Annotated in this window: 50 protein-coding genes (1 of these 50 running past the window's edge); 18 read left to right on the top strand and 32 right to left on the bottom strand. The window is 60.6% G+C overall.

The window, feature by feature from the left end; translation table 11 throughout:
* The 11 genes from DW732_RS08520 to DW732_RS08470 form a co-directional block, all read right to left on the bottom strand.
* Positions 1–835, bottom strand: the 5' portion of a protein-coding gene (locus DW732_RS08520; RefSeq protein ID WP_158567388.1) for a zinc-ribbon domain-containing protein. Its footprint begins 488 nt before the window's first position; 835 of the gene's 1,323 nt are visible here — the first part of the coding sequence; the start codon lies at positions 833–835; its stop codon lies beyond the left edge, outside the window.
* Between the two features lie 150 nt (positions 836–985).
* The gene (locus DW732_RS08515) at positions 986–2,008 is read right to left on the bottom strand and encodes a YitT family protein (RefSeq protein ID WP_118099290.1); all 1,023 of its coding nucleotides are present in this window, start codon (positions 2,006–2,008) and stop codon (positions 986–988) included.
* A 207-nt stretch (positions 2,009–2,215) separates the two neighbouring features.
* Entirely contained in the window at positions 2,216–2,737 is a 522-nt protein-coding gene (locus tag DW732_RS08510; protein ID WP_118099289.1) for an Asp23/Gls24 family envelope stress response protein, read from the bottom strand.
* A gap of 44 nt (positions 2,738–2,781) precedes the next feature.
* The gene (locus DW732_RS10135; RefSeq protein ID WP_233505140.1) at positions 2,782–3,159 is read right to left on the bottom strand and encodes a DUF2273 domain-containing protein; all 378 of its coding nucleotides are present in this window, start codon (positions 3,157–3,159) and stop codon (positions 2,782–2,784) included.
* The gene (locus DW732_RS08500; RefSeq protein WP_147356370.1) at positions 3,152–3,697 is read right to left on the bottom strand and encodes a hypothetical protein; all 546 of its coding nucleotides are present in this window, start codon (positions 3,695–3,697) and stop codon (positions 3,152–3,154) included. Before DW732_RS08500 ends, DW732_RS10135 begins: the two co-directional genes overlap by 8 nt.
* 166 nt (positions 3,698–3,863) lie before the next feature.
* Positions 3,864–4,670, bottom strand: a complete 807-nt coding sequence (locus DW732_RS08495; RefSeq protein WP_006234926.1) for a YebC/PmpR family DNA-binding transcriptional regulator — start codon at positions 4,668–4,670, stop codon at positions 3,864–3,866.
* Between the two features lie 165 nt (positions 4,671–4,835).
* On the bottom strand, positions 4,836–7,019 hold the full coding sequence (locus DW732_RS08490) for a DUF6020 family protein (protein ID WP_233539419.1): 2,184 nt from the start codon (positions 7,017–7,019) through the stop codon (positions 4,836–4,838).
* An 85-nt stretch (positions 7,020–7,104) separates the two neighbouring features.
* Positions 7,105–7,926, bottom strand: coding sequence for a prolipoprotein diacylglyceryl transferase (gene lgt, locus DW732_RS08485; RefSeq protein WP_118099287.1), 822 nt, complete (start codon positions 7,924–7,926; stop codon positions 7,105–7,107).
* Positions 7,927–8,035: 109 nt separating this feature from the next.
* Positions 8,036–8,314 (bottom strand): NifU family protein, encoded by a 279-nt coding sequence (locus DW732_RS08480; protein WP_118099286.1) that lies wholly within the window; start codon positions 8,312–8,314, stop codon positions 8,036–8,038.
* A gap of 172 nt (positions 8,315–8,486) precedes the next feature.
* The gene (locus tag DW732_RS08475) at positions 8,487–9,011 is read right to left on the bottom strand and encodes a dCMP deaminase family protein (protein WP_117763487.1); all 525 of its coding nucleotides are present in this window, start codon (positions 9,009–9,011) and stop codon (positions 8,487–8,489) included.
* Between the two features lie 83 nt (positions 9,012–9,094).
* On the bottom strand, positions 9,095–9,949 hold the full coding sequence (locus tag DW732_RS08470; protein WP_233539418.1) for a type III pantothenate kinase: 855 nt from the start codon (positions 9,947–9,949) through the stop codon (positions 9,095–9,097).
* A 303-nt stretch (positions 9,950–10,252) separates the two neighbouring features.
* Between DW732_RS08470 and DW732_RS08465 the strand changes: the two genes are divergently transcribed.
* Complete coding sequence (locus tag DW732_RS08465) at positions 10,253–11,956, top strand: OPT/YSL family transporter (RefSeq protein WP_118099285.1); 1,704 nt, start codon at positions 10,253–10,255, stop codon at positions 11,954–11,956.
* Positions 11,957–12,171: 215 nt separating this feature from the next.
* Positions 12,172–13,311: a DUF389 domain-containing protein gene (locus DW732_RS08460; RefSeq protein WP_118099284.1), complete on the top strand. Its 1,140-nt coding sequence runs from the start codon at positions 12,172–12,174 to the stop codon at positions 13,309–13,311.
* Positions 13,312–13,521: 210 nt separating this feature from the next.
* On the opposite strand, the gene DW732_RS08455 is transcribed toward DW732_RS08460, so the two are convergent.
* The 11 genes from DW732_RS08455 to DW732_RS08410 all read right to left on the bottom strand — a co-directional run bounded on the left by DW732_RS08455 (position 13,522) and on the right by DW732_RS08410 (position 27,324).
* Positions 13,522–13,887: a hypothetical protein gene (locus DW732_RS08455; protein WP_117794063.1), complete on the bottom strand. Its 366-nt coding sequence runs from the start codon at positions 13,885–13,887 to the stop codon at positions 13,522–13,524.
* A gap of 263 nt (positions 13,888–14,150) precedes the next feature.
* Positions 14,151–14,948, bottom strand: coding sequence for an aminoglycoside N(3)-acetyltransferase (locus DW732_RS08450; RefSeq protein WP_118099283.1), 798 nt, complete (start codon positions 14,946–14,948; stop codon positions 14,151–14,153).
* A gap of 124 nt (positions 14,949–15,072) precedes the next feature.
* Positions 15,073–16,032, bottom strand: a complete 960-nt coding sequence (locus DW732_RS08445) for a 3-hydroxyacyl-CoA dehydrogenase (protein ID WP_117734259.1) — start codon at positions 16,030–16,032, stop codon at positions 15,073–15,075.
* Between the two features lie 415 nt (positions 16,033–16,447).
* On the bottom strand, positions 16,448–21,235 hold the full coding sequence (locus tag DW732_RS08440) for a 2-hydroxyacyl-CoA dehydratase (RefSeq protein ID WP_118099282.1): 4,788 nt from the start codon (positions 21,233–21,235) through the stop codon (positions 16,448–16,450).
* Positions 21,236–21,247: 12 nt separating this feature from the next.
* On the bottom strand, positions 21,248–21,958 hold the full coding sequence (locus tag DW732_RS08435) for a TetR/AcrR family transcriptional regulator (RefSeq protein WP_118099281.1): 711 nt from the start codon (positions 21,956–21,958) through the stop codon (positions 21,248–21,250).
* Between the two features lie 238 nt (positions 21,959–22,196).
* Positions 22,197–22,322 carry a hypothetical protein gene (locus DW732_RS10175; protein ID WP_022094649.1) on the bottom strand — a complete coding sequence of 42 codons (126 nt, stop codon included), beginning with the start codon at positions 22,320–22,322 and terminating at the stop codon, positions 22,197–22,199.
* 469 nt (positions 22,323–22,791) lie between these two features.
* Positions 22,792–23,649, bottom strand: coding sequence for an HAD hydrolase family protein (locus DW732_RS08430; RefSeq protein ID WP_118099280.1), 858 nt, complete (start codon positions 23,647–23,649; stop codon positions 22,792–22,794).
* 87 nt (positions 23,650–23,736) lie between these two features.
* Positions 23,737–24,075 carry a P-II family nitrogen regulator gene (locus DW732_RS08425; protein WP_117734256.1) on the bottom strand — a complete coding sequence of 113 codons (339 nt, stop codon included), beginning with the start codon at positions 24,073–24,075 and terminating at the stop codon, positions 23,737–23,739.
* 192 nt (positions 24,076–24,267) lie between these two features.
* Entirely contained in the window at positions 24,268–25,545 is a 1,278-nt protein-coding gene (locus DW732_RS08420; protein ID WP_117734483.1) for an ammonium transporter, read from the bottom strand.
* A gap of 198 nt (positions 25,546–25,743) precedes the next feature.
* Positions 25,744–26,763 (bottom strand): putative ABC transporter permease, encoded by a 1,020-nt coding sequence (locus DW732_RS08415; protein WP_233539417.1) that lies wholly within the window; start codon positions 26,761–26,763, stop codon positions 25,744–25,746.
* 3 nt (positions 26,764–26,766) lie between these two features.
* Positions 26,767–27,324 (bottom strand): HD domain-containing protein, encoded by a 558-nt coding sequence (locus DW732_RS08410; RefSeq protein ID WP_118099279.1) that lies wholly within the window; start codon positions 27,322–27,324, stop codon positions 26,767–26,769.
* Between the two features lie 228 nt (positions 27,325–27,552).
* Here DW732_RS08410 and DW732_RS08405 point away from each other — a divergent pair, with 228 nt between their 5' ends.
* From DW732_RS08405 to DW732_RS08380, 6 genes are all read left to right on the top strand, one after another.
* Complete coding sequence (locus DW732_RS08405) at positions 27,553–29,334, top strand: 1-deoxy-D-xylulose-5-phosphate synthase (protein ID WP_118099278.1); 1,782 nt, start codon at positions 27,553–27,555, stop codon at positions 29,332–29,334.
* 468 nt (positions 29,335–29,802) lie between these two features.
* Complete coding sequence (locus DW732_RS08400; protein WP_118099277.1) at positions 29,803–30,798, top strand: glutamate ABC transporter substrate-binding protein; 996 nt, start codon at positions 29,803–29,805, stop codon at positions 30,796–30,798.
* Positions 30,799–30,936: 138 nt separating this feature from the next.
* Positions 30,937–31,596: an amino acid ABC transporter permease gene (locus tag DW732_RS08395; RefSeq protein ID WP_117743728.1), complete on the top strand. Its 660-nt coding sequence runs from the start codon at positions 30,937–30,939 to the stop codon at positions 31,594–31,596.
* A complete protein-coding gene (locus DW732_RS08390) occupies positions 31,593–32,426 on the top strand; it encodes an amino acid ABC transporter permease (RefSeq protein WP_117743727.1) in 834 nt (277 codons plus the stop codon). The genes DW732_RS08395 and DW732_RS08390 overlap by 4 nt, the downstream gene beginning before the upstream one ends.
* 36 nt (positions 32,427–32,462) lie before the next feature.
* Positions 32,463–33,227: an amino acid ABC transporter ATP-binding protein gene (locus DW732_RS08385; protein WP_117743726.1), complete on the top strand. Its 765-nt coding sequence runs from the start codon at positions 32,463–32,465 to the stop codon at positions 33,225–33,227.
* Between the two features lie 52 nt (positions 33,228–33,279).
* Positions 33,280–34,089, top strand: a complete 810-nt coding sequence (locus tag DW732_RS08380) for a gamma-glutamyl-gamma-aminobutyrate hydrolase family protein (protein ID WP_117743725.1) — start codon at positions 33,280–33,282, stop codon at positions 34,087–34,089.
* Positions 34,090–34,192: 103 nt separating this feature from the next.
* On the opposite strand, the gene DW732_RS08375 is transcribed toward DW732_RS08380, so the two are convergent.
* Genes DW732_RS08375 through DW732_RS08360 form a run of 4 tightly spaced genes read right to left on the bottom strand, consistent with a single transcriptional unit; the run spans position 34,193 to position 36,739 of the window.
* Positions 34,193–34,549: an Hpt domain-containing protein gene (locus DW732_RS08375; RefSeq protein ID WP_118099276.1), complete on the bottom strand. Its 357-nt coding sequence runs from the start codon at positions 34,547–34,549 to the stop codon at positions 34,193–34,195.
* Positions 34,550–34,573: 24 nt separating this feature from the next.
* Positions 34,574–35,497 (bottom strand): HD-GYP domain-containing protein, encoded by a 924-nt coding sequence (locus DW732_RS08370; RefSeq protein WP_199569779.1) that lies wholly within the window; start codon positions 35,495–35,497, stop codon positions 34,574–34,576.
* Entirely contained in the window at positions 35,467–35,886 is a 420-nt protein-coding gene (locus DW732_RS08365) for a hypothetical protein (RefSeq protein WP_147330312.1), read from the bottom strand. Before DW732_RS08365 ends, DW732_RS08370 begins: the two co-directional genes overlap by 31 nt.
* A gap of 55 nt (positions 35,887–35,941) precedes the next feature.
* Entirely contained in the window at positions 35,942–36,739 is a 798-nt protein-coding gene (locus DW732_RS08360; RefSeq protein ID WP_158553177.1) for an alpha/beta fold hydrolase, read from the bottom strand.
* Positions 36,740–36,914: 175 nt separating this feature from the next.
* Between DW732_RS08360 and DW732_RS08355 the strand changes: the two genes are divergently transcribed.
* The 3 genes from DW732_RS08355 to DW732_RS08345 all read left to right on the top strand — a co-directional run bounded on the left by DW732_RS08355 (position 36,915) and on the right by DW732_RS08345 (position 39,763).
* Complete coding sequence (locus tag DW732_RS08355) at positions 36,915–37,691, top strand: radical SAM protein (RefSeq protein WP_118099275.1); 777 nt, start codon at positions 36,915–36,917, stop codon at positions 37,689–37,691.
* A gap of 116 nt (positions 37,692–37,807) precedes the next feature.
* Entirely contained in the window at positions 37,808–38,695 is an 888-nt protein-coding gene (map, locus tag DW732_RS08350) for a type I methionyl aminopeptidase (protein ID WP_117816942.1), read from the top strand.
* A gap of 132 nt (positions 38,696–38,827) precedes the next feature.
* The gene (locus tag DW732_RS08345) at positions 38,828–39,763 is read left to right on the top strand and encodes a D-2-hydroxyacid dehydrogenase (RefSeq protein ID WP_117743720.1); all 936 of its coding nucleotides are present in this window, start codon (positions 38,828–38,830) and stop codon (positions 39,761–39,763) included.
* A gap of 250 nt (positions 39,764–40,013) precedes the next feature.
* Here DW732_RS08345 and DW732_RS08340 read toward each other — a convergent pair whose 3' ends face one another.
* Positions 40,014–41,399, bottom strand: a complete 1,386-nt coding sequence (locus DW732_RS08340) for a M18 family aminopeptidase (protein WP_233539416.1) — start codon at positions 41,397–41,399, stop codon at positions 40,014–40,016.
* A 161-nt stretch (positions 41,400–41,560) separates the two neighbouring features.
* Here DW732_RS08340 and DW732_RS08335 point away from each other — a divergent pair, with 161 nt between their 5' ends.
* The 4 genes from DW732_RS08335 (at position 41,561) to DW732_RS08320 (ending at position 45,937) form a co-directional block, all read left to right on the top strand.
* Complete coding sequence (locus DW732_RS08335; RefSeq protein ID WP_118099274.1) at positions 41,561–42,646, top strand: carcinine hydrolase/isopenicillin-N N-acyltransferase family protein; 1,086 nt, start codon at positions 41,561–41,563, stop codon at positions 42,644–42,646.
* 140 nt (positions 42,647–42,786) lie between these two features.
* A complete protein-coding gene (locus DW732_RS08330; RefSeq protein ID WP_118099273.1) occupies positions 42,787–43,866 on the top strand; it encodes a 6-phosphofructokinase in 1,080 nt (359 codons plus the stop codon).
* A 368-nt stretch (positions 43,867–44,234) separates the two neighbouring features.
* Positions 44,235–45,173: a helix-turn-helix domain-containing protein gene (locus DW732_RS08325; RefSeq protein ID WP_117734239.1), complete on the top strand. Its 939-nt coding sequence runs from the start codon at positions 44,235–44,237 to the stop codon at positions 45,171–45,173.
* A 443-nt stretch (positions 45,174–45,616) separates the two neighbouring features.
* On the top strand, positions 45,617–45,937 hold the full coding sequence (locus tag DW732_RS08320) for a multidrug transporter (protein ID WP_117734238.1): 321 nt from the start codon (positions 45,617–45,619) through the stop codon (positions 45,935–45,937).
* A gap of 116 nt (positions 45,938–46,053) precedes the next feature.
* Here DW732_RS08320 and DW732_RS08315 read toward each other — a convergent pair whose 3' ends face one another.
* Positions 46,054–48,819, bottom strand: a complete 2,766-nt coding sequence (locus tag DW732_RS08315; RefSeq protein ID WP_233539415.1) for an ABC transporter permease — start codon at positions 48,817–48,819, stop codon at positions 46,054–46,056.
* A gap of 5 nt (positions 48,820–48,824) precedes the next feature.
* Complete coding sequence (locus DW732_RS08310; RefSeq protein ID WP_117743716.1) at positions 48,825–49,526, bottom strand: ABC transporter ATP-binding protein; 702 nt, start codon at positions 49,524–49,526, stop codon at positions 48,825–48,827.
* Between the two features lie 317 nt (positions 49,527–49,843).
* Between DW732_RS08310 and DW732_RS08305 the strand changes: the two genes are divergently transcribed.
* Positions 49,844–51,079: a chloride channel protein gene (locus DW732_RS08305; protein WP_199569777.1), complete on the top strand. Its 1,236-nt coding sequence runs from the start codon at positions 49,844–49,846 to the stop codon at positions 51,077–51,079.
* A gap of 206 nt (positions 51,080–51,285) precedes the next feature.
* On the opposite strand, the gene DW732_RS08300 is transcribed toward DW732_RS08305, so the two are convergent.
* From DW732_RS08300 to DW732_RS08290, 3 genes are all read right to left on the bottom strand, one after another.
* The gene (locus tag DW732_RS08300) at positions 51,286–51,864 is read right to left on the bottom strand and encodes a methylated-DNA--[protein]-cysteine S-methyltransferase (protein WP_233502080.1); all 579 of its coding nucleotides are present in this window, start codon (positions 51,862–51,864) and stop codon (positions 51,286–51,288) included.
* Positions 51,865–52,266: 402 nt separating this feature from the next.
* Positions 52,267–53,292, bottom strand: coding sequence for an aspartate-semialdehyde dehydrogenase (locus DW732_RS08295; protein WP_118099272.1), 1,026 nt, complete (start codon positions 53,290–53,292; stop codon positions 52,267–52,269).
* A 173-nt stretch (positions 53,293–53,465) separates the two neighbouring features.
* A complete protein-coding gene (locus tag DW732_RS08290; protein WP_118099271.1) occupies positions 53,466–54,854 on the bottom strand; it encodes an aspartate kinase in 1,389 nt (462 codons plus the stop codon).
* Between the two features lie 104 nt (positions 54,855–54,958).
* On the opposite strand from DW732_RS08290, the gene thrC reads away from it, so the two are divergent.
* Together thrC and thrB are read left to right on the top strand one after the other, a co-directional pair.
* Positions 54,959–56,476, top strand: coding sequence for a threonine synthase (gene thrC / locus DW732_RS08285; protein ID WP_118099270.1), 1,518 nt, complete (start codon positions 54,959–54,961; stop codon positions 56,474–56,476).
* 204 nt (positions 56,477–56,680) lie between these two features.
* Positions 56,681–57,562 (top strand): homoserine kinase, encoded by an 882-nt coding sequence (gene thrB / locus DW732_RS08280; RefSeq protein ID WP_117563865.1) that lies wholly within the window; start codon positions 56,681–56,683, stop codon positions 57,560–57,562.
* Positions 57,563–57,671: the final 109 nt, after the last annotated feature.

Genomic DNA, 57,671 nt, shown 5'->3' with positions numbered 1-57,671 from the left:
TGGAAACAATGCCCGTCAAAAACTCGGGGAGGATCGATGCGCAGAACAACTTGCCCAGGTTGGCCTTATAGGACTTCCAAACCCTCTCAAGCGAAAACGCGCTTTCCACGCGGCCGGCGACTGCAAAGTGCATCACAGCGGCATCGCCAAACATCTTAAAGAAGATGCCCAGCACAAACGAGACGAACAGGGCAAAGACAAGCAGCCCCATCGAACCGATGAGGGCACCCTCAAGACCGCTCGAACCATAGAAATAATATGAACCGACAGCACCGATCACAGCGCTCTCAAGCACCGAGAACACCACGCCAATCACCGGAATAATGGCCACGAACTCGAGCACGCCTGTAATGACAGACGAGAAAATGCCCAATCCAAACGAGGTCGAGCGCAGCAGCGGACGCTCCATGCCGTTATCATCCTTGAGCGACAGGTCACGACCCCACTCGATAGCAAAGCCGGCACCGCACACGCTTGCCACGTACGCAAGCAAAAAGCCGATGGCAGCTGCAATACCGCCGATAACGGGGATGAACAGCACCAGCACCGACACGACGCAGATAAGCGCCGGCAAAAAGGCGATCTGGCATACGCGAACCAGGGCGCCGGGAACCTTAAGCATGTCGTTGAAAGCCTGTGCCATGCAGCCCTTGGGCACGTTCATAGCCGGCTGGGGCGCAACGAACGGCTGCGGCTGGGCAAACGGCTGACCCTGCGGCTGAGGTTGAGCTTGCGGAGCGGGACCGGCGGCCTTGACCTCGGTATTAGGGGCACCGCACACGCCGCAGAACTTGTCGTTATCGCCCATGGGGGCACCACACTGCGAACAGAACATCGAAATCATCCCTTCGTATCTAGAGCGAATCACCTGGATCGCAAACGATGTCTTTGGCATCATTATCGCCCAATGTGGGGACAAATACCCCAAGATGACCGATTTGCAACGCAGGTGGCTTTATTCAATGATTCGAAGGGTGCGCCCGGACTAGTTCGTACCGCGGAAGCCCTTGCCGACGATTTCGGAGCTATCGACGATGGTGATGAAGGCATCAGGGTCAATCTCGCGGGTATAGCGGCGCAGCTGCACTGCCTCGCGACGGCTCAGCACGCTCATAATCACCGTGACGCACTTGCCCGAGAAGGCTCCGTAGCCACGGCTGATCGTTGCCGTGCGGTTGAGATGCTTGACGATAAACTCCTCGACTTTGCGCGGTTCGGCGCAAATAATCGTACAGACCTTGCGCAGGTGGATGCTCTCGATGGCCTTGTCGACCACAAGCGTCTTGGCAAACAGACCGAGCACACAGTACAGACCGACACGCGGGCCATACAAAAAGGCCGCGATGGTCACGATGCCGATATCGACCAGCAACAGGGCACGGCCGATCTCAAGCGTCGTGCGACGCTTGAGGATCATGGCAAGAATGTCCGTGCCGCCCGTCGAGGCGCCAATGTCAAAGACAATGGCACTGCCCAGCGCCGGCAAGATGACGGCAAAACACAGGTCGAGCCACATATCGCCCGTCATCGAAACATCCGTCGGAATGAAGAGCTCAAACAGTGAGACGTAGGCCGAAAGCGCAAACGAGGCAAAGACACTCCAAAGGATTGCCTTACGCTCCAAAAAGATAAAACCCAGGATGACCAGGACCGCGTTGATAATCCACATAAAGACGCCGACGGGCAGAGTCGGGAACAGCGTAGAAAGAATGACCGACACACCCGAGGTGCCGCCGAAGGCAAAGTGATTGGGCGTTTTGAAAGCCACGATGGCAAAGGCCGTGAGGATCAGGCCCAGGTTGAGCTCGGCAAAAAAGCGCGGAAAGCCTGGTTCCTGGCTGCGCTTGCGGCCGGCGCGTTCGCCTTGCTCAATAACATCGCGATCGACAACGCGCTCCATCGGCACCACCGGAGGACGATGCACCTCCTCGGCAGCACGCGATGCCGCCTCTGCCGCAGCGGTCTCAATCGCCCATGCTTTGCTTTCTGTTTCGTGCTCGTCAGCCATTACGGCAACCCCTCGTTAACAATTTGGAAACAATGCGCCCATTAGGGTAACGCGGAACGCAGCAATTGCAACCCTTAGTTAGACGAGCGGTATGCCCGCATCGGGGGCATACAAAGAACGGCCAGCCGCGCATGTGCCTGCGTGACTGGCCGTTTAACGTTTTGGCAGATAAAACCTGCCAAAATAAACCTGTCCCTTTTTGGCAGGTTACTCGTGCTGGTTGGTGCGGCGTTCGTACTCCTCGGGGGTGATGACATCCTCGATGCGTAGGTTGACGCCCGCCACCTCAAGGCCGGTCATCGCGGCGAGGCGCTCGGTCACACGCGCCTTAACGTCGTCGAAAATCGCGGGCGCGTAGGCGCCATACTCGATAATGACGGAAATGTTGACGACCACGCGGTTGTCATCGGTGACCTCGACCGTCACGCCCTTGGTCAGGTTCTCGGCACCAAACTGCTCCTGTACAAAGTGCATGAGGTTGCCCTTCATGCCCAAGACGTGCGGCACCTCGCGGGTGGCCATGGCGACGATTTTCTCGATCACGCCGTTGGAATAGGTCAGCGAGTCCTCGGACTCGTCAGCCTCCTCGTCGTCCTCGTCAACCTCGTCTTCGGATTCGGCCTCGACAAACGCCTCGTCCTCGAGCGTCACGCCTTCGGCCTCGGCGACGACGGTCTCATCCGCATCGAGCTCGGTATCGGTCACATCGACCTTCGTGTTAAAAGCCATGGTTCCTCCTTATGCCCACCGCATACGCGGCGGTCGAATACATGCTAGCGACCGCTAAACAGGCGGCCGAAGAAGTTGACGATCCCGTTTTCGCCATCGCGAATCTGGCCGATCACAGCCCCGATCAGCACGAAGAATGCGATGACCAGCGTGTCCCACAGGCCGAGCGTGAGCACCAGCACCGCGAGCACAAAACCCGCGACGGCGCCGAGCGTGGTGTTGGGATGGCGAACGGCATAGCTCCAGATAGCCGCCCCCGTGCCCTTAATGAGACCCATGGCCTCGTCAAAGTCGTCGACGGCAGCGTCACGCGACTCGGTGCCCTCTACCTTGGGATCGACGACCTCGCTTGCCGGCGCGACGCTCTGATCGATAGTCAGGCGCGGGGTGCGGACGGTCTTATCTTGATTGGTATCACTCACCGGAAACCTCCACGGTCTGGACGGTAGTCTTGGACGGCAAAAAACGGACGCGCGTAGTCGTACCCGGCGTGCCGAGCATGGTGTCGCAAGCTTTCTCGATGCGCTGCTGCATCGCGGTAGCCAGAGATGCCACGTCCTTATCGTCAAGCGCGATAGCCTCGACCTTAAAACGGACGTGCGAATCGTCGGAGCCTTGGACGCGGGCCTCGACATGCTCGACCATCACGCGGTTGTCGCGCTCGGCAGCAGCCCTGGCGCACGAAGAAAGCGCCGCGAGGGTAACCTCGATATTGCGCTCCCCCGCCGGATGCACGCAGGACGGTTCGCGACGGGCGAACATCAGGCGGAAGAAGCTTACCAGCACGCCGATCGCCACGACGCCGGCGCACGCCGTGACGACGATGCGCGGCAGGGGGTCGCGCATCAGCAACATAAAGCGATACGTATACGGCCCCCAAAACTGGCAGACAAGCGTACCCAGCGCCACGATGGTGGCGGCAAGGTACACGATCGCTAGGGCTCGTTTGAGTACGCGCACGCGGCGCTCCCTTCAAATCTCGGCTCTCGAAATGCAAAACGGTTCGCATCATTATAAAAGAGCCGGGTCCGGTGCTCTACGCACGCGGATCCGGCTCATCTATTCCACGAGACTTGCATGCTCGCTTCATTATGCCCAGATATGCACGGCTTAACCCGTGCGGGCGCTACTCCTCCTCGAGGGCAGCGATGACCTCGTCGGTCATGTCCATGGTGCTGTAAACATCCTGGACGTCGTCGAGCTCCTCAAGACGGTCGATGAGGCGCTGAACCTTCTTGGCGTCGGCGCCGGAGACCTCGGTCGGGGTGGTCGGGACCATGGTGGTCTCGGAGCCCTTGACCTGGACGCCCTGCTCCTCGAGCGCCTTGGAGACAGCCATGACCTCGTTGGCAGTAGTCCAGACGATCCACTCCTCGCCGGCATCCTCGTAGTCTTCGCCACCGGCCTCGGCGATGGCCATCATGAACTCATCCTCGTCACCGGCAGCACCGTTGGCGATCATGGTCTCCTTCTTGGCGTTCTCGTCCAGGATCTCCTTGGCGACGACGATCTGGCCCTTGCGCTCAAACTGGAAGGCGACGGAGCCGGAGGTGCCCAGGTTGCCACCAGCGTGGGAGAAGGCGGAACGGACATCAGCGGCAGTACGGTTGCGGTTGTCGGTCAGGCAGTCGACGTAGACGGCGACACCGGCGGGACCGTAGCCCTCGTACACGATGTTCTCGTAGACGGCAGCATCGGCGCCCGAACCAAAAGCCTTGTCGATAGCGGACTTGATCTTGTCCTTAGGCATGGACTGAGCCTTGGCCTTGGCAACGGCAGCGGCGAGGCTGGCGTTGTTCTCGGGCAGCGGGTCACCGCCGAGACGGGCAGCAACGGTGATGTTGCGGCTGAGCTTGGAGAAAAGGGCGGAACGCTTGGCGTCCTGCGCGCCCTTACGATGCTTGGTTGTGGCCCACTTAGAGTGTCCGGACATACGTGTCTCCTATCGGTTTCGACCTAAAGCCCAGCGCAGATGCTCGGGCAATATAAACAAACGTCGTTATGATATACCTACTGGCCTGCGAGATAAACCCCAAAATGAAGGCGTCGTGATGATGCCACCCTTTGGTGCAAAGTAACCTGACCCCAATGCACCAAGTTAGGACCAGAGGAAGTCGCTGCGGGTGACGGTGGCGCCGATGGCGAAGGGCATGCAGGCGATGGCCGGATACAGGTAGCGCATGTAGGTCGACCCGTTGCACGGGCCAATCAGGCACACGGCGAGCACACCCATCAGTGGCACCCAAATCGCCAGCGCACGCCATGAATGACGACGCAGCAGGTAGACCACCGCGGCGATCATGATCCACACATAAGTGGCCGAGCTCATGGTGAGCGAGATAAACGGGATGCGCTGCACCGCCACGCGATACAGGTTGATCAGGTGGTCGCACCAGCGCACAACCTTGCTATCGACCGGATGGAAGTCGAAGTACTTGAGATTATCGGGGCGCGCCATAATCTCGGCACTACGCGCCGTGCTGTAGACCCACGCATCGCGGGCACTCGGATAAAAGTAGCCGTAATAGTTATTGATAAGCGCCGAGATATAGCACTCGGGATCCTTTTTGAACATCTGGGCCCACACCTCAAAATAGGCCTTGATGTCCTCCTGCGAGGCGTATTCGTTAAAGCAATTTTTGACGGCATCCGACTTATCCGGGTTGTAGCGGCGGCCCAGATTCTCGTACTTGAGCACACGGTCGATCACGGCGCGCTCTTCGTCGGTCACCAAGCCGTCGCAAGGAGCCTCCACGATGGTGCCGTCCTCCTTAACCGTGGGGTTGACGCCCGAGTTGAGGCCGTCGTGCTTTTGGACGAAACGAGCGGTCTGCTGAAACGGAATCGAGAGGATTTCGCGCTTGGAACCAGGAGTGATGTCGTGCGCCGGCATAAAGACCTTGGTGAAGTACATATTAGAGGCAAGGCAGAGTGCAAGCACCGCAAGAACTCCCACCCAGCGGAAGCGCGAGATGGCGCCCGAAGGCGCAGCACCAGCCTGCTTGGCTGCACGACGAGCCACATGCGCGTCCCATGCGCAAAACGCCGACGCGATTACGCATGCCGCCAGGGGAAACACCAGGCCGCCGTTGCGCAGAAACGTGGAACCCATGGCGCCCAGAGCGAGCAGCAGCCAGTCGTGGCGCGCAAAGAGCACGGGGGCTTTCTCGCCCGCTCGCTCGACATTGGCATCACGACGGGGCAAGCCACATGCCACGAGCTTGACGGTCTGTACCAGCAGCACCAAAAACGCGTCGGCAAACAGCACATCTTTGGTGAGCAACGCCGCGTAGTTAGAGAACATCGGCATAAACGCAAAGAACAGCAAGATCACGCCGCGGACCGGCAGGCTCATGCCCAGTTTGCGCAGCGACGAAATGGAATAGGCCATGCAGGCAGCCGTGATGACAAATTGAGCGCAGGTATAGATGATGAGGCCCGCGTTAGCGCTGTTGAACAGCGAAAGCCCCAGCTGAACGCACGAGCTGATAATGGCCGTGTGCACCACGGGGTGATGTCCGTTGAGCAGCACGTTGGGGTTGAGTAGGCGCAGGTAGTCGCTCGTGCCGTTGGGATAGTTGAACCACTGGCGAATCTGCGCACCCGTATCTCCCATAAAAAGGCCGGGCAGCGAAGCGATGAGCGTGGGCGCCCAGGCGATCATAAGCACCAGGAAGGGCCCGGCAAAGGGATGGACCGAGAGTACGGCGTGAGCCACACGCCATATGCGGCCAAAGTGCGCTTCCGAAAACGGAATGCGCCGAGAGCTCAGCCAATCTAGACACTCAAAGGCAAGGTAGAAGGCAACGATCGCCAGGAGCATCCAGCCCGCGCCGCCAATCCAGGCGCAGATGATGCGAGCTTTGTCGCCAAGGACGATCTCGGCCGAGTCGGTGAGGTCGTAGCTGCGGCCGAACACCATGCAGACGGCAAAGAACAGCGACGGCAAAATGATTGATGGACGCCAGGTGTCGCCACGGCCAAAGAACACGTAGCGAAACGGCAAGGTGAGCAGGCAGGCAAGTGCAAGCAGCATGACCGCGTCGGTATGGCCGGCAAACGAGAGGAGCACCTCGTAGCACACGTACAGCATGCCCGAGGCTTTGGGGTCAATCGCCAAGACTGCGTTGCTCGACACCGGCGCGGGATCGATGGAAAACGCCGTGGTCGCCAACAGCGCGAGCAAAAATGCGATGAGCGTCTGCTTGGCGGGGTAGCGCTTAAACCAGACGATGCGGGCAGCGTCGCGCGCAGCCGTTGTGGAGAGGTCGGAATCCTTCACAGTCCAAAGAGCCTTTCTAGAAACCTATCAAACTCGGCAAAACCACCACAAAGGTGCCTGTCCCCTTTGTGGTGGTATGTGGTGGTTAGGCGTCGAGGTAGATGCGCTGGGGGCGATTGCGGTGTCGGGCGAAGATAATGAGCGCCAGGCCGGCGATCACGAGCGGCAAACTCAGCAGCTGACCCATGGTGATAACGCCGCCCAGCAGATAGCCAAGCTGGGCATCGGGCACGCGCACGAACTCGACGAGGAAGCGGACGATGCCGTAGCCCATCACGAACACGCCCATAAACGTGCCTTGGGGCAGTAGCGGCTTTTTGCGGCTGAGCACCTGCAGAATGCAAAAGAGCACGATGCCCTCAAGAAATGCCTCATAGAGCTGGGAGGGGTGACGCGGCATATTGCCCGCGGTGCCACCGAAGACCACGCCCCAGGGCAGATCGGTCGGCTTACCCCACAGCTCACCGTTCACGAAGTTGGCGCAACGTCCCAGGCACAGCGCCAGCGGCGCGCCGATGACGGCAAGGTCGGCGATGGTCCAGGCGTCGAGCTTATACATGCGGCACACGATGATGCCGCCGATAATGCCGCCGACCAGGCCACCGTGGAAACTCATGCCGCCCTCGTTGGTGGCAAAGATCTCGAGCGGGTGCGCCCAGTAGTAGCCATCACCGTAAAAGACGACGTAGAACAGGCGCGCACCGATAATGAGGCCAAAGACCACGCCGACCACGACACTCGTCAGGTCATCAATCGTGATGTCAAAGCCCCAGCGACGCTGCGTGCGGTACATGACGACCGCCGTGAGCAGGGCGCCGACCACATAGGCCAGACCATACCAGTAAATCGTGATAGGCCCCGCCGAAATCGCGACGGGATCAAGCATATGGTAGAAGTCGTTGAGCATGTCGACCCTCCTACTCCCTACATACAAATGCGGCCGCGGGCCTTGCGCTCGCAGCCGCATATCTGGGCGTAACGTCTATGCGGAGCATGCCGTCCGCAGCTTTCGCAGCTTAGAACGGCGCGTACTCGTCGTACAGGTCGTCGGTCTCGCCAGAAGCATTGGCCTGCTCGACACGGGTGACGCCGGGCACGTGCTCCTTCAGGATGCGCTCGATGCCCATAGACAGGGTCAGCGAGCTCATGGGGCAGCCGGCGCAGGCGCCCTGCAGCTCCAGCTTGACAACGCCCTCGTCGTCGACGCCCACATACTCCATATCGCCGCCATCGGCCTGCAGGTTGGGGCGAATCTCTTCAAGAACCTTCTTAAGCAGCTCTTCGTTAACAGCCACAGGGGCTCCTTTCTCACAATAACGCGGGCACGCCCGCGGACAGGGGCTATGTTACTACAGCCATGTACCCGCTTAGGCGCCAGCCATGCGTGCGGACACGACTTTCACGAGCAGTCAATTTGGGACGGGGCCTTTTTAGCTGCTTTTTGTTGCCAGCTGGCGTTGCCACGCGCTACTGCCGAGCCTGCCCCTCGGTGCCGATGTGAACATCGACGATAACCTGGCGATAGCTGATGCCGCAGGAGTCAAGGATGCGGCGGCTGATGCGGCCGTCGTCGGTGTCGGCGTACTTATTGTCCAGGTAGACGACCTCGCCCACACCCACCTGCGCCAAGATTTTGGCACAGTCATGGCACGGGAACAGTGTGACGTAGACCGTGGAGCCCTCAAGATCTTTGAGCGAGCCGCGGTAGTTGAGCACTGCGTTGGCCTCGGCATGAACTACGTAGTTATGTTTGTCCTGCAGCGGGTCGTCGCTCGTGCCCCACGGGAAAAAGTCGTCGTTGAGCGCCGAGGGTGTACCGTTGTAGCCCACCGAAAGGATGCGGTGGTTGGTGCTGGCGATGCACGCACCCACCTGTGTGTTGGGGTCCTTGCTGCGGCGCTGCGCGGCGATGGCTACGCTCATAAAGAACTCGTCCCAGCTAATGACGTCCAGGCGCTTGCCTGACGAAGTTTGATGAAGATCGTCCGACATGGCAGACACCTCCGTAATCGCAATAGTTTGACCCATTGTAGCAGGTGAAAGGTGGGGCGTTTGTCCCACCGGCGCCCTCACATTTACACGCGGCGGGGCTTTTGGTTGATGCGGTACAGCTCGGCGAGACCCCGCAGCGTCAACGCGTCGTCGACCGTCAGGCTGTAGCCGACCAACGCCGCGAGCGGGTCGGCATCGTCGCCGGTGATGACGATGGGCACGTCGCCCTCCCCCGTGGCCTTGGTCGCGCGCATCTCGGCAAGCACCATGTCGAGCATGCCATCGATGCGGGCTACCTCGCCCAGAACCACGCCCGAACGCATGGCCTCGCGCGTGTTGCGACCGATGACGTGCGTTGGCGCCGAGGGCTCGACATGTGGCAAACGCGCCGCAGCGGCCGAGAGCGAGCGGGCGCCGAGTGCCAGACCAGGCGCGATAACGCCGCCGACAAAGGTTCCGCGCGCATCGATGACCTCGATATTGGTCGTGGTGCCGAGGTCGATCACGATGCACGGAGAGCCGTAGACGGCACGGGCCGCCACGGCGTCGGCGATGCGGTCGGGACCGATCTCGGCCGGGTCATCGTAGTGCACAGGCATGCCGGTCTTGAGGCCCGGTCCCACAGTGAGCACGCGCCCCGTACAGGTGCGAGAAAGCGCCGTCTTCCACGGGCGCTCGAGCGCCGGCACCACGCAGCTCAGCACGGCAGCCGTGGGCACAAGTGTGCCCGGCATGCCCGCATCGGCCGCCAGCGCGGCCATGACTTGAGCGAGACGCATACGCGCTTCATCGGCCGTAATACGGGTCGGCGTCGTAATCTCGCACGTCGCAAGCGGGCATTCCTGCGCCGCAGCCGAATCCTCGGCAAACAGACCAAAGCGAATGAACGTGTTGCCCACGTCGACCGTCAATATGTATGCGCACCCATTAAGCATCATCGGCGCTCCTTTCGTCTGCCCAGCAGTATATCGCCTACCCGAACCAGCCATCCCAGGTAGTCATTTTGGGACGGGGCCATTTTAGCTACCCCAATATGTCGGTTGATATTTGCCCCAATCCCAGATAATTCGTCGACTGTCAAAGGGTAGCTAAAATAGCCCCGTCCCAAAATGACTACCTTGCGGCTATACTGATGCGCGGTCGCGCGCGGGCTCACGCGGCGGCCCTTGGTAACCCGACTTCCCGCGCCGTATCCGTAGCGGCGCTCCCGGGGGAAGCGGATATACGCAAAGGAGTTTTATATGAGCAATCCCTCGAACCGCGCTTCGATGCGCGGTCAACTCACGCTGCGCGGCGTCGTCATCGGCGTCCTTGGCTGCGTGATCATCACGGCAAGCTCGGCCTACACGGCCCTCAAGATGGGCGCGCTCCCCTGGCCGATCATCTTCGCTGCCGTCATCTCGCTGTTCTTCCTCAAACTCATGGGCAATGCCAGCCTCAACGAGGCCAACGTCACCCACACCATTATGTCCGCAGGCGCCATGGTCGCCGGCGGCCTGGCGTTTACCATCCCGGGCGCCTGGATGCTGGGCTATGCCGACCAGATCAGCTGGCTCGACATGTTTATCGTGGCGCTCGCCGGCACCATCTTGGGCCTTCTGGCAACGGCGCTCATCCACCGCCACTTTATCGTGGACGCCGCGCTGGAGTTTCCCACCGGCAATGCCGCAGCTCAGACCCTGCGCGCTACCGAGGCCGGCGGCAAGACCGGCAAGCAGCTCTTTGGCTCCATGGCCGTCGCCGGCGTCTTCAGCGTGCTGCGCGATGCTCTGGGCGTGGTGCCCAGCATGCTGTGCACGCTCAATATCCCCGGCGTGACCTTTGCCATCTATAACTCGCCCATGCTGCTCTCCATCGGCTTTTTGGTGGGCTTCGCCCCCGTGGCCTGCTGGTTTGCCGGTGCTGTGCTGGGCAACTTTGGCATCATCGTGGGCGGCACCGCTGCCGGTCTCTTTGATGTCGAGACCGCTCAGGGCATCGTCAAGTCGCTCGGCATGGGCCTCATGATGGGCTTTGGCGTCGCCGTTGTCCTCAAGGACATCCTGCCGCAGGTCGCCGGCATCGCCCGCGGTCTCGCTGCCGACGGCTCCAGCGACACCGACGAGCAGTCGCTCATCTCGGGCTCGCTTAAGCTCGACGCCGGCATCATCGGCCTGGGTACTGCCGCCATCGCCGTGATCGTCGCCATCGCGCTCGACCTTGGCCCCGTTCCGGCCGTCATCGTAACGCTGTTCACCTTTGTTACCACCATCATGAGCGCGCAGAGCTGCGGCCAGACGGGCATCGACCCCATGGAGATCTTTGGCCTCATCGTCATGCTCATCGTGTCGGCATTCGCGCAGCTCGCACAGGTCAAGCTGTTCTTCATCGCCGGCATCGTGGCCGTGGCGTGCGGCCTTGCGGGCGACGTCATGAACGACTTTAAGGCCGGCGCCGTGCTGGGCACCAACCCGCGTGCGCAGTGGATCGGCCAAGCCATCGGTGGCATCGTGGGCGCCCTGGTCGCCGCGGCCGTTATGGTCGCGCTGGTTACCGCCTATGGCCCGGACGCCTTTGGTCCCGACAAGAGCTTTGTGGCCGCGCAGGCAAGCGTAGTCGCCACCATGGTCTCGGGCATTCCGAGCGTGCCGTGGTTTGCAGGCGGCTTTATCTCCGGCATCGTCATGTACTGGCTCGGAATTCCTGCCATGATGATCGGCCTGGGCGTCTACCTGCCGTTCTACATGTCGCTCACGGCCTTCTTGGGCTCCTGCGTCAAGCTTGCCTACGACAAGTGGGCCGTACACCGCGATGCCACTGCCGGTCTTTCGGACGATGAGAAGGCTGCCAAGGATGCCGCCTTCCAGGAGCAGGGTCTGGTCGTCGCCAGCGGCCTGCTCGGCGGCGAGTCCATCGTCGGCGTTATCCTGGCGTTCATCTCCGTCGGCTTGAGCCTGCTGGGCTAAGCCCAACAACAACGCGCCAACACAAAGCGCGGGGTCGGAGCCAATCCGATCCCGCGCTTTTTTGTATCTGCCAAAACCCTCGGCCGTATCCGCAGATGATGCGTCCTCATTTGTCTGCTCGCCTAAACTCCATGGCAGGATAACCGACCTGCCCGCCACGGTGTAGAGTAAGGACGAGGGGCAAGGCGTACGGCCCACGCCAGAACGAGGTGGACATGGAACTCGATAAACAACAGATCAAGCGACTACGCGAACGCCATCACCGGCGCCACGGCATCCGCCCTGCCCATAGTGAGGCTGCCGAACAGGCTGGTCGCTTTTTAAAGCGCGCATTCAACATTCGCGAGGGACGCGCGCCCTATCACGTGATCCGCAAGCGTTTTGTAAACGGGGCGCGTCTGACTGGCTCCCACCTATGCATCCTCATCATCGCCATGCTCATCGCAAGCATCGGCCTCGATATCGACTCGGACATCGCCATCGTGGGTGCCATGCTCATCTGCCCGCTCATGGGATCGGTCCTTGCCATGGCATATGGCATCGCCACGCTCGACCGTGAGATTACCGTCGAAGCCATCGCCAGCCTTGCGCTGCAGATGGCCTTTTGCCTGGTCACGTCCACGTTGTACTTTAAGCTCTCGCCCCTTGGCACCACCACAGCTGCCATCATCGACAATTCGACACCGACTGTGTGGGACCTTGCCGTCGCGCTCGCGGGCGGCTTTGCGGGCGGGCTGGGCAACTCGCGCGATCAGGAGCCCGCCACGCTCATCGCCGGCGTGGCCGTGGCGACCGCGCTCATGCCGCCCCTGTGCGCAGCTGGTTACGGCATCGCCATCGCGAGCGGGTCGCTGTTTCTCTCGGCGCTCTACGAATTTGGCATCAACGTAGTCTTTATCGCGCTGGCTGCCGAAGCCGTGCTGCTTCTTTTGCGTGTACCGCTCAAGCGTGATCTCAACGGCGACGGCATTGTGACCGCCGAAGAAGATGCCGAGGTCGACGAGCTGTCACGCAAGGTGCGCCGCCGCATTATTGTGGGCACGGTGATCTTTGCCATCCCCTGCATCGTTATGACCGCGGGGTCTATTGGCTCGGCGCAGGCCGGCGTGCAGGACGGCTACGGCGTCACCGAGACCACACGCGAGCTTGCCGCGGTGCTGCCGGGCTTTAAGGATTACACCGTCGCCGTCGAGACCTCGGCCACCGAAGGCGACGAGGAGGGCATCGTCGAGCGCGAGATTGTCGCCCATGTGACAACGAGCGAGGCGCTCGGGGCGCACGACCGCCACGTCGCCCGCAAGCTCATCGACCTCAATGTGCCCGAGCTCGATCGCGTGGAGTTCGATGTGAAGTGATGCCGGCGCGGGATGAATGCTCGCACGGACGCAAGTTACGACGAGGCGCAGACGCGATACGGACACGAGCAAATTGCGGGGTGCAGTTCACACCCGAGCCCCGCTCGCTGTTTTATTGCCGTGAATCAGACGTCCGCATCGACATCGCCAGACTCCACCGTAAACGCCGGACCGGTGCTCACAAGATAAAATCGGGTCACCTTAGTATTTCTAATATAGGTAAATCTGCCCCTGATTGCGTCGGCGCGATATATACGCCACGTGGACCGTACCGATTTTTTCGCCGTATTCCCTCGTTAATACCACAATATTGGGGTCGTCCGTACGCTTAAACTGCCCGTCAACGCAGCTGCCGTCTTTGTCGACCAGTTGCCAACGATGGTTATCCTCTTCATGAAAGGCCAGAGTTTCCAGACTTGTTTTGTCATCCCGATAGTAACCATCAATGGCAAAGCCTTCGGAAACGCATTCCTGCATATAGGATGTTTCTCGATTTATAGCAAACTGCCCTGCAGCGCCCAGGAGCACAGCCAGGCAGACCACTGCAAGGGCTATCGAGATAGCACGGCGGCTCATGTTAACCAGCCCGATACTTGTTTAACGGAGTGCAAAACATACTTGGTACCTCCGATATCAAAGCAAACGTCACCCGCGGCCCGCCGGAAACTATGTGTTTCTAACATCAAACCATATGGCAACCACTCGCGAGAGGAGTATCGGCGAACGGTGCATTTTTTTGCGTTCTATTGGGCAAACGTCAACGCGCGCCACAGCTCTTGCTCGACCTATTCAGATCTTGTCGCATACTACCGTAAACCCCCGATGCTTCCGCCCCCGAACTATTCAAGGCAGCCGCGATGCCGCTCAATCCAGTCCACGGCAAAATCGACAAGCTCGCGTTGGCGCATAAAGCGAATCATTCCGTTACCGAGAGGCGCCGTACGCACCGGGCATTCACGCTCAAAAGCAGCGCCGATCTCGTCGAAGTCCTCGCCGTCGACAAAAAGTGTGCGGTACTCCTTCCACACACGCTGGCCGTGTTCCATGATCGCGCTGTGTTCCACGCAGTCGTGCTTGCCGGGGTACTGCGCACGGGCGTCTGCCAAATGCAGTGACGTATTCTTGTCATAGCCAACGCCCACCAGCAGAACATAGCCGTCCAAATCGTACAGACGCGCGATGGGCGATCCATCGCCAAAGATGTTGCTCAGGTCGTGGTTCTCCGTCAGGAATTGCGCATGCTGGCCGTTTGCCGCCACTGAACGCGCTGGATGATCGCTGCGAAACGTGCCCGGCCACGTCCGGAACATCTCAGCCACGGCACCCATCGTGTTGGTGGGCGTAATGCGCTTGTCATAGACGGGCCAGTTATCGCGAATCAGCTGCCACCATTCTTGCGGCTCTTGCCAATGGACACCACTCTCGGGGTCCAAGTTTTTCCATGATTGCGTCGGCATCATGATGGTACCGGCCTCGCCCACCATCTGGAGCAGCGCCTCGATCACCGGCTGCGCGCCGCCGCACACATATCCAAGCGCGCTGAGCGAGCAATGGACCATAACCGTCTGCCCTGCGCACATACCGACGGCGGAAAGCGCGTCGAGGATATCCTGCTTAAGCACGATTTGCCGATTCATTACCGTTTCCCCTCTATCCCCACACATCAGTTTCTTTTGCGTCATGCGCCGAAATAGCACACGGGCCATGCGGCGCATGACGCTGCAAATGATACGTTTCCCAATGTTGCCGAGGGATCATTTTTTAGTACTTGAAGAAGCCCTCGCCCGAGCTTTCGCCCAGCTTGCCTTCGTCGAGCATCTTCTTGAGGACGGACGCCATAGCCTTAAAGTTGTAGGGCATCATCATCTTCTTGAGCAGCGGGCTCACCAGGCCCGGGACCTTCTGATACTGCATAACGATGTTGTACGCCGTCTGGATGCCCACGGTGTCGAATACGCGGAACGGGCCCTTGGGAGCGCCGGTGCCGCGCGTCCATGCGAGGTCGATGCTCTTGGGATCGCTCACACCCGAGACATACAGGTCGAGGCCCGAAAGCAGCCATGGCACCAGCATGGAATTGAGCAGATAGCCGTTCTTTTCCTTGTTGACGGGAAGCGCCAGCATGCGGATGTCGTTGGCAAAGTCGACGAGTTCATCGAAATAGCGCTTGTCGGTTTGGCTTTGGGCCATGACCTCGGTCATGTTGTTCTTCCAGATAGAGTTGGCAAAGTGTAGCGATAGGTACTTCTCGGGGCGGCCGGTGTACTTGGCAAAGGTGCTCGGCAGCAGCGTGGAGGAGTTGGTGACGATGACGGTCTTTTGCGGGAGAACCGGGGCGAGCTTCTTGTAGAAGTCGATCTTTGCCTGGGTGTCCTCGGCCATAGACTCGATGACCAGGTCGGCGTCGGCCACTGCCTTGGCAAGATCGAGCTCCAGCTTGAGTGTGGAGTAGGCGCGCTCAACGGCGGCGAGTGCCGCCTCCCTGTCGAAGGTCTGGTCGCTATCGGCGATACCGGCGCACCACTCACCCGTGCCGTCCGCCATGCCCTCGATAGCAGCGATGTACTCCTCGCGCACATGATCGATCTTGGGCTGGGTGCGGCCGATGCTGCCCTCGCTGCGCAGCCAAATCGTTACATCAAAGCCGCAGTAGGCAGCCTGAAAGGCAATCTGGCTTCCCAGCACGCCGCCGCCGGCAACGCAAACGGTCTTGTAGCTCATGAAACGGTCCTCTCTTACGTAATTCCATAGATGTGTTTTTATTCAACCGTATGGAGGCTACGAGCCGGGGGCTGGTTCTACAAACGGACGCTTTTACGCGGTGAACGGCTACACCTGTTCATTAACTCAGGGCTCCGAGGGCGGTTTTTTGTGCCACCGAGACGTCGTTTTCGGAAGTGCGGTGAAAAAATGAGTTTCGTCGACCAGACCGACTATTCTAGCAACAAAACCGCAGGTAACGAGAGCCCAAAAGAGGAGTGTGCTCGGGAGGTTCGCGTTTTTCCCCGCACTTCCGAAATCCGAGTCCGCTGAAGGCGTTAACAAGCCCATTTACGCAACATATGTCCAGCAAAAACGGGTGGTAGCCGGCACGGCTGCCACCCGTTTGTCTCATATCCAGCCCAAAGCGGGCCGTTTACTTCTTAATGCCGCGTCCCAGGCGCTCAGCGACCGATGCCACGGCCTCCTCGCTGGCCGGTCCGCAGTTCGCGCAGCCGTCGTGGGCACGCATCTGGCCGGTGACCTCGTCCATCGCGAGCGGCGCCACCTTCTCGAGCTTAAAGCCCTTGCCGGCGCGCATGTTTTCTTTGGCCACGCTGATCATGAGCTTGATGCGGTTGAGCTGGTTGACCTCGGATGCACCGGGGTCGTAGTCAACCGCGACGATGTTGCTCTCGGGGTGCTGGCGGCGCAGCTCCTTGATCACGGCCTTGCCCACCACGTGGTTGGGCAGGCACGCGAAGGGCTGCGTGCAGATGATGTTGGGCGCGCCATGGTCGATGAGGTCAAGCATCTCGGCCGTGAGCAGCCAGCCCTCGCCCATGTTGTTGCACACCGAAAGCACCGTGCGGGCCTTGTCGGCCATGGTGCCGATGCGCTCGGGCGCCTCAAAGCGGCAAGACTTCTCGAGCAGCTCTTCCACCGGCGTACGCATCCAGTCCACGAGCTTGATGAGCGCCTGCATGCCTGCGCGCGTCGTAGCAGAGCTGCCCAGCTCGTCCTTCTGCAGCTCGGCATTGCTCATGGAGTACAGGAAGAAGTCGAGTAGGCCCGGAACCACAGCCTCGCAGCCCTCGCGCTCGATGACATCGACCACGTGGTTGTTGGCCGTGGGATGGAACTTGACCAGGATCTCGCCGACCACGCCCACGCGCGGCTTGGTGCCCTCGCCCACGAGCGGCATAGTGTCGAACGCGCGGATGGCCTCGCGAGCAAGCTTGGTGTAGTTATGCCTGTTGAACTTGGGCGCGAGCTTGCGGGCGCGCGCCATGTACTCCTCGTAGAGCGCGTTGGCGGCACCGGGCGTGGCCTCGTACGGGCGGCAGCGGTAGAGCATCTGCATCATCACGTCGCCAAAGAGCACCGCGTACACAGCCTGCTTAAGCAGCGCCGGCGTAATCTTGAAGCCGGGGTTGTCCTCGCCGAGCGCCACGGCCGAAAGCGAGATCACGGGGATCTCGGGATGACCACTCTCGCGCAGGGCCTTGCGGATGAGCGCGATGTAGTTGGTGGCACGGCAGCCGCCGCCGGTCTGGCTGATGACTACGGCGGTCTTGGACAGGTCGTATCGGCCGCTCTCGATGGCCTCCATAATCTGACCGGTCACCAAAATGGACGGGTAGCAAATGTCGTTGTTTACGTAGCGCAGGCCGGCCTCGACGGCGTCGTGATCGGTCGAGGGCAGCAGCTCCAGGTTGTAGCCGGCACCACGGAACACCTCTTTGACCAGGTCAAAGTGAATCGGCGCCATCTGCGGGCACAGAATGGTGTAGCCCTCGTCGCGCATCTGCTCGGTAAAGGGCACCTTGGGCCATGCAGTCGAGGCGCTCTCACGCTGCGCTTCGAACGTGTACTTACGGCTCGCGAACGCAGGGGCATCCGTGGAGGGCGCCACCGGCGCGGCATCGCCCTGCTCGTAGGCCTCACCCGCAGCGGTTGCCTCGGCCAGACGCTCGGCCTCCTGGTCCTTGAGCGCCGCCATGAGCGAGCGGATTCGGATGCGCGCGGCGCCCAGGTTGGACACCTCGTCGATCTTGAGCACGGTGTAAATCTTGCCGCTGGCCTCCAGAATCTCCTGCACCTGATCGGTGGTCAGGGCATCGAGGCCGCAGCCGAAGGAATTGAGCTGGATCAAGTCCAGGTCGTTGCGCATCGTCACAAAACGGGCCACGGCGTAGAGGCGCGAGTGGTACATCCACTGGTCGACCACGCGGATCGGGCGCTCGGGCTTCACCAGGTGCGCGAGCGAATCCTCGGTAAAGACCGCAAAGCCAAAGCTCGAGATAAGCTCGGGCAGGGCGTGGTTGATCTCGGGGTCGTTGTGGTAGGGACGGCCGGCGAGCACAATGCCGTGGCCGCCGTGGTCCTCGACCCACTTAAGGGCCTCCTCGCCCATGGTCTGGATGTCCTCATGAAAACGCGCATCGGCCTCATAGGCGGCATTGACGGCGGCATCGATCTCGGAGCGGGTGATCTTGGGTCCGCGCACGCGACCGCGACCGGCCTCGGCGTCGGCCTCGCGGTCGACGGCAAGCACCTGGTACAAGCGGCGCTTGAGCTCGGTCTTATCGTGATAGGGCACAAACGGATACAGGAACTCGATGTTCTGTTCGCGGATCTCGTCGATGTTGAGCGCCAGCGCCGTGGGGTAACTCATGACGATGGGGCAGTTGTAGCAGTTACCAGCCGTCGGGTCCTCTTTGCGCTCCCAGCGCACGCACGGCATCCAGATAAAGTCGACGTCACGGTCGATGAGGTTCATCACATGGCCGTGGCTCATCTTGGCCGGATAGCACACGCTCTCGGACGGCATGGACTCGATGCCCGCCTGGTAGGTCTTCTTGCTCGACTGGTCGGACAGCTGCACGCTAAAGCCCAGGCGCGTAAAGAACGCATGCCAGAAGGGGTAGTTCTCGTACATGTTGAGTGCGCGCGGGATACCCACGGTGCCGCGCGGGGCCTCGTCGGGACTCAGGACCTCGCGGCCAAAGAGCAGCTCGTTTTTCATTTTGAAGAGGTTGGGAGCCTCGGTCTTCTGCTTTTTGTGGCCGGCGCCCTTTTCGCAGCGGTTGCCGGTGATAAAGCGCCTACCGCCGCCAAAGTCGTTGACGGTGAGCTGGCAGTTGTTGGAGCAGCGGCCGCAGCGGACGTGCTTTTGCGTCACAGTGAGGTGCGCGATGTCCTCGGCCGAAAGGATGGTAGAGGTGCCGTCGGCGCCGGCGCGATCGCGGGCGAGCAGGGCCGCACCATAGGCGCCCATGCAGCCGGCAATGTCGGGACGCACGGCGTGAACACCGGTGAGCTGCTCAAATGCACGCAGCGTGGCGTCGGACATAAAGGTGCCGCCCTGGACGATCACCTGACTGCCAATCTCCTTGGGATCGCGCAGCTTAATGACCTTGAACAAGGCGTTCTTGATGACGGAATAGGACAGGCCGGCGGCGATGTCGCCCACCGTGGCACCTTCCTTTTGCGCCTGCTTAACGCGCGAGTTCATAAAGACCGTGCAGCGGCTGCCCAGGTCGACCGGAGCCTTGGCATGGATGGCGGCATCGGCAAACGCGCGCACGTCCATGTCCATGGAGACGGCGAAGCTCTCGATAAAGCTGCCGCAGCCCGACGAGCAAGCCTCGTTGAGCATGATGTGCTCGATGACGCCGTCCTTCACGCGCAGGCACTTCATGTCCTGGCCGCCAATGTCCAGGATGAACTCGACGCCGGGCAGGAATGCCTTGGCGCCGCGCAGGTGCGCGACGGTTTCGATCTCGCCGGAGTCGGCCTTGAGAGCCTCGATGAGCAGCGCCTCGCCGTAGCCCGTGGTGGTCACGTGGCCGATGGTGCAGCCGGCGGGGATGTGGTTGTAGAAATCGGCCATGATGACCTTGGCCGTGCCCAGGATGTCGCCGTTGTTGTTGCCGTACCAGGTGTGCAGCAGCTGGCCGTCCTCGCCCACGAGCGCGGCCTTCATGGTGGTGGAGCCGGCGTCGATACCAATGAACACGCGGCCGGTGTAGCCGTCAAGCTTGCCCTTGGGGACAACCTCGGTGTCATGACGGTTCTTGAACTCGGCAAAGTCCTCGTCGGTGGCAAAGAGCGGATCCAGGCGCTCGACCTCGGCGCCCTGCGTGTCGCCGAGGCTATCGATGGCCTCGATGAGCTGCAGGAACGTGCCGAGCTTGCTGGACTCGTGCGCCATTGCGGCGCCGCTCGCCACAAACAGGTGGGCGTTTTGGGGCACGATACGGTGCTCCTCGTCCAGGTTGAGCGTGAGATAGAAGCGGTGGCGCAGCTCGGAGAGATACTGCAGCGGGCCGCCCAGGAAGGCGACGTTGCCGCGGATGGGACGGCCGCACGCCAGGCCCGAGATGGTCTGGGTCACGACAGCCTGGAAGATGGAAGCGGCCACGTCCTCGGGGCGGGCGCCCTCGTTGAGCAGCGGCTGCACGTCGGTCTTGGCAAAGACGCCGCAGCGGCTGGCGATGGGATAGATGGTGGTGGCGTTGGCCGCGAGCTCGTTGAGGCCGCTCGCGTCGGTGTGCAGCAGGGTTGCCATCTGGTCGATGAAGGCGCCCGTACCGCCGGCGCAGGTGCCGTTCATGCGCTGCTCGATGCCGTTGTCAAAGTAGATGATCTTGGCGTCCTCGCCGCCCAGCTCGATGGCGACGTCGGTAGCGGGGATGAGGGTCTCGACGGCACGCTTGCTGGCGATGACCTCTTGGACAAACTCCAGGTCGAGCCATTGGGAGAGCAGCAGACCACCCGAACCGGTAATGGCGCAGGTCATCTGGGCCGTCGGCAGCACGGTCGCAGCGCCCTCGAACAGGTCGCGGGCGCAAGCGCGAACGTCGGTGTGGTGGCGCTGGTACTTGGCGTAGACGATCTGGTTGTCGTCATTGAGCACGGCGAGCTTAACGGTGGTGGAGCCCACGTCGATGCCCAGGTGCAGGTTGCCGTGGGCGTTATCGGGGTTGAAGATCGCGCCTTCGGGGGCCTGAGCGGCGGTGGCGGCTGCGGGCTCGGCGGCGATGGCGGGCTCACTAGCGATGGACGTCTCCCCTGCCGTGTTCTTGGCATCGGCAACTGCCTCGGCGACCTTCTCGGCAGCGGCGGTCGCGGCCTTCTGCGCAGCGTCCACCACGGCGGGCGCGGCCTCGCGTGCGGCAGCGACCACACGGTCTTTAATGCCCTCGACGAGTTTGCTCATCTGTTTCTCCTCTTAGTTGTTGGACTTGACGGTTGCGGCGGTGTCGGCCGCGTCCTCGAGCTGCAGGTTCAATAACTTCATGCCGTATTCCGGCACGTTGATATCGATGGGTTGGCCATACAGGTCGCCGGGGCGCACAAAGGCGATAACCGTCATGATGCGCGCCATGGTCTCGGGCGATTCGGAAAGGTCACGCTCAAACCAGCGCTGAATCATGCCGACCTCGGCACTCACGACGTAGGTGACGTAGTAGTCAAAGAACGTGCCCAGCGCCAGGCCCAAAATGCCCGTCTGCGCACGCGGCGCCACGGCCTCACGTGCGGTGTCGATAATCCTTTTAATGAAGGCCTGGTCGCCGCCCGGACCCAGCAGCGCACCGATTAAGTCGCGGTCGGCCGCAAGATAGCGCAGCAGTTCAACCGAACCGGGCGCCGGCTCGAGCTCATCGATGTTGTGATAGAGATCGGGCAGCTGAGCTGCAGTGATGAGCTCAATGCGCTCACGAATCTCGGCCAGCAAACCGTCCTCGATTTGATTGATAAAGTCGGGAATATCGCGGTAGTGCGAATAGAACGTGCGACGCGTAAGGCCAGCGCGCTCGGTGAGCGACGCAACATTAATGCGCGAAAGGTCGCCGCTTTCGGCAAGCTCGCTAGCAAGTGCCTGGCGAAGGGCACGCTGCGAGCGAAGGGACCGGCGATCACATTTCTCGAACTGGGACAAGCGTCCTCCTTGTTACTCATCCTGTGCGCTATTGCACAGTGCGAGTATTATTGCACACCGTGTGCATCAACACGTAAAGGCAATATTTGGAATGTGGCAGAGGGACTGTCCCTTTGTCACATCCCGGGGCGGCATTACCGTTTGTCCAAAATGGCATTCGTGAGTAGAATAGTGTCGACGGCAGCCCAAGTTGTAGCTAGCTGGGCAGCGCCGTTGTTTGCATTAGGGGGTCAACGCCTTAGCGGCGGCGACCCCTTCTGTTGCGCTTCGAACGCTGCTTGAGTGCCTCGGAAAGGCCGACAAGCGCCGTGAAGAACGAGACCAAAGCGGTCAGAAGTCTCACGAAATCAATCAAATCGGTCATGGGCATCACCTCCCATCAGATGGAGGGCGCTGCCCGGCACATGGAACTGCCGCCAACAGCATCAATTCTATCAAAGCAAAGTTAGATATGCGAATGTTTGTTCGCATATCTAAAGATCGGAGCTCGGGTATGGAGAAGGAACCGTTCCTTTGCCATACCCGAGCTTGTCGCCGAACTGCTACCTACATTTTTCAAGTTATTCGGCCACGCTACTGGTTCTGTATAAATGCACCGCCGGGATTATCTGAGAGTTTTGTCCTTATTTGAGCGCATGCATGCCCATTTGCTCACTTACGTCACCGAATCAAACATCATTAGAAGTATGAATGTTCCTGAGAGGGCATCTTTAGCCATTTAGCGACCTCCGACAGGCCGAATAACTCGAAATATGTTGGTGGCGAAAGCGTAACAGCCCTATACGCCAAAAGCCGACATCTCCCATGTGACAGAGGGGCTGTCCCTTTGTCCCTTAATCAATGATGGTGTGGGAGTTTTGCTTGCGCATGGTGGCGAGCATGTGTTTGGAAACGGCGTGGACCATGCAGCTGCCGATGGTCGCGCTCGCGGCGGCCTTAGCTGCATCGCTAGCGTTTTTGGTCGCATAGCTGTGACGGAAGCGTTTGAGCATGGCGATGTCATTGCCGCCGTCGCCATAAACCGCGACCTCGTCCTCGGCAATACCGTAGTAGCCCGCCAGCCAGGCCACGCTCTCGCCCTTGTTGCACGCCACGTCCGTGATCTCAAACATCACCGGATCGAACGGCGCGTTGACCACGCGGTCCGATCGCTCGGCAAGATACGCCTTAAGGTCGCGCTCCAGCTCGGGCAAGGTCACGCGACAGTTAATCTTGCACACATCGTGGCGCAGGATGTTACCGATCGGCTGGTCGAAGCACTGTTCCTCGTGATACCCGCCACGCGCACGCATACCACGCATCACGATGCGCTTGATGGGGCCGTCCTTTTTAAAGCCCGCCTGGTGCATCTCGAACGAACCGCTTGAGAACATGCCGTCGGGCGTGGAGCAGTCAAAACAGATATCCGGAAACTCCTTGAGCAGCTCCTCGGTGATCTGTGGGTCGATGGTCCAGGTCTTGAGCACCTCGCCATGGCTGTCGCGCACGATGGACCCATTGGAGCAGCAGGCGTCAAGCGCCAGGCCCGTAAAGCCATGCTCGCCGATCGGTAGCGTCGAGCGTCCGGTCGCGGGAACCACATGCAGGCCAGCGTCGGTCAGCTCACGAATGGCACGGCGGATGGTCCCATCTGCCTCGTGCAGGGCGTTCAGCAGCGTTCCGTCTAAGTCACTCGCAAACATCTTGATCATAGGCATGCCTCTCTTTCGTCTGCACGATATTGTAGACGAGAATGGGCGCGCCCCAAGAGAGACGCGCCCGTCAGGCAAAAGACAACTCTACACCGCGGCGGGGCCGTGCTCGCCGGTGCGGATGCGGATAACTTCTTCGACCGGCTCGACCCAAATTTTGCCGTCGCCGACGGCACCGGTGCGAGCGGCGTTGCAGATGATTTCAACGATACCGTCGACATGCTCATCGGCGCAGATGAGGGTGAACTGCACCTTGGGAATCGTGTTGACGAGCAGCTCGTTGCCGCGCACGTATTCCTTCCAGCCATGTTGCGCGCCGCAGCCCTGCACCTGGTTGATAGTCATGCCGCGAACATCGGCAGCAAACAGTGCGTCTTTGAGAACCTCAAGCTTCTCAGCACGAACAATCGCCGTAATCTTCTTCATAGTGAATTCCTCTCTTCAATAAAAGAAATGAATTGCCATTCAATGACGCGGGTTTTCGAGGTGCCCGAGATTGCCCCGAAAGAGGAGCGCCGCGTACTTCGGTACGCAAGCGACGGTTTGAGGGGCAAGGTCGGGCGCCTGGGAAAGCCGCGCGACGGTTTGAACGGCAAGGTGCGGTGCTTGGGGAAGCTGCTAATCGAGTCCGGAGAAAGAAGGATATGCGCTCTCGCCGTGCTGGCTCGCGTCCAAGCCCAGCGCCTCGTCGGCCTCGTCCACACGCAGGCTGCCGTGGAACAGCGCCTTGACCACCGCGGCGATCACCAAGTCGAGCACCAGCACAATAACGACCGTCACCACAATGCCCAAAATCTGCGAGATAAGCAGCGACGCGTCGCCCGTATAGAACAGGCCGCCTTTACCGGTCCACGAAAGCTCCGGCACGCAGAACAGGCCCGTGAGCACGCCGCCCAAAATGCCGCCGATGCCGTGGCAACCGAACGCATCAAGCGCGTCGTCGTAGCCGAACCTCGTCTTAAGATGGCTGATAGCCAGATAGCAGACAGGAGACACGATCAAGCCCATGACCAGCGCCGCCCATGGCTCGACAAAGCCCGCACCCGGCGTGACCACAACAAGGCCCGCGACCAGACCGGTGCTGGCACCCACCAGCGTGGGACGACCGGTATGCACGCGCTCCACGACAAGCCACGAGACCATGCCCGCCGCACTAGCCGTCACGGTATTGAGAATGGCGAGTGCAGCCACGGCATCGGCCTTAAACTCGCTGCCGCCGTTAAAGCCAAACCAGCCAAACCAAAGCAGGCCGGCTCCCAGCGCCACAAACGGGACGTTATGCGGACGGTAGCTCACCATGCCAAAACCGCGACGACGGCCGAGCATTAAGCAGAGGATCAGGCCGGTAAGACCAGACGAAATGTGCACCACGTCGCCGCCGGCAAAGTCGAGCGCGCCGATGATGTCGCCGATAAAAGAGCCATCGCCGCCCCAGACCATGTGGGCGAGTGGCGCATAGACCACGAGCAGCCAAATGCCCAGGAAAGCCGTCATGGCGCCAAACTTAACGCGGCCGGCCAGGCTGCCCGTAACGATAGCGGCCGTGATCATGGCAAACGCCATCTGAAAGGCGATGTTGATGATCTGGGGGTAGACGGCGCCGTCCGCGACGTTGCCCTCGGCCGCCTGCAGCACCTGGTTGAGCACCGGCAGGCACAGCAGCTGGTCAAGGCCCCCCATAAACGGACTCGAGCCGTCGCCGCCGTAGGCCAGCGACCAGCCGGCAACAATCCACAGCACACCGACCAGGCCAATGGCGCCAAAGCACATAAGCATGGTATTGATGACATTTTTGCGCCTAGACAGGCCGCCATAGAAAAACGCCAGACCCGGTGTCATTAAAAACACGAGCATGGTGCAGATGAGCATAAACGTTGTCGATCCTGTATCGTACATTCGCTCCCCCTTGGTCGCATGAACGTTGTCGGCGCCCATAATGCGGCCGAGGGACAACTGGTGTAGACCAGATACGGCGTTGTTAAACGCGGCGTTGTCGAATGGAAACGGCGCCGCAATCTTGGAAACGGCGCGGCAACGGACGCGAAACGAACGGGAAATACGCAAGCAAGGGAGCCGTGAGCGCATCCGTCCCGGCTAGCGCCGGAACAGCTCGCGGGCTCGGTCGCGAAGGTCGGTGGCTCGGATGACGCCCTCGTAGCGGTTGATGCGCAAGCGCGGGAAGGCATTGAAGAAGCGCAGGTCGCGTCGGCTGAGCGACACGCTTGGCACCGGACGGCTCATGCGCTTGCCGGCAAGGCGACGACTGAGCGACGGACGCGGCATGCTCGGCGCGGCACCGGCCACGCGGCGGGCGGCAAGCGCCAGGCCGCGAGCACCATCCGCGATAAACGTCGGCATCGAAGCCTTCTCGCGCAGGGCATCGAGCGCGGCGTCACCCAGCTCGGCCAGCCACGCGTTAACGGCACGGCTACGAATGTGCGTCTGTGCCACCGAGTCAATCGTAGAATCGGGAATACGTTCGAGCATTGAATCCGAGGCATCGGCAAGCGACTCATTGATGCGGTCGGCAAGGTCGGCCCGGACGCGCTCCAGCTGATCAGACAGGCGCCGCCAGCTCGCCAACGAGCACACCGCGTCGACCATCATCGCGACCGCGACGATAAAGGCGGACAGCCGCACAATCAGCACCGGCAGATGGCCGAGCAGCCCCAGCAATGCCGGCTCCACTAAGCGGCAAATACACAACGCACCCAAGCCAAACGCGCAGGCCCAGTACAGACAGATGCGTCCGTGCAAGTTAAACGGCAGGTGCGAGTAATCCCAAAAGCGCGCGCCTGTTGTTTTTTCCAACAGCACACCCACGCTGTACTCAATCACGCTGCATACGAGCGCTGCAGCGACAAACTGGCTCGACGCGTCAGGAATTCCGCGCAACAGCAGCCAGCAGGCAATGCCGCCCGCGCCATAGATGGGGCAGCACGGCCCCAGCAAAAAGCCACTGTTGGCAAATCGTCCGTGGTTGAGCATGGCGCAGACTGTCGACTCCCACACCCAGCCGCAAAAACCGTAGAAGGCAAACGAGAGCACCAGCGCCGAGAGCGGACAGGCGGCAAGCGTCGCGCCGTCAAATGCCATGTCGATCGCGGTCCCCACCGTCTACCCTCTCCTCTTTTCGCTCGAATCTTTGTTCGAGCCGTCACTCGAGCCCTCGTTCAAATCGTTCGCGCCGCCTTTGCGCGGCAGACGGCCGGCGACCGTCTCGCACAGAGCGCACCATTTATCGGCCAGGCACACAATCCATGCCTCGCGACACGTCGGTGGAACCGGTACCAGCGGAAACATATGGCGCACGATGGTATTCCGCTCGCGCGGCGTCAGCTCAAAATCCTCTTCGGCACGCGCCAGGGCAAAAAATGGATGCCGAAATCCGTGCAGTCGATGGCTCGGGTCGGGGTCATGCCAATCGTAGAGAAAGTAGTCGTGTAACAGGGCTCCGCGCAGCAGCGAGGCACGGTCGACCGAAATGCCAGCACGGCCAAGGCGCTCGGCAAAAGACAGGCTCGCCCGCGCCACCGAGGTCACATGTGCATAAACCGTCACGTCACCATGCTGAATAAACTCGTGCGTCAGGCCCAAGCGGCCCGCCTGGGCCAGCTGACGGGCGGCATCGTCGACCTCGCGCGCGATGCTCTTGGCACGAACGGTATCGGACATGCGGCCTCCTTCCAGCGGCTCTCGGCGGCAAGCCACAGCCTGCACGCAATGAATAAAATCATCATGGAACTTATCAGTATGGCATCGGGCAAAACGTTTTGCCCCGCCAGTTGGCGAATTACCGCGCCGCCGTCACATATCAAACGCCAAAATGTGCGAGACTGTCTTGTGCAATTGTGCCGGCCGAGGGAGCGCCGGCGCTCGATTCGCATGGAGTAACCCACAACGATGCTGCTTACGCAAACGACAACGCCCGAGGACGTCAAGGCTCTTAATCGCGCCGAGCTCCCGCAGCTCTGCGGCGAGATTCGCCACGCCATCCTCGAAAGCTCCGCCGCCGTCGGCGGGCACGTTGCCCCCAACCTGGGCGTCGTTGAGCTCACGGTTGCGCTTCATCGCGTGTTTAACTCCCCCATCGACAAGATTGTCTTTGATGTTTCGCACCAGACCTACGCCCACAAGGCGCTGACTGGGCGCGCGTACACTTATATCGATCCGGAGCGTTATGGCGAGGCTTCTGGCTTTGCCAATCCCGACGAGTCCGAGCACGACCTGTTCGCCATGGGTCACACCTCCACGTCGGTGAGCTTGGGCTGCGGCCTAGCACACGCTCGCGACCTGGCGGGCGATGCGTACAACGTCATCACCATCATTGGCGACGGCTCGCTTTCGGGCGGCCTGGCGTTTGAGGGCTTTAACAATGCCGCCGAACTCGATAGCAACCTGATCATCATCGTCAACGATAACGACCAGTCCATCGCCGAAAACCACGGTGGCCTGTATCGCAATCTGGCCGAGCTACGCGCCAGCAACGGCGCCTGTGAGCGCAACGTTTTCCGCGCGATGGGGCTCGACTACCGCTATCTGGACGCCGGCAACGATGTGTTGGCCCTCGTCGATGCGTTGCAGGAACTGCGCAATATCGATCATCCCATCGTGCTGCACGTCTCCACCGCCAAGGGTAAGGGCTTTGAGCCAGCCCAGAGCGACCCCGAACGCTGGCACCACGTGGGTCCGTTTGACATGGCGACTGGACGCAAGCTCTGCCCGGGCCATCCGAGCGAGCCTGCGCCGCGCACCTATGCCGACATTACGGGCGAGGCGCTCAGCGCCGCCATCGAGCACGATCCGCAGGTCGTGGGCATCACGGCCGCCACGCCCTACATCATGGGCTTTACACCCGAGCTTCGCGCTGCCGCCGGCAAACAGTTCGTCGACGTGGGCATTGCCGAGGAGCATGCCGTAACCTTTGCCACCGCGCTTGCGCGCTCGGGCGCCAAGCCAGTCTTTGGTGTGTACGGCACGTTTTTGCAGCGCGCCTACGACGAGCTGTGGCACGACCTGTGCCTCAACGACGCCCCCGCAACCATCCTGGTGTTCGGTGCGTCAATCTTTGGCACCACGTCCGAGACGCACCTTTCGTTCTTTGATATTTCTATGCTGGGCGGTCTTCCCAACATGCGCTACCTGGCGCCGGCCTGCATGGAGGAATATCTGTCCATGCTAAGCTGGTCGCTCGATCACCGCGAGCATCCCGTGGCGATTCGCGTGCCGGGCATTGGCCTGGTAAGCCGCCCCGATCTGGCGCCCGCCGAAGACACCGACTACAGCGCCGTTCGCTACAATATGGTGCGCCAGGGCCGCGATCTAGCCGTGCTCGCGCTTGGCGATTTCTTTGAGCTGGGCGAGCGCGTGGCAAACCGCCTGGCCGCCGAGTATGGCATCGAGGCGACGCTCGTCAACCCACGCTTTGCGACCGAGCTCGACCGCGAATTCCTCGACAGCCTTGCCGCCGAGCATCGCGTTGTCGTCACCCTCGAGGACGGAATCTTGGACGGCGGCTGGGGCGAGCGTGTGGCATGTTACCTGGCCTGCACGCCCGTGCGCACGCGCACCTTCGGCATCGCCAAGGGCTTCCCCGACCGCTACGACCCCAACGAGCTGCTCGCTCAGAGCGGCATGACGGTCGAGAACATGGCCGCCGAAGCCGTGAAGCTGCTGAACGAGTAAGAAAACCTCCGCAAGGGAAGCACCCCTGCAGAGGTTTTTATTTCCCCCAACTCAATTATCTCGATCTGTAACATCTAGGACCCGAATTCCCGTCTAACTGTTACAGGTCGAGACAAAACAGCGGGGCAGGCCGCCACATCTGCAAGAACCACCACAAAGGTGCCTGTCCCCTTTGTGGTGGTTTTAGGTCATGGTCGATGCGAAGAATGAATAACCGTTCATACGCGATCTCCTTACTTATATAACGACCACCATGAGCGACCGCGCCGCCCACAAGGCGGCGTCTCAGCTGCAATAACCGACGTTTTCCCAGATAAAACCTGCCAAAATAAACCTGTCCCTATTTGGTAGGTAGAATAACCTATAAGGTAAGTATGTTTCTGAGTTATTTCGTGTTGACCCATTTGAGCGCAATAGGGTATAACTCTACTCAACCGCTAGGGATTTTATTGAGAAAGGTGTTCTACCATGAGCAAGAACCTCTCCCAGCAGGTCGTTCTCGACCGCCGCGGCTTTGTTGCCGCCACCTTCGCAACCGTCGCCGGCCTTGGTCTTGCCGGCTGCTCCGACACCAGCGCCGAGGCCGACAAGGGTTCCGCCGCCGGCTCTTCCAAGAGCTCCGAAAATACCGAGGCTTCCACCACGCTCGACGCCAAGGCATTCGACAAGCTCGTCAACGACGGCCCCAAGGCCGATGACGACGCCATCGCCGCCAGCACCTGGGCCACGGCCGTCAAGGATGCCGGTGTCTTTAAGATCGGTGGCGTTCAGACCTCCACGCTCTTCTCCCTCCTCAACGAGAAGGACGGTCAGACCCGCGGCTTCGACGCCGGTATCGCACAGCTTCTGTCCAACTACATTCTGGGCGAGAACAAGGTCGAGATCACCCAGGTGACCTCGGACACGCGTGAGTCCGTCCTGCAGAACGGCCAGGTCGACGCCGTCTTTGCCACCTACACCATCACCGACGAGCGCAAGAAGCTCGTCTCCTTCGCCGGTCCCTACTACTACACCCAGCAGGCCATCCTGGTGCTCGCCGACAACGACGACATCAAGAGCGTCGACGACCTGACCGACAAGAACGTTGCCGTCCAGTCCGGCTCCAACGGCCCCGCCATCCTGGAGGAGTTCGTTCCCAAGGCCAGCCAGCAGGAGTTCAAGACCGACGAGGAGGCCCGCCAGGCACTCCAGCAGGGCCGTGTTGATGCCTACGTCATCGACAACAACATGCAGCAGAGCGCCCTGGTCCGCGAACCCGGTAAGTACAAGATCGCCGGCAAGCCCTTCGGCAGCAAGGAGCCCTACGGCATCGGCCTGCCGCTCGATTCCGACGGCGTTGCCTTTGTCAACGACTTCCTCAAGAAGATCGAGGACGACGGCACCTGGACCGAGCTGTGGCAGATCTGCATCGGCGACCGTACGGGCGACACCAATGTTCCCGAGCTGCCCGAGATCGGCGCCTAGGCAACGCGCCTAGTAACGGCCGCAATGAAACCATATGGAAACGCACGGTGCGCTTTATTGCGCTAAACTGTTTCTTCACTGAGTTGTCGGGGCTTCCGTACACACGGGAGCCCCTTTCCTTATCGGCGGGAGGTCCGCATGAGTCTCTCCGAGCTCTGGTCGCTCTATGGCCAGAACTACATTGAAGCGCTGCTCGCAACCTGGGGCATGACGCTTGAGTCGTTTGCCATCGCCATGGTGCTGGCAGTCGCCGTCACTGTGATGCGCGTGTCGCCGCTCAAGCCGCTACGCGTCTTTGGCGACCTGTATGTTCAGGTCTTCCGTAACATTCCCGGCATCGCACTGCTCATTATCGTCGTCTACGCATTGCCGCCGCTCAAGGTCGTTCTGCCCTACCGTACCTGCGTTATCGTCGCCACGGTGTTGCTGGGCTCCGCCTTTGGCTCCGAGAACTTTATGAGCGGCATCAACACCGTCGGTGTCGGCCAGGTAGAAGCCGCCCGCTCGCTGGGCATGGGCTTCAGCCGCATCCTCGCCAAGATCGTGATCCCGCAGGCACTGCGTTCGAGCGTACTGCCCATGACGAACCTCTTTATCGCCGTCATGCTCACCACCGCGCTCGGCAGTCAGGTGCCGCTTAAACCGCAGGAGCTCACCGGCGTGGTGAGCTACATCAACACGCGCTCGCTCGGCGGCGTCGCCGCGTTCTTTATCTCGGCGCTCGGCTACCTGGGCACGGCCTTTGTGGTGAGCCACATTGGCAACTATATCGATAAGAGGGTGAGGATCCTCCGATGAGCAAGCACTCCACCTCCGCGCTCACCATGCGCGATGCGCTCTACGAGGCTCCCGGCCCCAAGATGCGCGCCAAGATTCGCGTCGGCACCGCCATCTCACTTGTTGCCGTGGCCGCGCTCATCGCTCTGGTACTGCAGCGCTTTTATGTGACCGGCCAGCTTTCGGTCCATTACTGGTACTTCTTTACGCACCTCACCACCTGGAAGTTCCTGCTTGCCGGTTTTGAGGGCACGGTAAAGGTCGCGCTCACCGCCGGCGCCATCGCGCTGGTACTGGGCTTAGTCCTCATGCTCGGCCGTACCAGCGACATCAAGCCGCTGCAGCTGGTCTGCCGCGTGCTCACCGATTTCTTCCGTGGCGTGCCGAGCCTGCTGTTCATCTACTTCTTCTTTTTGGTGCTGCCCCAGTACAAGATTGCGCTGCCGTCGTTTTGGATGCTCACACTTCCCGTCGCGCTCGCTGCGGCCGGCGTGCTTGCCGAGATCTTCCGCGCCGGCGTCAACGCCGTGCCGCGCGGCCAGGTCGAGGCTGCCCAGGCGCTCGGTCTCTCCAAAGCTAAAATCACCTTTAAAATCGTGCTGCCGCAGGCTATTCGATTTATCATCCCGTCGTTGATTTCACAGCTTGTGGTCGTCGTCAAAGACACCACCGTCGCCTATGTGGTGAGCTACCCCGACCTCATGCAAAATGCCCGCGTGCTCATTACCAACTACGATGCACTCGTATCGGTTTACCTGGTGATCGCGGTCATCTATATCCTCATCAACGTCGCGATCAACAAGGCCGCTGTCTACGTTTCGCACAAGACCGGCGCGACCATCATCCGCTAACGATTTACCATTTCGAGTCATAAGGAGCCGAGCATCATGGCACAGAGCACTTCTACTACCGACAACCGGCCGTTGATTGAGCTCAGGCACGTCGATAAGCACTATGGCGATCTGCACGTCCTCAACGACATCAACCTCTCGGTCGACCGCGGCGAGGTCGTCGTGGTGATCGGTCCCTCGGGCTCGGGCAAGTCGACCATGTGCCGAACCATCAACCGCCTGGAAACCATCGACTCAGGCGAGATCCTCATCGAGGGCGAGCCCCTGCCGCAGGAAGGCAAGGATCTTGCCCGCATGCGCGCCGAGCTGGGCATGGTGTTTCAGCAGTTCAACCTGTTCGCACATATGACGGTGCTGCAAAACGTCATGCTGGGACCGGTCGACGTGCTGGGCATCTCCAAGGATGAGGCTCGCGAGCGCGCCATGGACCTGTTGAGTCGCGTAGGCGTTGCGGAGCAGGCCGATAAGGTGCCCGCACAGCTCTCGGGCGGTCAGCAGCAGCGCGTCGCCATCGCCCGTTCGCTTGCCATGCAGCCCAAGGCCATGCTCTTCGACGAGCCCACGAGCGCCCTTGACCCCGAGATGATCAACGAGGTGCTCGAGGTCATGGTTCGCCTGGCCCAACAGGGCATGACGATGATCGTGATTACGCATGAGATGAACTTTGCCCGCCGCGTGGCCGACCGCGTCGTGTTTATGGCCGACGGTCAGATCGTGGAAACCGGCACGCCCGACGAGTTCTTCGACCACCCCCAGACCAAGCGCGCCCAGGACTTCCTCAACTCCATCAAGGGCCACTAGCCCAATTGCCATATCTGCTCGCCATGACCATCCAAACTCGAAAGCAACACCTATGATCGGAACTCGCACTTCATCGTCATACACCCCGCACGTCGACGTCGATCCCGCCGACCGCCCGCTCATCCTCGTCGCGCCGCGCTGGGAAGAGGCGAAGCCGTTTTTAAGCGAAACGCTCTCCCCCAACGAGGAAATCGCAAGTGTCTTTGTCGATGCCATCCTTGCCGCCGGTGGCCTGCCGCTGCAGATGTCTATTACCGAAGACATCGATGTTATCCGTCATTACGTGGAAATCGCCGACGGCATTGCCATTCCTGGCGGCCCGGACGTCAACCCCAAACGCTGGGGCGACGAGCGTCCTTACGACCCCACGCTGTGCTGCGAGATTCGCGACCGTTTTGAGTTTAAGCTGGTTAACGAGGTGCTTCGCGCCAAGAAGCCGCTCTTTACCACCTGCCGAGGCACGCAGCTGCTCAATGTCGCCACCGGCGGCACCCTGTGCATGGACGTGCCGAGCCTGGGCGCGCGCGAGGGCCGCACGCAGTGGCGCCATACCCACGTGCTCAACGACCCTGTGCATCCTGTCGAGGTCGTGCCGGGCTCGCTGCTGGAGCGCGCGGTTGGCGGGCACAGGTTGATCCAGACCAACTCCGCACACCACTGCTGCGTCGATCGTCTGGGTAAAAGCACGCGCTTGGTCGCCAAGGCAACCGACGGCGTACCCGAGTGCATCGAGGTCGAGGGCCAGCCGTTCTGCCTAGGCGTGCAATGGCATCCCGAGTACACCTGGCAGACGCTCGAGACCGACTTTAACCTGTGGAAGTCGTTTGTCGAGGCAGCGGCAAAGGTTAAGCAGGCCCGTTAGTTCACGGACAGCACAACAAATAAGGGCGCCCCGCCGGCCACATGGTCCGACGGGGCGCCCTTTTGCCTATATGCATCCGGCGCGCATCAAAGCTCGCAAGCTCTTATTCAGCCGCCTCGCGTAAGGCCGACATCGTAGCTGTATATTGCTGCTGCAGCGCATGCATTCCCTCGCGAGCGCCGTCAACGGCATCGGCGCCGCGCAGCGCCTCGGTCACCACGACCGCCGGCTCATACAGATTATCGAATCCCAGGTTCTGGCTCACGCCCTTGAGCGTATGCGCTGCCATAAACGCACCTTCGGCGTCTCCTGCCGCCATGGCGGCCTCCAGCTTGTCCATGCTCTCGTCATCCAAAAACTTGAGGGCAAAGCGGCTAAGCATCTCCTCGCCCATCAGCCGAGCGCACGCGTCTTCATAATTGGCGCCAATCTTCTCATACGCCTCACGCATGGAAATCATGGATTAAAAACTCCTTTGGTCAAACTAAATCGTGGGAAACGCGACAACGTCGGCAGGGCGTGCCAATGTCTCGGCAATACGGTCTTGCACCTCGAGCAGGCAGTTGAGCAACAGCGGGTTAAAGGTGCCGCACTTACCGTCCAGGATCATCTGGATCGCCTCCTCGTGCGGGATGGCATCCTTGTACACGCGAACGCTCGTCAGCGCATCGTACACGTCGGCCACCGAAACCACCTGTGCGGCGATGGGGATATCGTCGCCCTTAAGGCCGTCGGGATAACCCTTGCCGTCCCAGCGCTCGTGGTGCCAACGCGCAATCTGGTACGCATATTCCATAAGCGCATTGCCGGCGTGATGGCGGCCCAGCTCATGCAGCATGTCGGCGCCAATCGTGGTATGCGTCTTCATAATCTCGAACTCCTCGGGCGTGAGGCGCCCGGGCTTGTTGAGAATCGCATCGTCAATCGACATCTTGCCGATATCGTGCAGCGCCGAAGCCAGGGCAATCGTGGAGCGCTCCTCGTTGTCGAGGGAGATGTTGTCGCTACGGTGGGCCAGGCAGCCGAGCAGTAGCTCGGTCAGCTTCTCGATGTTCGTAACGTGCCTGCCGCTCTCGCCATTGCGAAGCTCCATGACGCCGGCCATGATGTCGATGAGCATGCGGCTGTTCTTGACGCGCTCGTTGTACTGTTGGGACAGCAGGCTCGTCAGACGACGCTGTTTGGCGTACAGGCGGATGGTGTTGCTTACACGGCGGCGCACGACACGGGAGTCAAACGGGCGGTTGACATAGTCCGAAGCACCCAGCTCGTACGCGCGCAGCACCACATCGTCGGAATCTTCGCTCGAGATCATGATGACAGGCAGATTGTCAATAATCGACCGGCGCGACAGATCGCCCAACACCTCAAAGCCGTTCATGCCCGGCATGACAATGTCCAGCAGCACGAGCGACAGCTCATCGCCACACCGGCCTGCATGCGGGCGCTGCGAAGCTTTTCCTCATAATATCGGCGATTGCGCACGCTCGTCAGCACGTCGGTGTAGACAAGGTCCTCTTCTGCGGCCTCCTGTTCATCAATCGGGCGCACCATCAGCAGGACGTGAAGCTCGCCCTCGACCTTCAGAGGGCGCAGGCGAGCGCGGTACTCAACGCCATCGTTGAGCAGCCGTTCCGACACCTCATCGGAGCCTGCCAAGACCTCCAGACCTGACTGGCGCAGACAGGGACACCGATCGCCGGCGAGCAGGCAGTTGGGATCGCCCTTAATCTGGTCGGCCGACAGCAAACGCACCACGGGGTAGGGCTGAAGCCGCAGACGTTGGGTTTTGAGCACCCTTGTTAACACAGCCGAAACGTCTACGAAAGAAGCCCGTTTGATGATTCGGCCGCTAGAGCCCCAAGATGCCGCGGACAGCCTGGGCGGCCGCTGTCGGGCGATCGCGCAGCCCGTTGTGCGCGCCGGGAACTACTACGAGCGGACAATTCAAAAGCTCAGCCGCCGTTCTCGTGCCCGCCTCGCGGGGCGTGCCAATCGAGAGCTCGCCCAGAAACACGGCGGCCACCGTTTTCGAAGCGCGGACGCCATCCCAATCGGGAACGCAGGTCATAGTGATCTCGTATTCGTTTGCCATGAAACTGCGGCCGTTGCGCAGGGCATGCTTGGCTTCTGCCTCGGTTAACTTGGGGGCTTGAGGGTCCGAATCGCCGATGGCGCCCAGGAAGGCCCTTAGCGCCCTCGAGACCTTTCCCGCAGCAATCATCTCGAGTAAAACCGGGGCCGCACCCAGGCCGGCGCCTTCGTTTGTCACGGCGGGTTCATGCAGAATCGCACGCGAGACAATGGTCGGGTTTGTACGGAGAAGCTCCAGGGTCACCAGCGTACCGGCACTGTGCGCGAGCACGTTTGCCGGAGCGCCGATATGCTCGATGACGGCCTGCAGGTCGTCGGCCTGGGCGGCGAGGTCGTAGCGCCCGTCCGCGGCGTCGCCGCTCTCGCCGCAGCCGCGGCGGTCGTAGGCAACTACGCGGCACACTTGGCTGAGCTCGCGGGCGATGCCCTCAAAAAATGTGCCATCGACGCAGGCACCGTGCACGCATATCAAGGCAGGCGCATCCGACGGCACGCCCGACTCGGCAAACTCGCGACAGGCAATCGTGGTGCCCGCATTCTCGACCGTAAAATCCATGTTATGCCCCATCGTCTTGTGCCTTGTTAACACATGAACTGTACCCGACCCGAAACCTTTCATATCGCAGGCATCGAGGGCAGAATGAAAAAACGAAACCTAAGAGCACAAGCCCAAACCAGACTTTGGCGCCGATGCTATGCTTAGGCACAACTGTCCCAAGGAGCATATGCCTATGTCTACGTTTTTAAATGCCAGCCCCATCTTTGGACCGGTGCGCAGCCGCCGTCTGGGCCTTTCTCTCGGTGTCAACATGATGCCGGCATCGGGCAAGATCTGTACGTTTGACTGCATCTACTGCGAGAACGGCCTCAACGCCGAGCGCCCCTGCCATGAGCCGTACAACACAGCTGCCGTGGTACTCGACGCGCTCGAGGCAAAGCTGCGCGAGATGGCAGCCGAGGGCGAGCTCCCCGATGTGATCACCTTCGCAGGCAACGGCGAGCCCACCGCCGCACCGGAGTTTCCGCAGGCCATCGCCGGCGCTGTCGCGCTTCGCAACCAGCTGGCACCGAACACCAAGATTGCCGTGCTTTCCAACGGCACGCGCGCCAATCGTCCCCAGGTGCACGATGCGCTCATGATGGTCGACGACAACATCCTCAAGCTCGATACCGTCGACCCGACATTTATCCAGCTGCTCGACCAGCCTGTTGGCCCCTACGACGTCGAGCACCAGATCGAGACGTTCGCGAGCTTTGACGGTCACGTTATTATCCAGACGATCTTTTTGACCGGCGAGTATCAGGGCAAGTCCCTCGATAACACCGGCGAAGCGTATGTCGGCCCTTGGCTCGCGGCGCTCGAGCGCATTCGCCCACAGGAGGCGACCATCTACACGGTAGCGCGCGAAACACCGATCGCCGGCCTTGCCAAAGCAGCGCCCGAGGCGCTCGATACGATCGCCGCACGTGTGCGCGCCCTCGGCATTCCCTGCCAGGTGAGCTACTAGCGCGCGGCCACCCGCCAGCAAATCATCCTCAACTGACAGGGTAGCTAAAAAGCCCCGTCCCAAATGAGCTGGTCTGCGGGTGAGCTATACTAGCTGCGAATGAAAGGAAGTTAGCCATGTTTGACAACGGACCCGTGCCCGGCCGCAACGATGCTTGCTGGTGCGGCAGCGGCAAAAAATATAAGAAATGTCACAGCGCCTTCGACGAGCGCCTCGAGCGCCTGTGGGAGGAGGGCTGGGAGGTTCTGCCCCGCACGCTCTACAAGACGCCCGCCGACATCGAGGGCATCAAGCGCTCCGCCGCCATCAACGTAGGCGTGCTCGACTACGTAGGCGAGCACATCGCCGCAGGCATGACCACCAACCAGATCGACCAGATGATCTACGACTACACCGTCGAGCACGGTGGTACGCCGGCCGACCTCAACTACGAAGGCTACCCCAAGAGCGTATGCACCTCGATCAACGATGTGGTCTGTCACGGTATCCCCTGCGATACGGACGTGCTGCACGAGGGCGACATCATCAACGTGGACTGCTCCACGATTTTGGACGGCTACTTTAGCGACTCGAGCCGCATGTTCTGCATCGGCGAGGTCTCGGCCGAGCGTCAGCGCCTGGTCGACGTCACCCGCGCCAGCGTGGAGGCGGGTCTGGCGGCCGTCAAGCCGTGGCTGCCGCTGTCCGTGATGGCCGAGGCCGTGCAAAAGACGGTCGAGGACGCCGGCTTTAGCGTGGTGCGCGAGTACGGCGGACACGGCATCGGTAAGGAGTTCCACGAGGACCCGTTTGTGGGCTTTACCACCGAGGCACCCGATGTGGACACCATCATGGCCCCGGGCATGGTCTTTACCATCGAGCCCATGGTCAATGCCGGAGCGCCCGACATCAAGATTAGCAAGGGTGACGGTTGGTGCGTGCGCACCAAGGACGGCAGCGATTCGGCCCAGTGCGAGGTACAGCTCGTAGTGACTGAGGATGGTTACGAGCTGCTGAGCTGGTAGCCACACGAACGCCGGATGTCTATGGACCTGCAACCGTCCATGCATCCGGCGTTTCGTTTGAACGTTTTGCCTGATAAAACCTGCCAAAATAAACCTGTCCCTTTTTGGTAGGTCAAGCGGAGAGGACTGCTTGTGAACATCCTGGTTTTGCTGCCCGTCAACGACCGTCATCGCGCAATTCTCGAGTCGAGCGCTCCGGGCGAAGATTTTATCTACACGAGCGCCGACGCTGTCACGCACAAGCAAGTCGCCGACGCCGACGTGATTCTGGGCAACGTCGACCCCGCCATGCTCATGGCATGCGAGCATCTCCAGCTGTTGCAATTGCAGACCGCCGGCTATGACGACTACCTTGCCGCCGGCACCGTGCCGGCTGACGCCAAGCTGTCTTGCTCGATCGGCGCCTACGGTCAGGCCGTAAGCGAGCACATGTTTGCCATGGTCCTTTCCATGATGAAGCGCCTGCCCGGCTATCACGACTTGCAGCGCGAGCATCGCTGGGAGGATTTGGGGCAGGTTACCTCGCTCAAAAATGCCAACGTGCTGGTGCTGGGCGCGGGCGATATCGGCGGCCACTTTGCCACGCTCTGCCGCAGCATGGGCGCACACGTCCGCGGCATCAAGCGCCATCCGCTCGTCTACCCCATTGTGTTTGAGGACATGGACGGCATGGATGCCCTGTCTGAGCGCCTGGCGGAGGCCGACATCGTCGCATCCTTTATGCCCAGCACGCCCGAGACCCGCGGTCTGGCGAACGCCAAGTTCTTTGCCGCAATGAAGCCGGGCGCCTTCTTTGCCAACGGCGGCCGCGGTGACCTTGTGGTCGCCGACGACTTGGTTGCCGCCCTGGAGTCGGGACATCTTGCCGGCGCCGCGGTCGACGTCACCGACCCCGAGCCCCTGCCCGCGACAAGCCCGCTGTGGGACGCTCCCAACATGCTCATCACGCCGCATATCTCGGGCTGGTTCCACCTAGAGGCCACGCTCAACAACGTGGTCGACATCGCCGCCGAGAATCTACGCCATCTTCTGGCTGGCGAGACGCTACGCTGCTGGATTGAGCACTAGGTATTACGCCGTTCTAACGAACGGCGTAATGAGCCGACGCTACGAGCCCGTCTGGACGGCAATCTGCCTTTCAATCGTCGGGCATGGCCAGAAGGCCAATGCCCTCCTCTTTCAAGGCACCTTGCTCGCCCAGACGGGCTCTCGCTGACTTTTTCTCTACCCGCAAAGCTTTAGGGACTCAGCGGCTTGTAATGCCGCTGGCATTCGCCCAGATAAAACCTTCCAAAATTAACATCCCTTTTTGGCAGGTTTAGAGCTCCACGCTTTCGGCGCCGTTGATATGGAGGTCACGCTCGTAGAAGGCGGTGAGGGCGCGGATGGCACACATCACGTCGCGCACGCCGCCGGTCTCGTAGCTCGAGTGCATGGCCAGCTGCGGCAGGCCCACGTCCACAGCGTGCATACTCGCCTGCATGTTCGACAGGTTGCCCAGGGTGGAGCCGCCGGCCATATCGCTCTTGTTGGCGAAGGCCTGCGTGGGTACGTCGGCGTCGTCGCAAATAGCCTGGAACACCGCGCGGCTAAAGGCATCGGTGCAGTAGTGCTGGTTGGCGGCCTCCTTGATGACGATGCCGCCGTTGAGCACAACCTGGTTCCGGGCGTCGCACTTCTCGGCGTGGTTGGGGTGCACGGCATGCGCGTTGTCGCAGCTCACGAGCATCGAAGCGGCAAGCGCACGGTGGTACGACTCGTCGTCGAAGCCCAGCGATCCGTTAATGCGGCGCAGCGCGTCGGCCAAGAACGTCGACATGGCGCCTTGCTTGGTCTCGGAGCCAACCTCCTCGTTATCAAAGCAGCAGAAGACCGAAACGTCGTGCGCGTTCTCAGCTCCCAAAAATGCCTGCAGCGAGGTGTAGGCGCAGGCCAGGTTGTCGAGCTTGGGCGTCGAGATAAACTCGTCTGCCCAGCCCCAAATGCGCGCATCCTGGCGGTTGACCAGGAACAAATCGCGGCCCAAAATCTGCTCGGGCTCAACATCCAGCTCGTCGGCGATCAGGGCGTCAAAGTCGCCCTGCTTAAGGTCGCCAGCGCTGATGAGAGGGCACAGGTCAACGGCTCGGTTGGGCGCAAAGCCCTCGTTAACGCCGCGGTTCATATGGATGGCAAGGCTCGGGATGATGGCGACTTCGCGCTCGGTAGCGAGCAAACGACTCTCAATACGGTCGCCCTCGCGTACCAACACGCGGCCCGCGAGTGCCAGCGGACGGTCGAACCAGGTGTAGTCGATCATGCCGCCGTATGCCTCGGTGTTCAGGCGCAGCGTTTCGCCCGCGCCGTCGAGCTCGGGCACGGCCTTGACCTTAAACGTCGGCGAGTCGCTGTGCGACGCCGTAAGCTGAAAATGGTAGTCGCCGGCAACGCCGTCCTCGCCCCACGTAGCAGCCAGGTCCTCGCCCACTTTAAAGGCAACAACGCTCGAGGTATTGCGCTGCGTGTAATAACGCCCGCCCGGCTCGATGTCCCACGCCGCATTCTCGGGCAGGTAGGTAAAGCCCGTCTCGTCGAGCTCGGCCATAATGGTCGCCGCCGTATGGAACATGCTGGGGCATGCCTCGATAAAGTCGATGAGGTCGTTGGCGGCCTCGATATCGTCGGCCGTCACATGCGCGCGCTCGGGCGTTTGCTGATCCGTCATGCTCTCCCCTTTCGCTGGGTTGATGGTCCCCTCCAGCATACCCCGCCGCGCCAGTGCCGTGCCTTTCACTCCATGTTTAATCCCGCGCCGCTCGCCAAGTTGAGCCATCATGCCCGCACTCCTTTTGCGACAATTACGCTAACAGGACGAAAGGAGCCGTCATGAAGCCACGTAACATTGCCATCGCCTGCGGTGTCGCGGGAGTCGCCGTCGGCCTTGCTGCTGCCACCGGTATCGTTTATCACAAACAAATCAAGTCCGCCACGTCGCTCAAACGCTTGACCGGCAACGCGGATGGCTATGACCTGTACGCAATCGACATCGCTTACGACTACGACCTTGACCGCATCATCGCAACCGATGTGCGCGATGACCAGGCCTACATTGATGCTGTGGTGGCGCAGGTGTTGCCCGGCGTGCCGGCACATGTCCAGGCGCCCCAGTTTGCCTGCAGCGCTTTTGTCGCCGTGGATGGCGAAGGCCGTGTTCGCACCGGTCGCAATTACGACTTTAAGGACGACACCTCGGCGCTGCTGGTGCGCAATCACCCACGCGGCGGCCATGCCTCCATCGGGTTTGCCGCCCTTAACAACCTGGGCGATAACACTCCGCTTGACTCCGTCGGCGGACGCGCTGCGGCGTTGATGGGCCCGTTTGCCCAGCTCGACGGCGTCAACGAATGTGGCGTGTCCATTGCCGTGCTCACCCTGGATTCCAAACCCTGTGACCAGGACACGCAGCGCCCCGTCATCAACACTTCGCTCGCCATCCGTCTGGTGCTCGACCGCGCGGCCACCACGCAGGAGGCCGTCGACCTGCTTTCTGCCTACGACATGCACGCCATGGCCGGACGCGACTACCACTTCTTTATCAACGACGCCGCCGGTGACGCGCGCGTAGTAGAGTGGAATCCGCGCGATCCGGACCGCGCTTTCAAAGCGACTCCTGTACGCCAGGTTACGAACTTCTACGCCTGCTATGGCGACGAAGTGCTGCCCAACCAAAAGAATGGCGAGCTGGGCCATGGTAAAGAGCGCGCCGTCGCAATCGCCGATGTCCTCGACGCCCATGCCGGCACCCAAGACGAGGCAGTCGCTTGGAAGGCCCTACGCGCTGCAGCGCAAGAGCCCAATCCGGAAGACATCACCAGCAACACGCAGTGGTCGGTCGTCTTTGACAACACCGAGCCCGCTGCCGCCATCACGCTGCGCCGCCATTGGGGCGACGTCGACGCCTTCGCGTTGTAAGGAGCCAGGCCCGTCGTCCTTACGCTCGCCTGACGCTGCTTACATTTCTATACGCTTGAGCTAACACGTTTTACCCCTATATCAACAGTGTGCGGGGGTAAACTTATGCGCATGTTATAACTTGCCCGGAAGGATTCATCATGCTTAGGATCGGTCTTCTTACCAGTGGCGGCGACTGCCAGGCGCTCAACGCCACCATGCGCGGCATTGTCAAAACGCTCATGACCAATAGCGAAGAGCCTATCGAGATCTATGGTTTTGAGGACGGCTACCAGGGCCTTATCTACAGCAGGTTCCGCGTTATGACTCCCGCCGATTTTAGCGGCATCCTCACCCGCGGCGGCACCATTCTAGGCACGAGCCGCACGCCGTTCAAGCGCCTGGACATTCCCGAGGCTGACGGCGTCGAAAAGGTGCCCGCGATGGTCCACACCTATCACAAGCTGCAGCTCGACTGCCTGTTTATGCTGGGCGGCAACGGCTCCACCAAGACTGCCAACCGCCTGCGCGAAGAGGGCCTCAACGTTATCGCCCTGCCCAAGACCATCGATAACGACACCTGGGGCACCGAGATGACGTTTGGCTTTACGAGCGCCATCGACGTCGCCACCAAGTGCATCGACGACATCCACACCACCGCCTCGAGCCACGGCCGCGTGTTCGTCATCGAAATCATGGGCCACAAGGTTGGCTGGATCCCGCTGTACGCTGGCGTCGCGGGCGGCGCGGATGTCATCTTGATTCCCGAGATCCCCTACGACATGGATAACGTCATCAAGACCATTGAGCATCGCATGGAGACCGGCAGCCGCTTTACCATCGTGGCCGTCGCCGAGGGCGCTATCTCCAAGGAGGACGCGGCGCTGTCCAAGAAGGAGTACAAGAAGAAGCTCGCCGAGCGTACGAGCCCGTCGATTGTCTACGACATCGCCAAGGAGATCGAGGCCAAGACCGGTCGCGAGACCCGCGTCGCCATCCCCGGTCACACGCAGCGCGGCGGTCAGCCCGACGCCCAGGACCGCATCTTTGCGACCCAGTGCGGCGTCGAGGCGGCACTGGGCTGCCTACGCGGCGAGTTTGGCTACATGATTGCCCTGCGTGACGGCAAGATGTGCCACATGCCGCTCGAGGATGTCGCCGGCAAGCTCAAGTTTGTCGACCCCCAGAGCGACCTGGTGCGCGAGGCCAAGGCATTGGGCATCAGCTTCGGCGACGAATAGCCTCGGCCGAAACCCATCCCATCGGGCCCTCCGACCCCGCCCGACGTATTTCGATTTGGCTCCTCCCTTGACTCCGTCAAAGGTCGCCAATCGAAATCGTCGGGCGGGGTCGGAGGGCCCTGCGTTTACATACTCGCCGAGGCTATTCGTCTTCTTGCTGCAAGTGCGTGGGCTGAGATTTTGGGATGTTGCAGGCTCTTAGCTGAGAGTAGCACTGACATTTGTCCTGAAATGGCTGGTCGTTAGGGGTTGCTACCGGTAGTTGCGGTAGGGTTGGAGCAGATTCTAACTAGAAATGGTGGTCGCTACTGGTTGTTCTCGGCATACTCGGCTCATTCGATTACGGTCACCACATGAAAGGAACTGTTATGGATCTTGCGATGGCGCAGCAGCTCGTTGATCGCCGCAAGGCTGCCGGGCTTTCTCAGGAGGCGCTTGCCGCCCAGCTGGGTGTGAGTCGTCAGGCTGTCAGTAAATGGGAGCGCAGCGAATCCTCACCCGATACCGATAACCTTATTGCGCTCGCCGCGCTGTATGGCGTGTCGCTGGATGAACTGCTGTATGGAGAGGCGGTGGATAGCACTGATGACTCGCAGACTGATGATGAGGCACAGAACAGCAACGCCGGCACCAAAGCTCCAGATGGGGCTGAAGAGGCTGAGGCTTCTACTGAGCACGCTGATTGCAGCGATAAGCCACTTGTCGATATTTCCCTCGCGCGCGGCATCCACGTTATTGATCCCAACAAAGGCGAAGAGGTCCATGTTGGCTGGAGTGGCATCCATGTGGCTAACGAGCGCAAGGGTGAAGAGGTCCATGTGGGGCCAGGCGGATTGCATATCGATACGCTAGAGGACGATGGACATAACGTGCATACCAATGACGATGGCACCGTCACCATCGACGGCGAGACGTTTTCCAGCTGGAAGGAAGCACACGACAAGCTCGACCATCATGGCAAGCATTTCCACACCAAGGTCGGTCGTGCGTGGAACAAGTTTCCCTTCCCCGCACTTGTCGCTCTCGCCTATCTGGTGCTCGGCATTGTCTACGGCACATGGGGCATGGGGCTTTTCCTCGTCTTTCTGGTTCCCGTCTACTACGCGATTGGTGACTTCATCGATCGGCGCCACCTGTCTAAGCTGATCGAGGCCATCTACCCGGCAGCCGCCATCGCTTGGTTCCTCTACATGTGGCTCTGTTTGGGACAGCCCCATCCTGCATGGATCATCCTCATCACGATTCCCGTCATAAAGGCGCTCATGCGCTGGTGCCGCAAACAATGGAAGCACCGCAAACAGGCCTAACACGCTCCGACCCACCAGCACCCAACCACCCCCGCCCTTCTCCTAAGTTGCGGTGAGATAGGGACTGTTTCGAAGTTCCAAAGCGCCAAACAGTCCGTATATCACCACAACTTACAAACAACTGGGTCAGTTCCGGCACGGAGATTAGCATTGAGCTGACCGCGCGCCAAGAAAAGGGCCTATTTACTACGTTTAACTCGAGAGGGCCGACCATACCCGCCTTTTCCGAAAAATGGCAAGCCCTCTACCTGCGGTTTTAATTTCATAATCTTTGTCATGGTCGAGGGTGTGGTAGCAAACGTAGTAGATAGGCCCGTTTTGTGGCATACGACCCATTCAAGCCCAATCTCGAAGGCTAAAGAGAGCCTCTCATCCACGCCTGGGAGCGAAAACCAAATAGAATGAAAGGCAAATGGAAAGCCCGTTTGACGAGCGGAGGACATATGCGCGACGTAGCCGAAAGCGACTGGAAGCTGTTTAAGAAAATGCTTCCTCAATGGCAAGAACGTTATATGGAAAAGCTCATCGCCCAGTACGTTGAGATGCTGAACGGCGACAGCGAAGCGTCCAGTAGATTTTGGGCATTAGAAGAGCGCCTCAATAGAGACAAGCTGTCCTCAGGCGTAATCGCAAACAACATTCGCCGCAGCACAATGCACCGCGAGATAGCCAATTTGCTTATCGACAGCGTGATCACCCTTGACGACCTTGACGGTTTTACCGAGGACATTAAGAGCTATGCGCAACGCTGGATTGGGCAGTAAGAGCACTGAACGACAGACCTCCCCAGCAAAACGGGGCAAACGCTGGGCCACCTAATGGTTGTCCGGCGTTCGCCCAGATAAAACCTGCCAAAATAACCCTGTCCCTTTTTGGCAGGTTACTCGGCGCTCTTGAGGGCGCCGACCATGTCGATCTTGTTGAGCGTTCGGTTGGTGGCGAGGTTGACGATGATCGTAAAGCCGAAGGAAAGCACCACGGCAAGCACGTAGCTCAGCGGCTCGACTTCGACGTCAAAGTACAGCGACGGCATCTGCAGGATGTACGTAAAGCTCTCGGCAAGCAGGCCACCCAGCGGCACGCCCAGCGCGGCACCAATCGCCGTCAAAATCAGCGTCTCCTTGTTAACGTAGTGGTGCACCTCGCCACGACGGAAGCCCAGCACCTTGATAGTCGCCAGCTCGCGTTCGCGCTCCGAGATGTTGGTATTAGACAACGTAAATACCACCACAAACGACAGGCACGCCGCCATAAAGGTCACAAGCACCACGACCGAATTGATAATCGTAAAGTTTGCCTCATAGTTTTCCCAATGCTCGGCGGTACTCGACAGCGTAATCCAACCATCGCTCTTAAGACGGTTGGTAAACGCAATCTGATCGGCCGACGAACCCTTAAGCAGCGCAAGGATGCCGTTGAGGCGCGCGCTTCGACCGAACGCGCTCTCATAGGTGCTCTGCGTCATATAGAGCGTGTTGCCCAGATAGTTAAGCGAAATGTCGCTGACTTTGACCTTGGCAACATTGAGCGACGAATCCTGGACGTGAGCCGTGTCACCCGGCTTGATCCCCAGCACCAGCTGAGAGCTCTTGCTCAAATACACATCACCGTCGCGCAGGGCGAGCGGTTCTTCGGACTCGTCCTCGAGACACACGTAGTCGTCCAGGTCGTTCGTGCGGTCATCGGGCACCACGATCAGTTGCACGGTCTCGCTCTTGCCGCCAAATGTAAAGGTGACGTTGTCGGTCATAATCGGCAGCGTCGAAGTCACGGTCACGTCGGAATCCTTGGCTGCGCTTCGCTCGTCGAGCGCCGCGCACGTCTGCGGAAAATCGTCGGGATTGGCGACCGCTAGCAGGTCATAGCGCGTGATATGCCCGTACTGCTTGGGCGAAAGCGCCACCGATGTATCGCGGATGCCCATACCGCAGATCACGAGCGCCGTGCAGCCCGCGATGCCAAAGATGGTCATAAAGGCGCGCTTTTTGTAGCGGAATAGGTTACGTGCAGCGACCTTATTTAAGAAGCCCATGCGGCGCCAGATAAAGCCGATGCGCTCGAGCAAGATGCGCGAGCCGGCGCGCGGGGCCTTGGGGCGCATGAGCGAGGCCGGGGTCTCGGCCATCTCGTGGCGGCAGGCGATAATCGTGGCGCCCACCACGCCCACGGCGAACAGCGCCACCGAAACGATCGAGGACACGATGTCGTACGAAAGCAGCATCTGGGGCAGCGAGTACATGTCGTCGAATACCGTAAACAAGAACAGCGGCAGGCCCACAAATCCAATGATGTTGCCCAGCACGCCGCCAATCAGGCAAGCCCACAGCGCATAGTCCACGTATTTGGACAGGATACGCCCGCGTGAATAGCCGAGTGCCTTGTACAGACCGATGAGCGTGCGCTCCTCCTCGACCATACGCGTGGCGGTGGTGAGACTGATGAGCACAGCGACGATAAAGAAGATGAACGGGAAAACCGTGGCGATGGCCTCGATCGAGGAGCTATCGCTCTCGACGCTCGAGTAGCTCGCGATGTTGCCGCGGTCCTGGATGTACCAGGTGCATTCGCCAAGGTCGGAAATCTCGGCGCGGGCATCGGCAAACTGCTGGTCGGCGGCGGCACGGCGCTGGTCCAGGTCGGCTTGCGCCTGCGCACGCTCCTCGCTGCCCTCGGCCATACGATCGATGTTGTCCTGTTCAATCCCAAAGAGCATATTCGCTTGGCGCTCGGCCGCATCCAAACTTGCCGGCGTATCGACCGTCAACTCTTGAGCACGTGCCTTTTCGCGTCCGTCGCGGATCTTATCGATACTGCCCTTGACCTCATTAATCTTTGTCGTGTAGGCATCCGAATAGGAATTGAGGCTCTTAGCCCCCTCGACGGTCACGTGAACCGCGGAGTAGGAAGAAGATGTCGCGGCATCCTCGCTCACATAGAACTTATAGTCCGCAGCCGAGGCGGCACGAAAGGCATTGACGGTCGAGTCGGAGCTCACATCGGTGGGGTCAAGGACCTCAGCCGTAATGGTGTAATCACCCGCGGCGAACTGATCCTTGGCACTTTGATTAGACGAGCTCGCATCGTTGGCGGCAAAGCTCACCGTATCGCCGATTTTCTTGCCCGAAGCCTTCAAAAAACGCGAGGTCACCGCGACCTCGCCGGCACGCTCGGGCAAATCGCCGCTCACCAGCACCGGCTGATCGATATTCTCCCTGGAAAGGCTCTGGACGACCACGCGCTCGCGCGTTGTACCCACGGCGGTGTAGGCGGTCTCGGTGTAGATGCCCTCGGCTGTCTCGACGCTGTCGACCTCTTGAATGGCCGCAAGATCGTCGCGCGTAAGGCCATAGGTCGACTGCACGTTAATGTCATAGACATTCTGCTGGTCAAAGTAGGCGTCAACCGAATCGCACAGGTCCTCGCAGCCCGCCTTAAGGCCACACATCACACTCACGCCAAGCGCCGTGATGACCACGATGGACAAGAAGCGCTTAAGACCGCCTCGGATTGTGCGGTAGATGCCACGGCGAAACACCGTCGGCACCATGTCGTTTGAACTTTGGGCAGTGCGGTAGGTCGCGAACTCTCGGTCGCGACCGACGTGCTCCGTATCACGGTTTTGGCTGTTTTGGCGATCCTGGTCCATGGGCGCTACCACTCGATCGTCTCGATAGGTACAGGATTTTGCTGGACAGTCTCGCTCTCCACGCGGCCGCTCTTAAAGCGGATCAGGCGATCGGCCATGGGCGCCAGCGCGGAGTTGTGGGTGATGATAATGACCGTAATGCCTTGCTTGCGACAGGTGTCCTGCAACAGCTGCAGAATCTGCTTGCCGGTTTTGTAGTCGAGCGCGCCCGTGGGCTCGTCGCAAAGGAGCAGCTTAGGGTTCTTGGCCAGCGCGCGGGCAATGGACACGCGCTGCTGCTCTCCTCCCGAAAGCTGCGCAGGAAAGTTGGCGAGGCGCTCGCCCAGGCCGACCTGGCAAAGCGTTTGCTCGGCATCGAGCGAATCGGGGCAGATTTGCGCCGCGAGCTCGACGTTTTCGAGTGCCGTCAGGTTGGGGACCAGATTGTAGAACTGGAAAACAAAGCCGACGTCGGCGCGGCGGTATTCCACGAGCTGCGCCTCGTTGGCGGAGCTCACGTCGCGCCCGTCCACCGTCACGGTGCCGGAGGTCGCCGTATCCATGCCGCCCAGAATGTTGAGCGCCGTGGTCTTGCCGGCACCCGAAGCACCAAGAATGATGGCGAGCTCGCCGCGCTCGACCGTAAAGCTCGCGCCGTCGAGCGCGTGGATGCGGGCGTCGCCCTCGCCGTATGCCTTGATGACGTCTTTGAATTCAATATAGGCCATCGATTAATTCCCATCTGGTCGGATAACTCTTTAGTATTACCCATTTCCCACCCACCAAAAAGGGACAGGCTCATTTTGGCAGGTTTTATACGGGGGAATGGCGGGTGTGGGCGAGGCATTGAGGCTACCCAAGTCAACCATTTGACCCAAGCCTCGCCCACCGCTATGATGCCGCTTCGGAATGAATGTCTCCGCTGGGTGCGCTAGCTAAGCTGTCGCGTCACCCTAAACCGCCTTGTTGCTGATGACTTCTGCTGTTACGTGGTGCCTCCTAGGTATCACGCCGCGGCAGGAGTCTTTTTTGTTTTGGAGGAGAAGTGTCAGAAAGCAGCACATCGAGCAGGATTAAACGCCTGGTCAACACCTATAGCGGCCTCGTGCTTATGGGCGCTGCCGGAATCCCCGTCGGCATTATCGTTGGCGCCATCTGCGCGCTCTTTGGTCGCGTGCTTCTGGCGATTGGCACCTTCCGTGACGAGCACATCACTCTGCTCCTTCCCCTCCTCGCCCTCGCGGGCCTTGCCATCGTGTTTGCCTACCGCACTTGGGGCAAAGGCACCGAACGCGGCATGAGCTTAGTATTCGACGTAGGCCACGGGCGCGAAGACGCTATCTCCCCGCGCTTGGTGCCGCTCATTATGCTGAGCACGTGGGGAACGCACCTCTTTGGCGGCAGCGCGGGACGCGAGGGCGTGGCCGTGCAGATCGGTGCAACCGTCTCACATTGGATCGGCCGACACCTACTTTTCCGAGACCCCGGCAACACGTTTTTGCTTATCGGCATGGCTGCCGGCTTTGCCGGGCTCTTTCGAACGCCTCTTGCTGCCACGGTCTTTGCTATCGAAGTACTGGTCGCAGGACGCATGGAATACCGCGCGCTGTTTCCCGCGCTTACGGCCTCGCTCGCCGCAAGTATGACCTCCGGCGCCCTAGGACTCGAGAAGTTCGAGGTCGCCGTTACCGCCTCGTATGCGCTCGACCTCCCCGGTCTTGGACGGCTAGCGCTGTTGGGTATCGCGTTTGGTATGGTAGGCGGCGCTTTTGCCTGGTGCCTTGCCCATGCCAAGACCCTTGCAGCACGGCTGTTCCCCAACCCTTACATACGCGTTGCCGTTATGGGCCTTGCACTGTCGGCGATTCTGTTCGTACTGTGGCAGGGGCGATACTGCGGCCTTGGCACAAACCTGATATCGGCAGCGCTGGACGACAACGGCAAGATTGCCATCATGCCTTGGGACTGGGCGCTCAAATTCGCACTCACCATCGCCACGCTTGCCGCAGGATATCAAGGTGGTGAGGTAACGCCGCTGTTCTCTATCGGAGCAAGCCTGGGTGTCGTGCTCGCCGGAATTCTCGGCATGCCCGTCGAGTTCTGCGCCGCGCTGGGCTACGCCGCCGTCTTTGGCGGCGCCACCAACACGCTGCTCGCGCCAATCCTTATCGGTTGCGAGGTCTTCGGTTTCGGTAATCTGCCGGCGTTCTTCATCGTCTGCGTTGTGGCTTACCTATTCAACATGGATAAGTCCATCTACGCCCTGCAGGAGCGGGCGTAGATCGATGTCCAGGCAGGTGGTCTCAACCGGAAACGGCGTCCCACTCTGAGGCTGTATTCCGGGGCACGGTTTCCGCTCGGGACGCCATTCGGAAAGCGCATCCCGCTTTATAACAGAATTCCGGAACGTGGTTTCCGTCTGAGCCTCCATTCGGAAAGCGTGTCCCGTTCTTTCACGGCATCTTGGCTATGCAAAGTGCTCGAGCGTTACTCCTCGTACGCGCCCTCAAGCCGCAGCAGCCACTCCTTGCGGTCAAGGCCGCCAGCATATCCGTTGAGCGAACCATCGGCGGCAACCACGCGATGGCACGGCACAATAATCGAAATGGGATTACGCGCGACCGCGGCCCCCACGGCACGGGGAGACACAACGGGTGCCTCATTTCCCGGCACACGATGTCGAGCCGCAACACGCTGGGCGATCTCGCCATACGTAGCGACCTCGCCACGCGGAATTGAAAGCAGCTCGTACCAAACTTCACGCTGAAACGCCGTGCCAATCATATGCAACGGCGGCGTAAACCGAGGCTCCTGCCCCGCAAAATAAGCATTCAGCCAAGCCCAGGAACGCTCAAGCACCGAAGAAGCCGCACCATTTGCCGGACTCACCGAAGACATCCCACCGGCACCAGAAACCGCATCGGCACCTTCAACACGTTCCGCATCCTCTTTGAGCAGCGTGGAGCCAAAGTGCTCCTGTCCCTCAAACCAAAGCCCCGTCAGACCGCGGCCATCAGCGGCAAGCAAGATTTCGCCCAAAGGCGAAGCAAACGTCGTCGTGACCACCAGCGGCTCCTTTCAAAACTCCGCAACATAATACCGCGAATTGTGCAGACAACCCCAATCGACCCCAAAGTCACCCAAGGCAGCAGGTGCGCGGCGCCGCAGCTGCCGGCCGCGCTCCGCAGTCCCCAAAGGCGGCAGGCGCGAAGCGCCGAGGCCGCCGCCCGGACCAGGGCCCGCAACAACCACGTGCCCCCACATCAGCCCAGCGGCCCCAACCAACAACGGCCCCATCGCAGGCCGCTCGCAGCAGCGTCACCGCAGGCGGGGGCCGGGCTTAGTTTTCAGAACACTCCGCAGACCAGTGTGACGCCTTGTCCGCGGCTCCGAAGGAGCAGGACAAGGCGCCACACATGGTCGAGGACGTTCTGAAAACTAAGCCCGGCCCCCGCCGGACAGGTCACACTACTCGCAGAGCAGCTTAGCGATCTGGACGGCGTTGGTTGCCGCGCCCTTACGGATTTGGTCGCCGCAGCACCAGAAGGTGATGCCGCGCGCAGCCTCGGGGTTCGAGATGTCGCGACGCACGCGACCGACCCAGATCAGGTCCTGGTCGGACGTATCCATCGGCATGGGGAAGCGGTCGTGTGCATCCTCGGCAGCCATATCGTCAACCAGCTTCACGCCCGGGGCAGAAGCCAGCGCAGCACGGACCTCCTCGACCGTAATGTCGCGCTCGAACTCGAGCGTAATGCTCTCGGAGTGCGAACGCAGCACGGGCACGCGCACGCAGGTGCAGTTCACGCGCAGATCGGGCAGGTGCATGATCTTGCGGCCCTCGTTTTGCAACTTCATCTCCTCGGAGGTAAAGCCCTCTTCCTTGACGCCGCCAATCTGCGGAATCAGGTTGCTCGCCAGCTGGGCGGCAAATGCACGCGGCTCGGGAATCTCCTCGCCACGGCCCAGAGCGGCCAGCTGAGCCTCGAGCTCGGCCATGCCGGGGGCACCAGCGCCCGAAGCCGCTTGGTACGTCGAGACGATCATGCGCTTCACGCCGGCGAGCTGATGTAGCGGCCACGTAGGAACCAGACCGATGATGGTCGCGCAGTTGGGGTTGGCGATCAGGCCGTGGTGCCACTTAATGTCATCGGCGTTAATCTCGGGCACGACCAGCGGCACCTCGGGATCCAGACGGAAGGCATGGCTGTTGTCGACCACGACGGCACCGCGCTTGACGGCCTCGGGCAGCAGCTCCTTGGCGATATCGTCGCCGGCAGCGCCGAGCACGATGTCGCAGTCCTCAAAAGCCTCGGGGCAAGCCTCCTCAATCACAACCTGCTCGCCGCGGAACTCGACGGTCTTGCCCGCAGAGCGCGCGCTCGCCAGCAGCTTGAGCTTACTGACCGGAAACTCCTGCTCGTTGAGGCACTCGAGCATCTGGGTGCCCACAGCTCCCGTCGCGCCCAAAATAGCAACCGTGTACTGTTTCATGCTTCCCCCTTTAAAGGTTGTGGCTATCGCCCGCACGCCAAGCAGGCCGGATATTCTTGCCCAGTTTATACAAGAACGGGGCGGATACAAAACCCGCCCCGTCGAAACGAAACCGAAACGAAACGCCCGGCAGTAGATTTTTGGGACATCCTAAAAATCTACCGGGACGGAAACTACTTGTGGAGTGCGGCCAGGGCAGGCTCGAGCGGCTCGGCGGGCTCCAGATCGGAGACCTTCACAATGCCGTTTTCGTCGGAGAAGGCACGGTAAATGGTCTGAATCGCCAGGTCGAAGTCCTTCTCCTCGACACCGATAATGATATTGATCTCGTCACAGCTCTGCGAAATCATGCGCACGCTCACGCCGGCCTGGCCGAGCATGCCAAACAGATGGCCCGAGATACCTGCACGACCGCGCAGGTTACGACCGACGGTAGCAATAAGTGCCAGACCCTCAACGACCTCGATCTCGAGCGGCTCGACTTCCTGTTGAATGTCGCCCACAAGCGAGTACAGCGAATCGTGCACATCCTGCTCCTGCACCACGGCGCCAAAGCGATCGACGCCGGTGGGCATGTGCTCAACGGAAACGTCATAGCGCTCGAACACCGAAAGCGCGCGGCGCATAAAGCCGACGCGGGGCTTGGTGCGGTCGCGGGCCACATTGATGGCGACAAAGCCGCGCTTGCCGGTCACGCCGGTAATGATGGGCTCTGCCTCGCCCTCGTCAGCCGTCTCGCTAATGATGGTGCCGGGGTCCTGCGGCGCATTGGTGTTCTTGATGACCAGCGGAATACCCGCCTCACGCACAGGAAACACGGCCTCCTCGTGCAGGACGCTTGCGCCCATGTACGAAAGCTCACGCAGCTCCTCGTAGGTAACGCGGGCGATGGGCTGCGCCTCGGGCACAATACGCGGATCGGCAGAATAGAAGCCCGAAACGTCGGTCCAGTTCTCGTACAGATCGGCGCCCAGGCACTTGGCCAGAATCGAGCCGGAAATATCGCCGCCGCCACGATCGAGCAGCTTGATCTGACCCTCACGCGTCGCGCCATAGAAACCGGGCATGACAAAGCCGCCCTGCTGGCCGTACTCCTGCACCAGCTCGGCTGTGCGGTTCATGCTGAGCGTACCGTCATGATGGAACGCAACAACCGTCGCGGCATCCAGGAACGGCAGACCCAGGTACTCGGCCATCAGACGGGCGGTAAAGTACTCGCCGCGGCTCACAAGCTCCTCAGTGGAGTAGCCACCGGAGCGAGCACGCTCGGCAAAGGCAGCAAACTCTTCGCGGATGGGATAGGTGAGCTCCAACTCGTCAGCGATATCAAAGTAGCGCTGGCCAATGTCCTCGAGCAGTTCCTCGCACGACACGTGGTACTTAACGTGCGCGTTAACCAGGTAAAGCAGGTCGGTCACCTTGGTGTCGCCCTTAAAACGGCGACCGCAGGCAGAAACCACCACAAAACGGCGGGCAGGGTCGGCATCGACGATGGCCTTGATCTTCTTAAAGTGTTCGGCGTCGGCGACCGACGAGCCGCCAAACTTGGCAATCTTAATCATGGGCTGGAGGTTACCTTTCTAAAAAGCCTCTGCGAACCTATTTTGCGCGCTCTGATACCATGGTTTCACCGATTGGGACCAAGGCATCCGAGGAGCAGTGTTATATGGGAACTTATCATAGTACACGAGGACGCACTTTATCGTGCTCAAGTAAGGTGGCAATCCGTACTGGCATCGCTCCCGACGGGGGTTTGTTTGTCTCGGACGAGCTCGGCACCCAGCAGGTCGATATCAGCTCGCTTGCAGATAAATCGTACTTTGAAATCGCTCAAGATGTGTTGGGAATGTTACTGAATGATTACACGGCCGAAGAAATTTCGGCGTGTGTCGACGAAGCATACCGCGGCACGTTCGCGAGCGAAGAGGTTACGCCGCTCGTCAAACTCGATGCCGCACCGGGCGCCGACGCCCCTCAGACCTATGTGATGGAGCTCTTTGGCGGCCCCACGAGCGCCTTTAAGGACGTCGCCCTGCAGATGCTCCCCCGCCTGATGGCCCGCACCTCCGCCAAAGAAGGCGGCGCCGAGCGCATCATGATCGTCACCGCCACGTCAGGCGACACGGGCAAGGCCGCACTCGCTGGTTTTGCCGACGCTCCGGGCACGGGCATCACCGTCTTTTATCCCGAGGGCAAGGTCAGCCGCGTCCAGAATCTGCAGATGTCCACGCAGGAGGGCGACAACGTCGCCGTCTGCGGTATCCGCGGCAACTTTGACGACGCCCAGAGCGCCGTCAAGCGCATCTTTGCCGATAAGGAGCTGGCCGAGCGCCTGGAGGCCGCCGGCACGGTGCTTTCGAGCGCCAACTCCATCAACGTCGGCCGCCTGGTGCCGCAGGTCGTCTACTACTTTGCCGCCTATGCGCAGCTGCTGCGCGCCGCCGCTATCGAGGCTGGCGACGCCGTAGAGTTCTGTGTGCCGACCGGCAACTTTGGCGATATCTTGGCCGGCTACTACGCCAAGCGCATGGGTCTGCCCGTCGCCAAGCTCGTCGTGGCGAGCGACAAGAACAACGTGCTGGCCGACTTCCTGGCCACCGGCGTCTACGACCGCAACCGTCCGTTCTTCACGACCATCTCGCCGTCGATGGACATCCTTATCAGCTCCAACCTGGAGCGTATGCTCTACTTCCTGTCCGATGGCGACTGCGAGCTCGTTGCCGGCCTTATGGAGCAGCTGGCACAGACCGGTCGCTACGAAGTGCCCGCCGAGCTGCTGGCCAAGATCCAAAGTGTGTTTGGCTGCGGTTGGGCCAGCGAGGACGAGGTCCACACTGCCATCAAGAGCTGCTGGGACGCCAACGGCTACGTGATCGACCCGCACACCGCTTGCGGCTATCACGTCTTTGAGCAGGTCGCCCCCGCCGAGGGCGCCAAGGTCCGCGTGCTGCTTTCGACCGCCAGCCCCTACAAGTTCCCGCGCGCCTGCTGCGACGCCCTGGGCCTCGACGTTCCCGAGGACGACTTTGAGGCCATGCGTGTGCTCGAGCAGGCCACCAACACGGTCGCCCCGACCCAGCTCGCCGAACTCGAATCCAAACCCGTCCGCTTCGAAGACGTCTGTGACGTCGATGAGATGGCCAACTACGTAGAGTCTGCAGCAAAAAAGATGACTACCAACTAAAACCCCTTATAAGGCGCCGGCGAAAGCCGGCGCACCTTCTTCCATCAGATAGCCCCCGGGATGATGACGAACGCGCACAGCGTGTCTGGCTGTTTAGTTCGTCGCGAGTTCCGCACGCAAAGGAAAGCACTTAATGTGCTTTCCGTCTTGTGCAGGACTGCCCGAGCAGCGAACTAAACAACCAGGCACGCCAGGAGGACTCACATGATCAAAATCACCGTCCCAGCAACAAGCGCCAACTTGGGTATTGGCTACGATACCCTCGGCATGGCCGTCAGCCTCTACTCGCACTTCACCTTCGAGCGCGCCGACAAACTCACCATCACGGGCTGCCCCGAGGAGTTCCAAAACGAGAATAACCTGGTCTATGTGAGCTTTGTCGATGCTCTGGCCGCCTGGGGCGAGCCGGCATTCCCCGTCGCTATCGACATTCAGACCGACGTGCCCGTCGCCCGCGGCCTGGGTTCCAGCTCCACCTGCGTCGTCGCCGGCATTATGGCTGCCGCCGCGCTGACAGGCCACACCGTCGACCGCGCCGAGCTCGTCCGCATCGCCACCGAGGTCGAGGGCCATCCCGATAACGTCGCCCCCGCTATCCTGGGCGGCGCCGTCTGCTCCTTTACGCCGACCGACTCGCTGCCCCAGTGCCTGCGCTATGAGGTGAGCGATCGCTTGCGTTTTATTACCGTGATTCCGCCCTACGAGGTGCACACGAGCGAGGCGCGCAAAGTCGTGCCGCAGGAGATTCCGCTCTCCACCGCCGTGTGGCAAATGGGCCGCATCGCCGGCATGACGCGCGGCCTGGAGACCGGCGACCTGGACCTTATTGCCGCCGCCAATGACGACCGCATCCAGGAGCCCTATCGTCGCCGCTTGATCCCCGATTACAACGCCGTGCGCGACACCTGCCTGAACGGCGGTGCCAAGACCATCTGGATCAGCGGTTCGGGCTCAACCCTCATGGCCGTAACCGATGACACCATCGTAGCCAAGTTCCTGCAGGTCAAGCTGCGCGAGCAGTTCCCCAAGTGTGAGACGCATATTCTGACGTGCGACACGGAAGGCGCTCAAATCGAATACCTGTAGTCGCCGTACTTTATACCCGCCGGGGAGGCCAGGGGCTTTGCCCCCAAATCGTCCTCGGACATGACAGGACCCCCGCTGCGCACTTCGTGCGGCGGGGGTCCTGCCGTCC

The sequence above is a fragment of the Collinsella sp. AM28-11LB genome (assembly GCF_003469895.1).
Classification (GTDB): Bacteria; Actinomycetota; Coriobacteriia; order Coriobacteriales; family Coriobacteriaceae; genus Collinsella.
This window is presented reverse-complemented; position numbering and strand designations above follow the sequence as displayed.

What these genes read in the sequence shown, in the direction of transcription:
- DW732_RS08515 (WP_118099290.1), bottom strand. Translation starts at nt 2,008, where the DNA reads ATGGCTGACGAGCACGAAACAGAAAGCAAAGCATGGGCGATTGAGACC.
- DW732_RS08510 (WP_118099289.1), bottom strand. Translation starts at nt 2,737, where the DNA reads ATGGCTTTTAACACGAAGGTCGATGTGACCGATACCGAGCTCGATGCG.
- DW732_RS08495 (WP_006234926.1), bottom strand. Translation starts at nt 4,670, where the DNA reads ATGTCCGGACACTCTAAGTGGGCCACAACCAAGCATCGTAAGGGCGCG.
- lgt (WP_118099287.1), bottom strand. Translation starts at nt 7,926, where the DNA reads ATGCTCAACGACTTCTACCATATGCTTGATCCCGTCGCGATTTCGGCG.
- DW732_RS08475 (WP_117763487.1), bottom strand. Translation starts at nt 9,011, where the DNA reads ATGTCGGACGATCTTCATCAAACTTCGTCAGGCAAGCGCCTGGACGTC.
- DW732_RS08470 (WP_233539418.1), bottom strand. Translation starts at nt 9,949, where the DNA reads ATGATGCTTAATGGGTGCGCATACATATTGACGGTCGACGTGGGCAAC.
- DW732_RS08465 (WP_118099285.1), top strand. Translation starts at nt 10,253, where the DNA reads ATGAGCAATCCCTCGAACCGCGCTTCGATGCGCGGTCAACTCACGCTG.
- DW732_RS08460 (WP_118099284.1), top strand. Translation starts at nt 12,172, where the DNA reads ATGGAACTCGATAAACAACAGATCAAGCGACTACGCGAACGCCATCAC.
- DW732_RS08455 (WP_117794063.1), bottom strand. Translation starts at nt 13,887, where the DNA reads ATGAGCCGCCGTGCTATCTCGATAGCCCTTGCAGTGGTCTGCCTGGCT.
- DW732_RS08450 (WP_118099283.1), bottom strand. Translation starts at nt 14,948, where the DNA reads ATGAATCGGCAAATCGTGCTTAAGCAGGATATCCTCGACGCGCTTTCC.
- DW732_RS08445 (WP_117734259.1), bottom strand. Translation starts at nt 16,032, where the DNA reads ATGAGCTACAAGACCGTTTGCGTTGCCGGCGGCGGCGTGCTGGGAAGC.
- DW732_RS08440 (WP_118099282.1), bottom strand. Translation starts at nt 21,235, where the DNA reads ATGAGCAAACTCGTCGAGGGCATTAAAGACCGTGTGGTCGCTGCCGCA.
- DW732_RS10175 (WP_022094649.1), bottom strand. Translation starts at nt 22,322, where the DNA reads ATGACCGATTTGATTGATTTCGTGAGACTTCTGACCGCTTTGGTCTCG.
- DW732_RS08430 (WP_118099280.1), bottom strand. Translation starts at nt 23,649, where the DNA reads ATGATCAAGATGTTTGCGAGTGACTTAGACGGAACGCTGCTGAACGCC.
- DW732_RS08425 (WP_117734256.1), bottom strand. Translation starts at nt 24,075, where the DNA reads ATGAAGAAGATTACGGCGATTGTTCGTGCTGAGAAGCTTGAGGTTCTC.
- DW732_RS08420 (WP_117734483.1), bottom strand. Translation starts at nt 25,545, where the DNA reads ATGTACGATACAGGATCGACAACGTTTATGCTCATCTGCACCATGCTC.
- DW732_RS08410 (WP_118099279.1), bottom strand. Translation starts at nt 27,324, where the DNA reads ATGTCCGATACCGTTCGTGCCAAGAGCATCGCGCGCGAGGTCGACGAT.
- DW732_RS08405 (WP_118099278.1), top strand. Translation starts at nt 27,553, where the DNA reads ATGCTGCTTACGCAAACGACAACGCCCGAGGACGTCAAGGCTCTTAAT.
- DW732_RS08400 (WP_118099277.1), top strand. Translation starts at nt 29,803, where the DNA reads ATGAGCAAGAACCTCTCCCAGCAGGTCGTTCTCGACCGCCGCGGCTTT.
- DW732_RS08395 (WP_117743728.1), top strand. Translation starts at nt 30,937, where the DNA reads ATGAGTCTCTCCGAGCTCTGGTCGCTCTATGGCCAGAACTACATTGAA.
- DW732_RS08390 (WP_117743727.1), top strand. Translation starts at nt 31,593, where the DNA reads ATGAGCAAGCACTCCACCTCCGCGCTCACCATGCGCGATGCGCTCTAC.
- DW732_RS08385 (WP_117743726.1), top strand. Translation starts at nt 32,463, where the DNA reads ATGGCACAGAGCACTTCTACTACCGACAACCGGCCGTTGATTGAGCTC.
- DW732_RS08380 (WP_117743725.1), top strand. Translation starts at nt 33,280, where the DNA reads ATGATCGGAACTCGCACTTCATCGTCATACACCCCGCACGTCGACGTC.
- DW732_RS08375 (WP_118099276.1), bottom strand. Translation starts at nt 34,549, where the DNA reads ATGATTTCCATGCGTGAGGCGTATGAGAAGATTGGCGCCAATTATGAA.
- DW732_RS08360 (WP_158553177.1), bottom strand. Translation starts at nt 36,739, where the DNA reads ATGGATTTTACGGTCGAGAATGCGGGCACCACGATTGCCTGTCGCGAG.
- DW732_RS08355 (WP_118099275.1), top strand. Translation starts at nt 36,915, where the DNA reads ATGTCTACGTTTTTAAATGCCAGCCCCATCTTTGGACCGGTGCGCAGC.
- map (WP_117816942.1), top strand. Translation starts at nt 37,808, where the DNA reads ATGTTTGACAACGGACCCGTGCCCGGCCGCAACGATGCTTGCTGGTGC.
- DW732_RS08340 (WP_233539416.1), bottom strand. Translation starts at nt 41,399, where the DNA reads ATGACGGATCAGCAAACGCCCGAGCGCGCGCATGTGACGGCCGACGAT.
- DW732_RS08335 (WP_118099274.1), top strand. Translation starts at nt 41,561, where the DNA reads ATGAAGCCACGTAACATTGCCATCGCCTGCGGTGTCGCGGGAGTCGCC.
- DW732_RS08330 (WP_118099273.1), top strand. Translation starts at nt 42,787, where the DNA reads ATGCTTAGGATCGGTCTTCTTACCAGTGGCGGCGACTGCCAGGCGCTC.
- DW732_RS08325 (WP_117734239.1), top strand. Translation starts at nt 44,235, where the DNA reads ATGGATCTTGCGATGGCGCAGCAGCTCGTTGATCGCCGCAAGGCTGCC.
- DW732_RS08320 (WP_117734238.1), top strand. Translation starts at nt 45,617, where the DNA reads ATGCGCGACGTAGCCGAAAGCGACTGGAAGCTGTTTAAGAAAATGCTT.
- DW732_RS08315 (WP_233539415.1), bottom strand. Translation starts at nt 48,819, where the DNA reads ATGGACCAGGATCGCCAAAACAGCCAAAACCGTGATACGGAGCACGTC.
- DW732_RS08310 (WP_117743716.1), bottom strand. Translation starts at nt 49,526, where the DNA reads ATGGCCTATATTGAATTCAAAGACGTCATCAAGGCATACGGCGAGGGC.
- DW732_RS08295 (WP_118099272.1), bottom strand. Translation starts at nt 53,292, where the DNA reads ATGAAACAGTACACGGTTGCTATTTTGGGCGCGACGGGAGCTGTGGGC.
- DW732_RS08290 (WP_118099271.1), bottom strand. Translation starts at nt 54,854, where the DNA reads ATGATTAAGATTGCCAAGTTTGGCGGCTCGTCGGTCGCCGACGCCGAA.
- thrC (WP_118099270.1), top strand. Translation starts at nt 54,959, where the DNA reads ATGGGAACTTATCATAGTACACGAGGACGCACTTTATCGTGCTCAAGT.
- thrB (WP_117563865.1), top strand. Translation starts at nt 56,681, where the DNA reads ATGATCAAAATCACCGTCCCAGCAACAAGCGCCAACTTGGGTATTGGC.